The organism is Microcoleus sp. Pol8_D6, from assembly GCF_036700965.1.
Taxonomy (GTDB): Bacteria; Cyanobacteriota; Cyanobacteriia; order Cyanobacteriales; family Microcoleaceae; genus Microcoleus.
This window is the reverse complement of record NZ_JAUBPW010000051.1, coordinates 1-50,674: the sequence shown is the minus strand read 5'-3', so window position 1 is coordinate 50,674 and position 50,674 is coordinate 1. Positions and strand designations below refer to the sequence as shown.

At 46.2% G+C, this 50,674-nt stretch carries 47 protein-coding genes and 1 pseudogene; 22 read left to right on the top strand and 26 right to left on the bottom strand.

Annotated features, from left to right (window positions below):
* Positions 1 to 542 precede the first annotated feature (542 nt).
* Positions 543 to 815 (bottom strand): hypothetical protein, encoded by a 273-nt coding sequence (locus tag QUA10_RS19875; RefSeq protein WP_333084159.1) that lies wholly within the window; start codon positions 813 to 815, stop codon positions 543 to 545.
* Positions 816 to 1,513: 698 nt separating this feature from the next.
* Positions 1,514 to 2,389, bottom strand: coding sequence for an HAD-IC family P-type ATPase (locus tag QUA10_RS19870; protein ID WP_333084157.1), 876 nt, complete (start codon positions 2,387 to 2,389; stop codon positions 1,514 to 1,516).
* Positions 2,390 to 3,241: 852 nt separating this feature from the next.
* Here QUA10_RS19870 and QUA10_RS19865 point away from each other — a divergent pair.
* Both QUA10_RS19865 and QUA10_RS19860 read left to right on the top strand, forming a co-directional pair.
* Positions 3,242 to 4,612, top strand: coding sequence for a condensation domain-containing protein (locus QUA10_RS19865; RefSeq protein WP_333084155.1), 1,371 nt, complete (start codon positions 3,242 to 3,244; stop codon positions 4,610 to 4,612).
* 87 nt (positions 4,613 to 4,699) lie between these two features.
* Complete coding sequence (locus QUA10_RS19860) at positions 4,700 to 5,794, top strand: glycosyltransferase family 4 protein (protein ID WP_333084153.1); 1,095 nt, start codon at positions 4,700 to 4,702, stop codon at positions 5,792 to 5,794.
* A gap of 244 nt (positions 5,795 to 6,038) precedes the next feature.
* Here the strand turns inward: QUA10_RS19860 and QUA10_RS19855 are convergent, their stop codons facing one another.
* Positions 6,039 to 7,004, bottom strand: coding sequence for a glycosyltransferase family 2 protein (locus tag QUA10_RS19855; RefSeq protein WP_333084152.1), 966 nt, complete (start codon positions 7,002 to 7,004; stop codon positions 6,039 to 6,041).
* A 285-nt stretch (positions 7,005 to 7,289) separates the two neighbouring features.
* Here QUA10_RS19855 and QUA10_RS19850 point away from each other — a divergent pair, with 285 nt between their 5' ends.
* Positions 7,290 to 7,913 carry a TenA family protein gene (locus tag QUA10_RS19850; RefSeq protein WP_333084151.1) on the top strand — a complete coding sequence of 208 codons (624 nt, stop codon included), beginning with the start codon at positions 7,290 to 7,292 and terminating at the stop codon, positions 7,911 to 7,913.
* Positions 7,914 to 8,597: 684 nt separating this feature from the next.
* Here the strand turns inward: QUA10_RS19850 and QUA10_RS19845 are convergent.
* The gene (locus QUA10_RS19845; protein ID WP_333084150.1) at positions 8,598 to 9,890 is read right to left on the bottom strand and encodes a pentapeptide repeat-containing protein; all 1,293 of its coding nucleotides are present in this window, start codon (positions 9,888 to 9,890) and stop codon (positions 8,598 to 8,600) included.
* 119 nt (positions 9,891 to 10,009) lie between these two features.
* Between QUA10_RS19845 and QUA10_RS19840 the strand changes: the two are divergent.
* Positions 10,010 to 10,465, top strand: a pseudogene (locus tag QUA10_RS19840) (aspartyl protease).
* Between the two features lie 227 nt (positions 10,466 to 10,692).
* On the opposite strand, the gene QUA10_RS19835 reads toward QUA10_RS19840, so the two are convergent.
* Positions 10,693 to 11,211 (bottom strand): DUF1648 domain-containing protein, encoded by a 519-nt coding sequence (locus tag QUA10_RS19835; protein ID WP_333084149.1) that lies wholly within the window; start codon positions 11,209 to 11,211, stop codon positions 10,693 to 10,695.
* Between the two features lie 101 nt (positions 11,212 to 11,312).
* On the opposite strand from QUA10_RS19835, the gene def reads away from it, so the two are divergent.
* The 3 genes from def (at position 11,313) to QUA10_RS19820 (ending at position 13,602) form a co-directional block, all read left to right on the top strand.
* Positions 11,313 to 11,873, top strand: a complete 561-nt coding sequence (gene def, locus QUA10_RS19830) for a peptide deformylase (protein ID WP_190659061.1) — start codon at positions 11,313 to 11,315, stop codon at positions 11,871 to 11,873.
* Positions 11,873 to 12,073, top strand: a complete 201-nt coding sequence (locus QUA10_RS19825; RefSeq protein ID WP_199292547.1) for a hypothetical protein — start codon at positions 11,873 to 11,875, stop codon at positions 12,071 to 12,073. The genes def and QUA10_RS19825 overlap by 1 nt, the downstream gene beginning before the upstream one ends.
* A 191-nt stretch (positions 12,074 to 12,264) precedes the next feature.
* Complete coding sequence (locus QUA10_RS19820; RefSeq protein WP_333084148.1) at positions 12,265 to 13,602, top strand: PrsW family glutamic-type intramembrane protease; 1,338 nt, start codon at positions 12,265 to 12,267, stop codon at positions 13,600 to 13,602.
* A 36-nt stretch (positions 13,603 to 13,638) separates the two neighbouring features.
* Here the strand turns inward: QUA10_RS19820 and QUA10_RS19815 are convergent, their stop codons facing one another.
* Complete coding sequence (locus QUA10_RS19815; RefSeq protein ID WP_333084146.1) at positions 13,639 to 14,289, bottom strand: PEP-CTERM sorting domain-containing protein; 651 nt, start codon at positions 14,287 to 14,289, stop codon at positions 13,639 to 13,641.
* A 505-nt stretch (positions 14,290 to 14,794) separates the two neighbouring features.
* Between QUA10_RS19815 and QUA10_RS19810 the strand changes: the two genes are divergently transcribed.
* Positions 14,795 to 15,847 (top strand): Gfo/Idh/MocA family oxidoreductase, encoded by a 1,053-nt coding sequence (locus QUA10_RS19810; protein WP_333041122.1) that lies wholly within the window; start codon positions 14,795 to 14,797, stop codon positions 15,845 to 15,847.
* Between the two features lie 417 nt (positions 15,848 to 16,264).
* Here QUA10_RS19810 and QUA10_RS19805 read toward each other — a convergent pair whose 3' ends face one another.
* The gene (locus tag QUA10_RS19805; protein WP_333084144.1) at positions 16,265 to 17,251 is read right to left on the bottom strand and encodes a GDSL-type esterase/lipase family protein; all 987 of its coding nucleotides are present in this window, start codon (positions 17,249 to 17,251) and stop codon (positions 16,265 to 16,267) included.
* Positions 17,252 to 18,033: 782 nt separating this feature from the next.
* Between QUA10_RS19805 and btpA the strand changes: the two genes are divergently transcribed.
* The 4 genes from btpA (at position 18,034) to QUA10_RS19785 (ending at position 23,818) form a co-directional block, all read left to right on the top strand.
* On the top strand, positions 18,034 to 18,921 hold the full coding sequence (gene btpA / locus QUA10_RS19800) for a photosystem I biogenesis protein BtpA (RefSeq protein ID WP_138921119.1): 888 nt from the start codon (positions 18,034 to 18,036) through the stop codon (positions 18,919 to 18,921).
* A 120-nt stretch (positions 18,922 to 19,041) separates the two neighbouring features.
* Positions 19,042 to 19,965 (top strand): vitamin K epoxide reductase family protein, encoded by a 924-nt coding sequence (locus QUA10_RS19795; RefSeq protein ID WP_333084143.1) that lies wholly within the window; start codon positions 19,042 to 19,044, stop codon positions 19,963 to 19,965.
* 466 nt (positions 19,966 to 20,431) lie between these two features.
* Complete coding sequence (locus tag QUA10_RS19790) at positions 20,432 to 22,567, top strand: CHASE2 domain-containing protein (protein ID WP_333084142.1); 2,136 nt, start codon at positions 20,432 to 20,434, stop codon at positions 22,565 to 22,567.
* A gap of 1,005 nt (positions 22,568 to 23,572) precedes the next feature.
* Positions 23,573 to 23,818: a hypothetical protein gene (locus tag QUA10_RS19785; RefSeq protein ID WP_333084141.1), complete on the top strand. Its 246-nt coding sequence runs from the start codon at positions 23,573 to 23,575 to the stop codon at positions 23,816 to 23,818.
* A gap of 21 nt (positions 23,819 to 23,839) precedes the next feature.
* Here QUA10_RS19785 and nadB read toward each other — a convergent pair whose 3' ends face one another.
* The 3 genes from nadB to QUA10_RS19770 all read right to left on the bottom strand — a co-directional run bounded on the left by nadB (position 23,840) and on the right by QUA10_RS19770 (position 27,469).
* The gene (gene nadB, locus QUA10_RS19780; RefSeq protein WP_333084139.1) at positions 23,840 to 25,492 is read right to left on the bottom strand and encodes an L-aspartate oxidase; all 1,653 of its coding nucleotides are present in this window, start codon (positions 25,490 to 25,492) and stop codon (positions 23,840 to 23,842) included.
* Between the two features lie 300 nt (positions 25,493 to 25,792).
* Positions 25,793 to 26,227 carry a photosystem II complex extrinsic protein PsbU gene (gene psbU / locus QUA10_RS19775; RefSeq protein WP_333084137.1) on the bottom strand — a complete coding sequence of 145 codons (435 nt, stop codon included), beginning with the start codon at positions 26,225 to 26,227 and terminating at the stop codon, positions 25,793 to 25,795.
* Positions 26,228 to 26,482: 255 nt separating this feature from the next.
* Positions 26,483 to 27,469 carry an adenylate/guanylate cyclase domain-containing protein gene (locus tag QUA10_RS19770; protein ID WP_333084136.1) on the bottom strand — a complete coding sequence of 329 codons (987 nt, stop codon included), beginning with the start codon at positions 27,467 to 27,469 and terminating at the stop codon, positions 26,483 to 26,485.
* Between the two features lie 512 nt (positions 27,470 to 27,981).
* On the opposite strand from QUA10_RS19770, the gene hisF reads away from it, so the two are divergent.
* Positions 27,982 to 28,773 carry an imidazole glycerol phosphate synthase subunit HisF gene (hisF, locus tag QUA10_RS19765; RefSeq protein ID WP_333084135.1) on the top strand — a complete coding sequence of 264 codons (792 nt, stop codon included), beginning with the start codon at positions 27,982 to 27,984 and terminating at the stop codon, positions 28,771 to 28,773.
* A 438-nt stretch (positions 28,774 to 29,211) separates the two neighbouring features.
* Positions 29,212 to 29,553, top strand: a complete 342-nt coding sequence (locus QUA10_RS19760; RefSeq protein WP_333084133.1) for a low temperature-induced protein — start codon at positions 29,212 to 29,214, stop codon at positions 29,551 to 29,553.
* Between the two features lie 251 nt (positions 29,554 to 29,804).
* Here QUA10_RS19760 and QUA10_RS19755 read toward each other — a convergent pair whose 3' ends face one another.
* A complete protein-coding gene (locus QUA10_RS19755; protein ID WP_333084131.1) occupies positions 29,805 to 30,821 on the bottom strand; it encodes a sulfate/molybdate ABC transporter ATP-binding protein in 1,017 nt (338 codons plus the stop codon).
* A gap of 235 nt (positions 30,822 to 31,056) precedes the next feature.
* Between QUA10_RS19755 and QUA10_RS19750 the strand changes: the two genes are divergently transcribed.
* Positions 31,057 to 31,227, top strand: a complete 171-nt coding sequence (locus QUA10_RS19750; RefSeq protein ID WP_333086348.1) for a hypothetical protein — start codon at positions 31,057 to 31,059, stop codon at positions 31,225 to 31,227.
* A 27-nt stretch (positions 31,228 to 31,254) separates the two neighbouring features.
* Positions 31,255 to 32,313 carry an N-acetyl-gamma-glutamyl-phosphate reductase gene (argC, locus tag QUA10_RS19745; RefSeq protein WP_333084129.1) on the top strand — a complete coding sequence of 353 codons (1,059 nt, stop codon included), beginning with the start codon at positions 31,255 to 31,257 and terminating at the stop codon, positions 32,311 to 32,313.
* Between the two features lie 143 nt (positions 32,314 to 32,456).
* On the opposite strand, the gene eno is transcribed toward argC, so the two are convergent.
* On the bottom strand, positions 32,457 to 33,737 hold the full coding sequence (gene eno, locus QUA10_RS19740) for a phosphopyruvate hydratase (protein WP_445243592.1): 1,281 nt from the start codon (positions 33,735 to 33,737) through the stop codon (positions 32,457 to 32,459).
* 302 nt (positions 33,738 to 34,039) lie between these two features.
* On the opposite strand from eno, the gene QUA10_RS19735 reads away from it, so the two are divergent.
* Complete coding sequence (locus QUA10_RS19735) at positions 34,040 to 34,945, top strand: calcium-binding protein (protein WP_333084127.1); 906 nt, start codon at positions 34,040 to 34,042, stop codon at positions 34,943 to 34,945.
* A 289-nt stretch (positions 34,946 to 35,234) separates the two neighbouring features.
* Here QUA10_RS19735 and QUA10_RS19730 read toward each other — a convergent pair whose 3' ends face one another.
* From QUA10_RS19730 to QUA10_RS19720, 3 genes are all read right to left on the bottom strand, one after another.
* Positions 35,235 to 35,885 carry a nucleoside triphosphate pyrophosphatase gene (locus tag QUA10_RS19730; RefSeq protein WP_333084162.1) on the bottom strand — a complete coding sequence of 217 codons (651 nt, stop codon included), beginning with the start codon at positions 35,883 to 35,885 and terminating at the stop codon, positions 35,235 to 35,237.
* Between the two features lie 140 nt (positions 35,886 to 36,025).
* Complete coding sequence (gene psbP / locus QUA10_RS19725) at positions 36,026 to 36,565, bottom strand: photosystem II reaction center PsbP (protein WP_333084125.1); 540 nt, start codon at positions 36,563 to 36,565, stop codon at positions 36,026 to 36,028.
* Between the two features lie 143 nt (positions 36,566 to 36,708).
* Complete coding sequence (locus QUA10_RS19720) at positions 36,709 to 36,921, bottom strand: high light inducible protein (protein ID WP_333084124.1); 213 nt, start codon at positions 36,919 to 36,921, stop codon at positions 36,709 to 36,711.
* Positions 36,922 to 37,246: 325 nt separating this feature from the next.
* Here QUA10_RS19720 and QUA10_RS19715 point away from each other — a divergent pair, with 325 nt between their 5' ends.
* Positions 37,247 to 37,858, top strand: a complete 612-nt coding sequence (locus QUA10_RS19715; protein WP_333084122.1) for a hypothetical protein — start codon at positions 37,247 to 37,249, stop codon at positions 37,856 to 37,858.
* A 369-nt stretch (positions 37,859 to 38,227) separates the two neighbouring features.
* Here the strand turns inward: QUA10_RS19715 and larB are convergent, their stop codons facing one another.
* The 6 genes from larB to ispF all read right to left on the bottom strand — a co-directional run bounded on the left by larB (position 38,228) and on the right by ispF (position 42,497).
* Entirely contained in the window at positions 38,228 to 39,031 is an 804-nt protein-coding gene (gene larB / locus QUA10_RS19710) for a nickel pincer cofactor biosynthesis protein LarB (RefSeq protein WP_333084120.1), read from the bottom strand.
* Between the two features lie 24 nt (positions 39,032 to 39,055).
* Complete coding sequence (locus QUA10_RS19705; protein WP_333084119.1) at positions 39,056 to 40,816, bottom strand: ABC transporter substrate-binding protein; 1,761 nt, start codon at positions 40,814 to 40,816, stop codon at positions 39,056 to 39,058.
* A gap of 40 nt (positions 40,817 to 40,856) precedes the next feature.
* Positions 40,857 to 41,117 carry a hypothetical protein gene (locus tag QUA10_RS19700; RefSeq protein ID WP_333084117.1) on the bottom strand — a complete coding sequence of 87 codons (261 nt, stop codon included), beginning with the start codon at positions 41,115 to 41,117 and terminating at the stop codon, positions 40,857 to 40,859.
* Between the two features lie 9 nt (positions 41,118 to 41,126).
* The gene (locus QUA10_RS19695; RefSeq protein WP_333084115.1) at positions 41,127 to 41,432 is read right to left on the bottom strand and encodes a hypothetical protein; all 306 of its coding nucleotides are present in this window, start codon (positions 41,430 to 41,432) and stop codon (positions 41,127 to 41,129) included.
* A complete protein-coding gene (locus QUA10_RS19690; RefSeq protein ID WP_333084113.1) occupies positions 41,410 to 41,955 on the bottom strand; it encodes a hypothetical protein in 546 nt (181 codons plus the stop codon). Before QUA10_RS19690 ends, QUA10_RS19695 begins: the two co-directional genes overlap by 23 nt.
* A 62-nt stretch (positions 41,956 to 42,017) precedes the next feature.
* Positions 42,018 to 42,497 carry a 2-C-methyl-D-erythritol 2,4-cyclodiphosphate synthase gene (ispF, locus tag QUA10_RS19685; RefSeq protein WP_333084161.1) on the bottom strand — a complete coding sequence of 160 codons (480 nt, stop codon included), beginning with the start codon at positions 42,495 to 42,497 and terminating at the stop codon, positions 42,018 to 42,020.
* A 105-nt stretch (positions 42,498 to 42,602) separates the two neighbouring features.
* On the opposite strand from ispF, the gene QUA10_RS19680 reads away from it, so the two are divergent.
* Entirely contained in the window at positions 42,603 to 42,761 is a 159-nt protein-coding gene (locus QUA10_RS19680; RefSeq protein ID WP_333084111.1) for a hypothetical protein, read from the top strand.
* Positions 42,762 to 42,881: 120 nt separating this feature from the next.
* On the opposite strand, the gene trmD is transcribed toward QUA10_RS19680, so the two are convergent.
* The gene (gene trmD / locus QUA10_RS19675) at positions 42,882 to 43,577 is read right to left on the bottom strand and encodes a tRNA (guanosine(37)-N1)-methyltransferase TrmD (protein ID WP_333084109.1); all 696 of its coding nucleotides are present in this window, start codon (positions 43,575 to 43,577) and stop codon (positions 42,882 to 42,884) included.
* A gap of 108 nt (positions 43,578 to 43,685) precedes the next feature.
* On the opposite strand from trmD, the gene QUA10_RS19670 reads away from it, so the two are divergent.
* The 3 genes from QUA10_RS19670 to cphA all read left to right on the top strand — a co-directional run bounded on the left by QUA10_RS19670 (position 43,686) and on the right by cphA (position 47,859).
* Positions 43,686 to 43,844: a hypothetical protein gene (locus tag QUA10_RS19670; protein ID WP_333084108.1), complete on the top strand. Its 159-nt coding sequence runs from the start codon at positions 43,686 to 43,688 to the stop codon at positions 43,842 to 43,844.
* A 65-nt stretch (positions 43,845 to 43,909) separates the two neighbouring features.
* Positions 43,910 to 44,803, top strand: a complete 894-nt coding sequence (locus tag QUA10_RS19665) for a cyanophycinase (protein ID WP_333084106.1) — start codon at positions 43,910 to 43,912, stop codon at positions 44,801 to 44,803.
* Positions 44,804 to 45,138: 335 nt separating this feature from the next.
* Complete coding sequence (gene cphA / locus QUA10_RS19660; RefSeq protein ID WP_333084104.1) at positions 45,139 to 47,859, top strand: cyanophycin synthetase; 2,721 nt, start codon at positions 45,139 to 45,141, stop codon at positions 47,857 to 47,859.
* Positions 47,860 to 48,148: 289 nt separating this feature from the next.
* Here cphA and QUA10_RS19655 read toward each other — a convergent pair whose 3' ends face one another.
* The 4 genes from QUA10_RS19655 to QUA10_RS19640 all read right to left on the bottom strand — a co-directional run.
* Positions 48,149 to 48,445, bottom strand: a complete 297-nt coding sequence (locus QUA10_RS19655) for a tetratricopeptide repeat protein (protein ID WP_333084102.1) — start codon at positions 48,443 to 48,445, stop codon at positions 48,149 to 48,151.
* A gap of 225 nt (positions 48,446 to 48,670) precedes the next feature.
* A complete protein-coding gene (cbiE, locus tag QUA10_RS19650) occupies positions 48,671 to 49,879 on the bottom strand; it encodes a precorrin-6y C5,15-methyltransferase (decarboxylating) subunit CbiE (RefSeq protein WP_333084101.1) in 1,209 nt (402 codons plus the stop codon).
* Between the two features lie 20 nt (positions 49,880 to 49,899).
* On the bottom strand, positions 49,900 to 50,397 hold the full coding sequence (locus tag QUA10_RS19645) for a GNAT family N-acetyltransferase (protein ID WP_333084100.1): 498 nt from the start codon (positions 50,395 to 50,397) through the stop codon (positions 49,900 to 49,902).
* A gap of 29 nt (positions 50,398 to 50,426) precedes the next feature.
* On the bottom strand, positions 50,427 to 50,674 hold a 248-nt coding region (locus QUA10_RS19640), incomplete at its 5' end, for a hypothetical protein (RefSeq protein ID WP_333084098.1).

The window sequence follows — 50,674 nt, the reverse complement described above, 5'->3', positions numbered from 1 at the left end:
TTAATCAACCCTAAACATTTAAGAAATTGGTTTGCTAATTGCTGCTACTGTACCTCATAACAGCGGGAAACGCTGTAATTGCTCTCCCAGAGACTTAAAACAAAATATCTTAACCGAAACCTCAAGCCAACTAGCTTCTTCATCAACTAGAAGGTTGTTCTGTCTTTTCGCCACGCATTTCATCAATCTTCAGAAGACTGATCACTATGCCCGCGATCGGGAGGGAGCATCTCATATTTGTAAAAACACTTATTTTGGCTCCTTCCTTCTTCCTCTTTCCCCGCAGCAAGAGAGCCTCAAAACTCCTGCCTCAAAACTCCAATTTTGGGCTTGGCTGCTTTCATTGAGATACTCCCAGGGTTATATACCTTATTGATTTGATTTATACCAATTTAATGTGAAGTTGAACATATCTCGATTCCCCTAAATCCCCCTAGTTGTTGGGGGAATTTGAGAAGAATCTTGTCCCCCCCTCCGGCGGGGGGCTAGGGGGGATCGGATTCTATGCAACCTTATAAAAAATTGGTATTATGCTTACCTAATTATTGAATTTTCCCCGCAATTAGACCAACAAGCACAATCAGACCTAATACTCTACGAAAGTAATTAACGCCTTGAAATAATTCTTCCCAAGCCCAAGTAAACAAAGTGCCAAAGGCTACTAGCTCCAAGCCTAAATTAATTTTACCTGTTGTAACAATGAGCGTTAATAAACTAGCTACAATCCCGACACTCAGTGGTAGATTTGGCATCTGAGCTATAACAATTTTGCCTTCGCTGTCGCGGAATGTGCGATCGAACAATGTGTTTTCCATGAGTTTCTCGTGTCAATGTAATAAATAGAACCAGGTTAACATTCAATAGTGCGGGGATTTTTGGGGACGATACTACAAGCTTTAGAGGGCAAGGAACATAAAAAAGTCGAATTAAATGCAAGTCAGGAGTGGACATGACATTGATTTAATTATCCACCGTGGCTCAAAGTCATAGAAAATTAGCCATGGTACTATAGAAAAAGTGTCGGCACTATTGGACAGTGCAATCAGATATTTATCCTAGAGCAAGTTGTTTTTTGATTCCCTGTCATGAATTTATTCGGCTTGTTTTTTCCATTATTTTAATTTTTTTGTTTTAGTGGTTAGAGGGTAGTATTATAGTAAATTTCAAAAAATCAAAAATCATCTCTCGCTTGGAAGAGTTTAGAGTAAAAGGTGATCTATAATTGGACAGACATAATCTTTTCTCTACTATCGCATCGAGAGCGATCGACCTCATGCTCAAATCCCAGGTTAGCAATTCACAGGTCTAAGCTGTTCGGCATTTAAAAGACGATAGTAGGGTGCGTCATTACAGAAGTGTTTCCCGCATAAGCGCGTCAGTGTTCACTCCTGACGCACCATACAAGCCTAGTTACTGGTTTAAATGCTCCACAGCTTAGCGCGATCGATTAGGAAGTTCGCGCTCAAACGCATAAATTCCAGCCGCACCAATTAAAGTGACGATCGCTATCACTTTAAGCAAGAGGAGCAAACCGCTTTAAAAACATAGCAGGCACAATGACTGGAATCCCTGCACCGATACAAATGAGAGCTTGGATAAAACTAAGCGGTTGGGTAGCAAATAGCGGGTTTAGGAAACTCAACTGGCTAAAGAAAACTTGAAATATAAACACACAACCCACACCGATCGCAGGAATAACAGCAATTTCTTGAGTGCGATCTTTTAAATACGCAAACAGAGATGGAATACATTGGCTAATACTCAATAAGTAAAAGGTTTCTGCGGAAACCAGCGTATGGACTGCCATTGTCCGAGCCAAATTAATATTACCTGTGGCTTGTGAAGCCCATTCAAAAATGCCAAGTACAGCAATGAGATTGAAGATAGAAATAATCAGGATGCGCCACAGCAATTTTTTCGTTAATAGGGGTTCATTGGGGCGGCGGGGCGATCGCTGCATAGTCTCAGCCGATTTTGGCTCAAATGCTAGAGTGGCACTTAGGGCGACGGAACTCACCATGTTCACCCAGAGAATCTGCACCGGCAAAATTGGCCGGGTGGTACCCGCCAAGATTCCCACCAATATGGTCAGCGCTTCTCCACCATTGACGGGTAGGATAAACCCAATGGTTTTCAGCAGGTTGCCATAAACGGTGCGTCCTTCTTCTATGGTGGCTTCAATGGAGGCAAAGTTATCATCGGTCAACACCATATCCGCCGCTTCTTTGGCAACTTCCGTGCCTGTAATCCCCATCGCTATGCCAATATCCGCCTGCTTTAGTGCTGGGGCATCATTGACCCCATCTCCGGTCATGGCAACAATTTCACCCTTGGACTGCAAAGCTTCCACCAGTCGCAGTTTCTGTTCAGGCGCAACCCGGGCAAACACATTACTAACTTCAACGGCATTGCTGATTGACGGTATGAATTAAGTTCTACGAAAAGACTCCAAGGCACAAAAAGTCTGTCTTCGGCAAAGATTAAAAAATGTACATTCATACTAAAGTTCAGCAACGCCAACACTTCTTCTTCCTCCTTCCTTCTGACTCTTTTCTCCTGACTACTGGCTCCTGGCTCCTAACTCCAATTTTGGGCTTGGCTGCTTTCATTGAGATGCTCCCGCTCCAACTAACGCATCTATGATTCATCTAATAATAGCAGTTGCCATGAATTTAATAAATCCTCAGCATTTAATAAATTGGTTGGCTAGCGGTTGCTATTGTACCTCATAACCGCGAAAACTGCTGTATTTATATCGCCCTAAAGAACAGAAAAAAATATCGCAGACGGAGTACCTTTGGCGCTGGTTGAGATGGAGAGCTGTGAGTCCATTATCTGGCTCAATATTCAGTAGATGTGCCATAATTAATGAACCTAACTCCCAATAAACTTTGCTTTTCTCAACAGGGTATACAAGCTGCAACCCTTATTTAGTCTAGTTCCTAGGCCTCTTTGTCACACTCCCAGATGAGTCAGTTACAATAGTTCTGACACTTTGGGGTAAAATGGCTGGAATTGTGGATTTTTCCTGAGTCGTGACTTGGCTCAAACCCTAATTATGCCGTTGACAATCAAAAACTGTCCTAAGTATTGAGTGAGTTACACAAATGAAACTGTGAAAACAGGGATCATAATTAAAGAACCTGCCGTTGATGAAAAAACTAACTTGCAAACAACTCCACTTTGGAGAATTGAGCAATTCCATAAATGTAGATAAAATTTGAAATCAGAGAAAATTAAAATGACATCTTTCAGCAGAAAACTTGGTTTGGTAGAAATGTGGATGGCGCTAGGCAATGAGGTGGGAGGTGGACTAATTGTAAATGTTGTCTATCTGGAAGGAATTTTAAAAGCAGAGCTTGTTCAACAAGCTCTTAAATTAGTCCAACAGCGTCATCCCATGCTCCAAGTTTACATTGTTGAGTCTGAGGATGGATTATATTTTCAATCGACAGGAATAACGGAAATTCCGGTACAAGTTATATACAAACAAGATGAAAATGAAGCAATTAAAATTGCTGAAAAAGAACTACATACAAAATTCACACCAGGCAATAATCCTCTGTGTCGCCTAACTCTTTTGTATTCTCATCAACATCAAAATAGCTGTGAAGTAATTATTACCTTTCATCATGGAATTGTAGATGGCATATCATGTATGCGGTTTATTGATGACCTGTTATTTTATTATCAGGAAATTAATGAAGGAGAGAATATATCTCAAGTTGAATCCCTAGAATTTATTCCTCCCATAGAAACTATAGTTAATTATAATATTCCCAGTCAAAACCCAAGGGAAAATCATCAACTCGCAAATGAACAACCAAGTCTACCACCACAATTAATTATTGAACATCAAGCATCCGCCAATGAACGTTTGACTCGGATGCTACCGCGAATGCTTAGTCAAGAAAAGACTAAGACACTAATTGATAAATGCAAACAAGAAAAAACAACTGTTCATGGTGCTATGTGTGCCGCAATGCTATTTGCTGCTGGTAAATTACTATCAATAGATACACAGGTAAATTGCTCCTATGGTTTACCTGTAGATTTGAGAAAATATTGTGAACCTGAAATCACAGGCCAAAATCTAGGTTGTTTTATATCGGCGCTGGGTTTTAATCAGTTAATTGAGCCAAAGACATCTTTTTGGGATTTAGCTAGAGAATGTAAGTGCCGAATACATGATTCTTTAATTAGCGGTGTCCATATAACTAGACTACTACAAGGTAAATTACGTAATCTTGACATAGATACCATGAAGAAAATCGTGATTAAGTCTATGGTGAGTAAAGAAGATACTATGGGAAGAAATAATCTTTTTTCAATTTCCAATAGAGGCAAATTTCAATTTCGACATCAAGCCGATAAGCTCAAGGTTAAGGAATTATACTTTGCTACTCCTCAACATATTGCTGGTGATTGTTTTTGGTTAGGTGTTCTCACGCTAAATGATCAGTTATTTTGCAATTTTATTTATGTACAACCTGTAATAAGCGCTGGAACAGCACAGTTATTTGCTGATGATGTGATGACAGTCATAGAAAAAGTGTGTATCAATCAAAATTCGACGTTAACAATGTGGTGTGAGTCAGTGACACAAAATTAAATACTCTTGATTTTAGGAATTTATTTGACACAGATATAAGTTTAGTATATAGTATTTATGTCAAAAATTTTGTAAAATTCCAATAATATGAACTGGGACAATAACTCAATTGTAATTTATTCCAATTTTCCATTTCATGTAGAAGATTGGTCTCCTTTATCTGTGACTCAAGGTATTGGCGGAAGCGAGGAAGCGATCATTTACTTAAGTCAAGAATTCGTTAAGTTAGGCTACGCGGTTACTGTTTTTAATCGATGCGGTGATATGGAAGGGGAATATAATGGAGTAGTTTATCAGTCTGTTGATAAATTTAATCCCCAAGATAACTTTAATGTCTTAATCTTTCATCGGGCTTGGAAACAACCTATGCTAATGAAAGTGAAAGCCAGAAAAACTGCCGTGTGGATGCACGACAACCCGCAATTATTTCCTTCTGTAGAAGAGTTTCAGCGTTTAGAATTTCTGGCAAGTTTTGACAAACTTTTTATGTTGTCAAATTTTCATAAATCTCTGCTGCCAGACTGGATTCCTGAAGACAAGATTTTTTTAACAACCAATGGGATTAATCTCGAAGATTTCAACTTAACAGGAATTGCTAGAAATCCCAAGAGACTAATCTCGATTAGTGATTATACAAGAGGCATTGAAAATTTACTGACTCAATGGGATCAAGTTCTCAAAGAAGTGCCAGATGTTGAATTGCATATTTTTTATGGATGGCAAGGAGTTGATGCTTTAATTAATTCACCTTATCTTGATAGATTTCCAAAATTACCAGAGAAAAAGGAACGACTTTTACAACTTTTCGCTCAGAAAAATGTCTATGAACATGGCAGAATTGGACATAAGGAATTAGTGGAAGAATTATTCAAATCAGGCATCTGGGTTTATCCTTGTCATACTGCGACAGAAATTTTCTGTATTAGTGCTTGGAAAGCGCAAGCTGCTGGTTGTGTTCCAGTGGTGACAACTTATGCAGGTTTAGATGAAACTGTGAAATCAGGTATCAGAATTAAGGGGCCTGCTGGCGATGAGGAAACTAATAATGCTTTTATTGCAGCAGTGATAGACTTGCTAAAAAATCCTGAAAAACAAGAATCTTTAAGACAGGAAGCATTATATCTTAAAGATTCATTTGGCTGGAATAGAGTCGCTCAACAATGGCATCAGGAGTTTATATAGCAATCCTAAATGATTCAGTAGGGGTAGTGCCCCCGTGCCTACCCCCTATCTATCGGGCAACCACGGGGGGATTGCCCCTACGATAATTATGCAAATGATTTAGGATTGCTATATCTGCGGAAATTAAGTAGAAAAGAATGAATCAACAACCCGCATTTTGAATGTGGTTCAGGCTTCAGGTGATTCAGCAGACGCACCATACAACCGCTATCTTTAAGCCGTCAAGATAGTAAAAAAGTCCTGCTTATTTATCATTTTTTTGACGAAATGGATCGAAACCAGCCACTTCTGCCAGCGTATAAAGCGGGCGACCCTTCACCTCCTCATAAATCCGCCCTATATACTGGCCCAAAATCCCAATACTCACCAACTGCACCGCACCCAAAAAGAAAACCGCCATAATCACAATTGTCAAACCAGTTAATGCCGAACCCGCAGAGAAAAGACGCCAATACAAAACCAAAAAAGCCATCAAAACAGACACGAAAGCCGAAAATAAACCCAAATAAATCGACAGTTGCAGAGGAACTTTTGAAAAAGACACTAAACCGTTCATCGCCAAAGCAAAAGATTTACTGAAGGTATACTTAACATCGCCAGCAAAACGCGGATCACGTTCAAACTTAACCGCCGTTTGTTTAAAACCAATCCAAGCGCGCAATCCCCGAATGTAACGATTGCGTTCTGGCATGGCGTTGAGTACATCCACCACGCACCTATCCATCAAACAAAAATCTCCGGTATCTATGGGAATATCCACATCAGCAAGATTCCGCAAAATGCGATAATACATATAAGCCGGCAACCGCTTAAACCAACCTTCTTGACGCCGTTGAGTGCGTTGAGCGTAAACAACTTGATAGCCCTGCCGCCACTGTTCTACCATGTCTATAATTAGCTCTGGCGGGTCTTGCAAATCGCCGTCCATGATGACTACAACTTGACCTCTAGAAAAGTTTAAACCAGCAGTTACAGCTATTTGATGGCCAAAATTGCGAGCAAAACTGAGGTAACAAATTCGCGAGTCTTTTTCGTGCAATTCTCGCAAAAGTTCGAGAGAGCGATCGCGACTGCCATCATTGATTAAAATTAATTCTACTGGGCCGTCCATTCGATCCATCACCGCACTAATTCGCCGATACAATTCAGCGAGATTTTCTTCTTCGTTATAGATAGGAATTACCAAGGAATACTTAGGTGTATCGTTCATTGCAGTTTCTGTTTAAAAATCGGCTTTTCAACCGTTAAATCAAAAGTTTCTTTTTCCCAAAACATCCTGGCTGCTTCACCAGAGAGGTTCGGCAGGTAATTTCGCTCTTTGAGCCAGACAACAGCAGTCCATCAAATAGCAGCGTACCAACACTTATCTATTTTCTTAAATACGAAAAATAAAAGATACCATAAAACTGACACACGCCCAGCGAAAACATCTGTTATCATAGATGTTTAGTCAGACTATAAAAATTACAATCATAACCCATCGATTCAAAATTGCATGACAAATTCCAATTATCTTTGGCAAGCAAATCAAGACTTAAGCGAAGCTTGTCTGCAACATCCCTTTGTCAGAGGCATTGCTGACGGCAGCCTCCCCCAAAATAGTTTTGCATATTACGTTGCACAAGACGCATTTTTTCTGGGAGCCTTCGCTCGCGCTTATAGCATCGCTGCGGCAAAAGCACCCGACTGGGGGGGGTTTGAAATTCTCCACAATCTCGGTAGTGGCGTTTTAGAAGAACTTCGTTTGCATCAAGGATATGCAGCCAAATGGGGGGTAAACTTACAAGAGGCAAAACCGGGAATCGCTACCCGCCGCTACACAGATTTTTTATTAGCGACAGCCTGGGGGAGTGGTGTAGGTTTGACAGTAGCCGCCATGACTCCTTGCTTGCGGTTGTATGCTTTTTTGGGACAGCAGCTAGCTACAGGTAATATACCGGAACACGCCTTTAGCGACTGGATTTCCACCTATAGCAGCCCGGATTTTGAGATTTTAGCAAAACGCCTGGAAGGTTTGGTCGATCGCTACGCAGATGCTGGGCCAGAAGTAGAAGCAACCTATCGCTACGCTATGCTATGCGAAAGAGACTTTTTTCAAGCAGCTTGGGAAATAGAGTAAATTAAGTTTGTGCAAAAATGGAAAACTATCTTAAGCTACCTACACGCAGTAAATTTAACAGCCATGTACAGGAGGAATGTAGCAAATAATGTCATAACAGCATATCCCAAACAAGGCTAATTACTTAACACTAAACCGAGTGCCATTGAAAGCTACACAATGCCGTAAACGTAGCGATGAACTGATTGCAAAGCACCGGAATTGCTCTGTAGCGCTACAGAGCAAAAACCGAAATAGCTGACTTAATGCTTAGCCTTTTTCGCAAATTCCCGAAATAGCCACAGCCCTAAATCATCGCAACTTTACTAACAGCTTGCAACCAGCAATAATGCAACCAAAAACGCCCAACAATTAATGAGCCCTGCTAATCCCATTTGCATTTTCAGAGTCGTGAAGTCGCGCATGAGCAAAGTAAACAGCGGATAAAAAGCGACAGAATGCTGGTGTCCATCATCTGCATAGCTGTAGCCTAAATTAGCTATTTCGATGTACCATTTACCGTCCCAATGCTAAAACAGTGCCGAGCCACTTTTGAGGAGTCAGCCACTTACAAAATCTAGAGGTGGCCGACTCCCACACAGGGGCAGTTTCTTGCAGACTAAAGGAGCAATTATCTGCATCCCGATCGCCATTATCGATCGGCTCAGAAACCACAAGCAATTACAAAAATTAACCCGTCCCGGCTTAACGTCCGAGTTTATTGGGAATCCCTTCGCAGCCACCGGGAATAGTCTCTCTCGACTTCGAGCCACACCAAGCGCAGCAGTAATAGCGCTGCTCGTCCGACAGCCGCTTGACAGCGGTGAAATCAGCACGTTCAACCACAGCGCCGGTATGTTCACCTGTTTCATAGTTGGGAAATTCGGTACGGCTGCGGGGGGATGCCGTTTGTGCCGAGCCGTAGAATAATGCGGCGGCTCTCATGTCGGCGCGAGCGAGATTGGCGTCATACAAGACAGCGCGCGAGAGGTTGGCTTTCACTAAATCGCACTTGCTGAGATTGGCGCGGACGAGGTTGGCCTCGCTCAAATCCGTCCATCGTAAATCAGTGCCCGCCAGGTCAGCACCCGCTAACATGACATTGAGATCGATAACGCGGATACCGTGATCCCTATCTTCAGCGTAGCCGCCGTCACCGTCAAGGATGGGACGGCCTAAAAGCCGATCGCGCTTCAGCGGAGTAACCAATCTCGACTGCGACAAAAACCGCAGAATTTTAGCTTTACCTTCAGCATCTACACTGCTCATAATCGCAGCGGTGCGGCCTTCTGCGATCGCCCTTTCCTGCGGCCAGTCTTCCAAAAACCCTTGTTCATCAAGGGCTAAGTCCGAAACCCCTTGAAAATAAGCATCGATCGTTTGCTGCTGCGTAATTCTGTTTTGCTGAATCGTCAAATCTTTCGAGATCACGTACTGCCGCCAAGCCACATAAACGCCTAAAATTGCGATCAAAATTTGGCCCAAAGCGCCGATCAACTCGCCGAGAGCGCCGATGGCGTCCCAGTTGATTTGGATGTTGCGGCTTCCCGGTTCAGTATTACTACCGCTGAGCATCAGCAAACCAACAATCCCAGCTAAAAGCCCGAAGCAGGCGACGATCAGAGTGCGCCAAGTCGGCGGAATTACCTGCGCCCAAATTTTGCCCCAACTCGGCCACATCAACCGCAGCGATACGCCGATCGCACCGACAGCGCCCATTAAGCCCAGCCAAATGTTGTCATTGGCGAGCCCAAAAATCATCGCTGCGATCAACCCCAGCGTCAGCACCGATCCCGACTTCTCAGTAGTCGTTTGTTCCGGCTGCTGCGGCAAAAACACCTTGCGAGTTGGAGGCGGTGGCACCGGTTTTTTCGGTTCAGCAGTAACGACGATTGTCCCTGATTCTGGTGGCACAGTAGGGCTCGCACCGTTCTGACTTTCTACAGTCACGTTAGACTCAGGGCGATTGGGTTGAGAAGAGTTGTTTTCTGGTGTCATGCGTTGAGGCAAATTCTAATTTTAGCCGATCACTAAAACGATTTTAACTAACCTAGCAGTATTCTAGATAATATTACAATAGAAATATCCACTAATTATACTCAAAGAGGTAACAGATTATGACCCTGGTACTCCCCAATCTGCAAGAAAAACAAATGGGTCAAGTAATCACTACAATCACCGTCACGAATCGCATCGATCTAGTTATGGCTGAACGGGGATTCATTGGTGCTGAGGAAGTTCGCTCTGTTACCCTCGATAACGTTGTTGTCGATACCGGAGCAACTCTGCTTTCCTTGCCCGCTCCTATTATTAGCCAGCTAGGGTTAAAACAAGTAGGAGAAAGAGATGTATAAACATCCGCTGGCATCAAAAAAGGTAAAATTTTTGCCGACGCTCAAATTATTGTAGAGGGCAGAGAGGGCAGATTTGATTGTTTAGAATTACCGGAAGGCGTTTCGGCTGTTTTGTTGGGCGTGATTCCAATGGAAGAACTAGGCTTAGAACCAGATTTAAAAAATCGACGGTTGCGAGTATTGCCGATGAACAATCAGCAAACATATCTGATGGGTTAGTCGATCGGCATTTACCGTAGCACCAACATCTTGCTTGTGATTACTATCCTGTTTCCTCAATTACCCGCCATCAAAAAAGTTTGGACTGAGGACTAAACTCCTCATAAAATTTATATGACTTTAGCCCTCAATACCAACAAGTTTATCTTTATCTAGAATAATATTACATCCCGTTAAAAATATTATACCAAAAAACTTTATTTTTGGGTATATGTAAGTTTTTTGCCCTACATCGAGCGAGCAGAATAAGCCTTGAGCAAATACACGCCAACCGTCCCAAATATCAAAACAATTATCCCCAAAACCAACTCCACACTAAACCTTTGAGCATTGCCCAAAGCGACAAGAATTTGCTGCCGCACCACAAACGCCAACAGCCAGCAAATCTCCGCCTTCAGCCAAGCCAAAAGGCCTCGCCCCAACAGATATTGCCGGCGAGCGTTCTCAGAAGTAATCCGTACCGGATAATTAAAAGTATGCGGATAGCGCGAAACCGCAGTTAAAACCGCAAAAATAATGGCAGCAACCGCCGGCACGATCCAAATCGTCACCTTGTCGCCCCAAGCATCAGCCAGCCCCCCCAAGCCGAAATGAATCGGAATTCGATCGGGCAAAACCGCCCAAAACTTGACGATGAGCAAAACAGCCAGCAAAAGCGCGATCGCACCTAAAAGCTCTACCGCCACTACAACAGGCGAAAGCCCCAGAGAAATAACCGGCCGTTGGTTTGGTGTGTTTCCAGTCATGGCTACTGAAAATTAGATTAATATTGGAAATAATAGTATTGGTTCCAATTTCATTCCCCAACAGCTTTCGTTGGGGCTTTCCAAACATCCCGCGAGGTTCTATGACGGCTCAGGTCTTGATTGAAAAGAAAAAGTTAGAAAAACCGCCCCTAACAATACACACATTAGGCGATCGCGTCCTGCGGCAGCCAGCCAAGCGCGTCAAAAGCGTCGATGCAGAAATTCGGCAGCTAGTCCGAGAAATGCTGCAAACCATGTACAGTGCCGACGGTATCGGTTTGGCAGCCCCCCAAGTCGGAGTCCACAAACAAGTAATTGTCCTCGACTGTGACCCGGAAAACCCCGCCACACCCCCAATTGTTTTGATCAACCCCACCATCAAAAGTAGCAGCGGCGATATCTGCATCTTGCAAGAAGGGTGTTTGAGCATTCCGGGAGTTTATTTAGAAGTCAAACGCCCAGAAGTCATTGAAGTCTCCTACCGCGACGAATACGGCCGCCCACAAACCCTGATAGCAACAGAGTTACTGTCGAGGGCAATTCAGCACGAAATGGATCACCTCAACGGAGTGCTGTTTGTAGACAGAGTAGAAAACAAGCTTGCACTAAATGAAGCATTAGTCAAGCATAAATTTTCCCCAAAGGCAGTAAAATCAGTATGATGGCAGGAACTCCGAAAAGTGGTTTACTCTTAGCTCTTTCGTGCATCACTGCGATCGCGGCAGTCGGCTCCATCTTTGAGCTGTCATCGGGAGAAGCTCAACTTGGCAATTTAGTCACGGGCATCATCCTCGCCCTGAGCGTACCGCTAACTGGCATATTTTTCTATGCAGCCGTTCAGGATGCCAGGGCAAATCTATAAGCAGAGTTTTTAGTCATTAGTCATTAGTCAGCAGTTATTAGTAATTAGTAATTAGTAATTAGTAATTAGTAATTAGTCAGCAGCTAACAACCAATAACTGTGGAATAAAGACTGCTCAAAAATAACATCAGCTAACAGCTCGCGAGCTCATGACCAATGACTAATGACTAATGACTAATGACTCATAACTCATGACTAATGAAATCGGATTTCTGCGACAAGTGCCAGCCAAAGATGCTGCAGGAACGCCAGCATCCAAGTACCAACTTTCTGAAGAAGGGGAATTGGTCATCGGACGCGATCGCAATTGTCAAATAGCTTTAGAGTCGATCGTCCACGGCATGGTTTCCCGGCGCCACGCCGCAGTCCGTCCCCTAACTCAGGGTACTTTGACGAGATGGGAAATTTGCGACCTCAACAGCGCTAACGGAACTTATATCAACGGAAAAAAGCTCTCTGGCTGCCAAACTTTAGAAACAGGCGATCGCATCAGTCTCGGCCTTGACGGCCCTGAATTTATATTTGAATCTCCCATAACCCCTTACCAAAATCAACCCGGATTAAGAGCACCACAAACAGGCCATTTTGCTGGTATCGAAAAAGATGCTCTCACTTTAACTCAATTATTCCCGATCGCCTCCACTGGCAAACAATTAAGCCAAAAAGCTTACTTATATCCAGGTATTGCCACAGTTATTGTTGTCGTGTCGATGTTTGTCGCCGTTGGAAATTCTGCAGCATTCAACTTGCTGCTGTCAGCTTACCTCGCCGGTGCGGCTTACTACTTTATCTATCAACTATGCGGCAAACACAAGCCTTGGTGGGTATTGCTTGGTTCGGCGTTAGCTACAGTCCTGATTGTGATCAGCCCCTTATTAATTGGATTTATATTAGTATTTAGAGAAATTTTGCCCGGCCACCTGCCAACCGAAGGCGAAACAATTAGTTTTTTGCCTTTTTTGAGCAGAATGTTTTTTGGGGCAGGTCTAATGGAAGAATTGCTGAAAGCCCTGCCCGTTTTGGGAGCGATGCTGCTGGGAAATTGGCTGCGAAATCCGTGGCGAGATCGCATCGGCGTTTGGGAACCTTTAGACGGAATTCTGTTAGGAAGTGCCTCAGCAGTAGGCTTTACACTGTTAGAAACTCTGGGACAGTACGTTCCCAATGTCATCCAAAATGTCACCCTGCAAGCAGGGCCTGACGCCGGACAATTAGTAGGATTGCAGTTGCTAATTCCCCGCATTTTGGGTTCCGCCGCCGGACACATGGCTTACAGCGGCTATTTGGGATATTTTATCGGTTTGAGCGCCCTCAAACCTAGGAAGCGCTGGCAAATTTTGGGCGTAGGTTATTTCAGCGCTTCCGCACTTCACGCTTTGTGGAATGCGTCGGGAGCCGCCAGCGTACTTTTGCTGGCCTTGGTGGGAGTTTTGTCCTATGCGTTTTTGGTAGCCGCGATTTTGAAAGCTAGAGCTCTGTCTCCCAATCGAGAGCAAAATTTTGCAACTCGAATATTCTTGGAAAAGTGACTTCTGAGTGCTTAATTGTTGATGTGCCAGGGCACCTCAAGCTGCCATTTTTTTCTTGTGTTTTAACCAGCTTAAACCTGCCACTGCTAAAGCTGTACCCCCAACTGTGAGAGGTTCGGGAACTGGTTCGGCTGCGGTATCCACTAGGGTGTAAGAAACCTCAGAGGACCCCCACCCTCTAGAGTATGGAATATAACTATCGACGATGAGCAATCCATCGTCTATATATGATTGATAGTTCATGTATCTGTACACAGTCTCGTGGCTCCACGAGAAATATCTCAATCCCATAGACCAAGATTCGTAGCTCTCATACACCCAGTAAAAAGGCCCTCCTGGCTCGTCTGGAGGACTGATATATTCATCCATCACACTGTAGTGGCCACTTGCATACAGTCCGCGAAAAACTCCTTGCTCAAAAGAAGCTGTAGCTCCTGCCAAATTGTAATATTTTTCCCATCGTTCCAATCTTCCCTCGGAAACGGCAATTTCTTCAAATCCTATTCCTGTAAGCGAGGAGTTATTCAACTTAAAAAACCCGCTATATGAACTATTTTCCACTTGGAAATTGTAGGTGAGTACGGCGGCTTGTGCTTTGTCTACTCCTACCAATGACACGGCAGAAAACAAACTTAAAATTGTGCTAGCGATCGCACTTCCTAATCTGTGCCTTTGTTTGTGACTCATTGTTTTTTCATTAAGCTTTACGTAAGTGTAATTTATTTGAGTGAGCGATCGCCCGTAATTATCCCCATTCTTAAAGTAAATTTTTTTGAAGTCAAAGATTGCCGAATGTAAATAACCGAACTAATACGGGTGCGTCACCTGTTGTATTTGTATAATTTATGACTTTCACTATTACTTTTGAACACAAACTAGAAAAATGTTTTATCGTAATCGCCAAATATTCAGACGGGTTTGTGTTGTGGCGATGCAGCAGGCGCTCCTCGTGGTAAATACATATTTAACATAGTTTGTCAATAAGCAATTTCCAGACAGTTTACCCCTGTATTCTGCCCTTGTGTATGAGTAGCTACTGCTTAATTGCCCGATGCGATAATCGCAACTGAACTTAGAAATTCTTCACAAATAGTTTGACTGTGGTACTATCTGGATGGCTGTGAGTAGCTGAGGGAAGCCAAGGGGCTTGATTCCTGTGGTGGTGGAGGAGAATCCAGGAGTGCTAGATAGGATGTCATTGGGATACGCAAACGTTTTCGCCCAGCGAAGTCAACCCGAACCCCTCCGCATTGGGGTGATTGGGGTTGGCAATATGGGCCAGCATCACACGCGAGTTCTGAGCTTGCTAAAAGATATCGAACTCGTGGGTGTTGCAGACATAAATGTAGAGCGGGGAATAGATGTAGCAAGCAAATACCGGGTTCGCTTCTTTGAAGACTACCGAGATTTGCTCGCCCACGTAGATGCAGTTTGCGTCGCCGTTCCAACTCGCCTGCATCACCCTGTGGGGATGTCTTGTCTCCAAGCGGGTGTTCACGTTTTAATTGAAAAGCCGATCGCGGCTAGCATTGCCGAAGCCGAATCTTTGGTCAACGCGGCTGCTGAGGCCCACCGGATTTTACAAGTGGGTCACATCGAGCGCTTCAATCCAGCTTTTCAGGAACTCGGCAAAGTGCTGAAAACTGAAGAGTTACTGGCATTGGAAGCTCACCGGATGAGTCCCTATTCCCAGCGGGCTAACGACGTATCGGTAGTTTTGGATTTAATGATCCACGACATCGACTTGCTCCTGGAATTGGCAGATTCCCAAGTGGTGAAGCTGACCGCCAGCGGCAGCAGGGCCTCAGATTCAGGTTATTTAGACTACGTGACAGCGACGTTGAACTTTGCTAACGGCATTGTCGCCACCTTGACTGCCAGTAAGGTGACGCACCGCAAACTCCGTTCAATCGTGGCTCACTGCAAGAATTCTCTGACAGAGGCAGATTTTCTCAACAACGAAATCTTGATTCACCGACAAACAACCGCCAATTACGTGACGGATTACGGTCAGGTGCTTTACCGTCAAGATGGGTTGATCGAGAAAGTTTACACCAGCAATATTGAACCGCTCCACGCAGAATTGGAGCATTTTATTAATTGCGTGCGGGGTGGAAATCAGCCTTCTGTGGGAGGAGAACAAGCTCTCAAAGCTCTGCGGCTTGCGAGTGTAATCGAGCAAATGGCTCTCGACGGTCAAGCTTGGTATCCGAAAGAGCTAGAGTCTACTTTGCAAGTTAGCTAAATCGAGACAAATCGTGTCGTTTCCGGGTGCTTTTACAGTTTGGGTTTGTTGTTCGTTGAAGAGAGTAACTGTTCCCATGCAACCGGATTCGATATCAGTCCATTTGAGATTGGACAATTCGGCGTGAGAAGTTCGGCGTGTGCGAGCGTCGAGTTGCGCTCAATCGAACGATTTTAGATCTTAGATTGACAATCAAGCATCCAAGATACAAGCCCCCGGATTTATTCGTCTAGAAATTAAAAACCTGTATCCGATAAAGGAGTCCCCGAATTGATCCGTGGGGTCAAGGCTAAAATCTAAAATCTAAAATCTAAAATCGATTGACTCTGCAGATGAATCTGGGGGCTTGAACTAAGGTTTAAACTTTTTTGCTCTCGACAACAGGAGTCGTGGGCAAGTATCCGTCTTTAGGTGAAGTCACGATTTATGCCAACAAAGAGCGACTATTTGACGACTGATGGTTTTGCTAACTAGCTGATTTCCTTGAGGACTCAGGTGAATGCTGTCTCGATACAAAGTTGGAAATTCGGCCGCACAATTGAAAATGGGAAGAAAATCTATGTAAGTAATTTTCTCTGTTTCTACGAGTTCGGCGAGACGCGCTCTAGCTTTGACTTCCCAGTCGCGAGGGCCCGGGCCGCCGAGTTCGCCCCGCTTCGGCGTGACTGCTAGTAAAAACTTGACGTTGGCGGATACAGCTATTTTCTGGATTTGGCGAATAGCTTCTAAGTTGCAGGCTACTACATCGCTGCTTGTGGCTCCGGGTGCTGCCAATTGGCCTGTCGGCACTGCAGGGAGCAGGTAGCGGCTCAATAACTCTAGCGTAGCCGATCGGGGTTTGTGATCCGGGTAAGATCGATCGCGCCCCACAACCAGATCACAAGGAGCCGATGCAAACAAATCGTCCGTATTGAGCAGCAAAACCAAAGCCTTTGCCCCAAAAACACCGAAACGCTTGGCGTAAGCAAGTTGATTCCTCGGCCCCCAAGAATTGGCTGAGGCGTTGAGAACTTCAAAATTTGAATAGTTGACTTGTGAACCTAATTGTGTGTTGTTCGCCAGATTCTGTACTTGCAGTCTCAAATTCCGAGTCATAATTTCCGATATCGTATCTGTCTGATGTGTCCACCAACCACCGTTGGCGACAGAATCTCCCAACAGCAAGACGCGCAGAGTTTCTGCAGGGGGTATCGGGGCGATCGCTCCAGTACGCATCGAATACTCGTTAATCTCAATCCGGTTGCCCAAGCGACGCACCTTCTGGTTGGGCGCCAACAAATAGCCGCACTCGGCATCGGCAATATAAATCAAGGGATTACCAAAACCTAGCAGCACCCGCAGGAGCACTTCGATTGCTGCCCCCAATCCTGCGGTGACAGCCAAAATTATGAGAACAACTTCCACCACTTAACCTCGATAGAGAAGGAAAAATCCCTGCCGACACCAAGGTATAAAAAAGAATGCAACTGCAGTCAAGCTTTCATCCCCGATTGTAGTCAGTCGATTTGAGATTAAAGATTAAAGCATTGACTCGACAGATGAATCTGGGAGATCTCGCTAAAACCTGAACTTTTTTGTTTTCCAGGACTCCTGCTTAGAAGCAAGTATCTGTCTTGGAGTGACGTGTCTAGGTTGCCTTTGTAAAATCTAAAATCTAAAATCTAAACTTTTATGGCTGCGGGGTTGGAGCAACTTGGCGACCCGATTAAGTCAACCGAATCGCCCCCGTGGATATAGAATTCTAGAATATACCGTCAAAATCCGCCGTCAGCCGTCAGTAAGGAACCCCACGCTTAAAAGCGGGGGCTTTCAAGACAGTCCGGCTCTGTGAGCGAGATTGAACCGAAAGCCCAAACCTTACCAGAGACAGGATCAGACCTACGTTTTTTGAGTCACGATACCGGAAAATGCGACGCTAGTTTTCCGCTCTATCGCTGAGAGTTAAACAGGCTTAAAGGGGTCAAACCAGTGCTTTCAGCCTAACAAGCTCACTAAACATTCTCGAAGCGAACATTACCCCGAAAGGGAGATTGAGGCAACCATACCTCACCGGAGAGGCAACCCGACCTCTCCAACCCCGAAAGGGGATTCAAGGCGACGGTCGTCGCAGCCGCCTTCCTCCCCATGCGTAAAGTCAGGGGCTTCCCGCTCGTTTTTTGGTGAACTTGGTGGTTTCAGGAAAATCCGTGGACTTAAAACAAATATTCAAAACGCCGAATCCCATAATCGGTGTCGTACATTTACAGCCTTTGCCAACTTCTCCCCGCTGGGGCGGAAACCTCAAAGCTATTATCGGAAGAGCCGAGCAAGAGGCTACAGCGCTGGCTTCTGGTGGCGCAAACGGTATCATAGTTGAGAACTTTTTCGACGCTCCTTTTGCCAAAGACAGCGTAGATCCGGCTGTGGTAAGTGCCATGACTCTGGTAGTTGAGAGGCTAACAAATCTCGTGACGCTGCCGATCGGCGTTAACGTGCTGCGAAACGACGCCCACAGCGCGATCGCCATCGCCTCCTGCACAGGAGCTCAATTCATCCGCGTCAACGTCCTCAACGGCATCATGGCTACAGACCAAGGCTTAATTGAAGGCCAAGCTCACCAGCTACTGCGCTACCGCCGGGAATTGGGCAGCGATGTCAAAATATTAGCAGACGTGTTAGTCAAGCACGGGCGACCCCTAGGCAGCCCCAACTTGACCACAGCCGTCCAAGAGACGATCGGGCGCGCTTTAGCCGACGCCGTAATCCTTTCCGGCTGGACAACTGGTAGTCCTCCCAATCTCGAAGACTTAGAACTCGCGAGTGCAGCAGCGGCGGGAATTCCAGTTTTCATCGGCAGTGGCGCCTCGTGGGAAAACATTTCCACCCTCATGCAGGCCGCTGACGGCGTAATCGTATCGAGTTCCCTGAAACGAAACGGCCGCATCGAGCAGCCTATAGATCCGATCCGTGTCAGTCAGTTTGTAGAAGCCGCCCGCCGCAGCTTGTCACAGAAAGAGCGCGAACAGGAAAATAGAGATGCTAATGGCTCAAGAGGGCCAACACCCGAACCGGGCAAAGTCACAAGTAAAACGTAAAATGGGAATTGTTGACAGTTGTCAGTAGTCAGTAGTCATCAGTTATCAGTCATTAGTTAACCATTAACAGTCATTAGTCAACAGTCAACAATTCCCAATTATCAATTACCAAATCAAAAAATGATTCGCCGACGTTCAACTCCTTGGATTCATCGCTGGTCTCGGACTGTGATGGCAGCGATCGCAGCCATAGGCGTCGTAGAAACGGCCTATCTCACGATCGCTAAATTCACCAATGGCTCGGTCATTTGTCCCACCAGTGGCTGCGACAAAGTTCTCAACAGTCCCTACGCTACAGTCTTTGGCACAGTGCCTTTAAGTTTGTTAGGCTGTCTGGCTTACCTGAGCATAGCAATCCTGGCATTGGCTCCCAAAGCTGTAAATCCCGACACCAAGAAAGGACTGCACTCTCAACTAGAAAACAAAACTTGGCAAGCGCTATTTATCATCACTGCTGCGATGGTAATTTTTAGCAGCTATTTGATGTATTTGATGGCTTTTGAAATTCAGGATCTGTGCATTTACTGCGTTACTTCTGCCTTATTTGCGCTGTCGCTGTTTGTACTGGTGCTAGTCGGGCGCGAGTGGGAAGATATCGGACAGTTGGTGTTTACAGGCATTTTGGTGGCAATGGTGAGTTCGATCGGGGCTTTGGGACTTTATAACAGCGTCAACTCACCTGCTCCTACTGTCTCTACCCCCGGAATTGTACCCCCTGCCGTCACTACAACCTCCGGCCCGTCACAAATGGCTTTGGCCCGCCACCTCCGACAAATCGGCGCTAAAGAGTACGGCGCTTACTGGTGTCCCCACTGCCACGACCAAAAAATGCTCTTCGGCAAAGAAGCAGCCAAAATAATTGATTATTTTGAATGCGATCCCAGGGGGCAAAATTCCCGCGCTGAAATTTGCAAAGCTGCTGCTGCAAATGTTAAAGGTTTCCCTACTTGGGAGATTAATGGTCAGTTTTATGCGGGGACACAATCTTTGGATAAACTCGCTGATTTATCGGGTTACACCGGCCCCCGCAACTTTCAAAACTGACAGGAAAGTTGGAGATTATAGATGACAGATTTTAGATTGATGGGCAGGAAATATCCTGGTTTTTAACTTAGTTAATTCTTGGCTCGTGCTGCGAAATCAATCTAAAATTTTGCATCTATAATTAATAAAAAACAGTAAAAATTAGTGATAACGAAAAAATAAAACAAGGTGTGGGTGTCTAGTGTGTAGCTCGGTGAATAATTACTAAAACTTTTACATAAAAATGCAATAAACCGGGTTTCTGCTACCAGAATGATTGTTGAAATGACATATTTTGGTTGCGAAACCCGGTTTCTGCTGTTGCAGCCCGATCGCACCGAAAAACCAAAAAATTGGATAATTTAAAATCTAAAATCGACTCGCCCGCACCGAAAAGCCAAAAAATCTAAAATCTAAAACCTAAAATCTAAAATCGACTTAGCCGATCGCCCCGGAGAGGTAAAACCTATACGTAGTAGTAGTTTAGATGCTCACAGGGCGAGGCCCACATCCCCAAAATATGCTAGAAACTATCAAAAAATGGGTCGATCGAGAACGCCGAGTATTGATTACTGCGAGTGCCGTTGCTAGTAGCGTCATTGTAATGCGCTGGTTCGGATGTTTTCAGGTGTGGGAATGGGCTGCTTTCGACCACTTTGTTCGCTGGCGGCCGGCCGAACCCATTGACTCGCGCATCGTCATTGTAGAAATTAAGGAAGCTGACTTGCAAAAATACGGCTACCCAATTTCGGATGCTGTCTTGGCCCAATTGCTGCAAAAATTGCACGCTGGCAAGCCGCGGGCGATCGGCCTCGACATTTACCGAGATTTGCCAACTCAACCGGGTAACGCCGAATTGCTCAAAACTTTTAAAACTATTCCCAACTTAATCGGAATTGAGTTGATGCCCGACGAAACCAGGTTCGGAGTTCGCCCGCATCCGGTACTTGACAAGCTCGATCGAATCGGTTTCAACAACGTTGTTATCGACGCTGACTCAAAAGTCCGGCGAACTTTGCTCTACGCTTGGCCCGGAGACGGCAAAACTCATCAAAGTTTCGCACTCAGACTGGCTTTGCTTTACCTCAAAAGCGAAGGAATTTCCCCTCAATCAGCAAAAGCCAATCCTAAATACTTGCAGTTAGGCAAGGGGGTTTTTCGGCCTTTTCAACCGAATGACGGTGCTTACGTTCGAGCGGACAGCCGTGGCTATCAAATTTTGACCAGCCTGCGCGGCCCGCGAGGCAGTTTTCGCACTGCATCGATGAGCGATGTGCTCTCTGGCACAGTACCTGCTGATTTTGTACGATCGTGCGTTGTCTTGATCGGCTCAAATGCCCCCAGCCTCAAAGACTTTTACCAAAATTCTTACAGTTCCGGTTGGTTTGGTCCTCCCCAGCAAATACCGGGAGTCGAGCTTCAGGCTCATTTCTTGAGCCAAATTTTGAGTGCAGCCATCGACGGGCGCGGGGGTATCAATGTCTGGCCAGAGGCTGCGGAGTTGCTGTGGATTTTGGTGTGGTCTTGGGCCGGAGCAAATGTGAGTTGGAATTTGCGATCGCTTGGTCGATCGGCTTACTGTTTATTAAGTATCTGTCTAGGTCTAAGTGCTAGTTTATACTTAGTATTTTTAAGAGGTTGGTGGCTACCGTTAATTCCTCCCATCCTCAGTCTTGTGGGTTCTGGTGCTGCTGTTGTGGGTTATCTGGCTCACTTGCAAGAAGAATTAAAACGGTCTAAAGAATTTTTACAATCGCTAATCGATACAATTCCCGACCCCATTTTTGTCAAAGATCGAACTCACCGCTGCGTAGTTTTGAATCAGGCATATTGTCGGTTTATTGGCTATCCTTTAGAAATTTTAACTTGCCGAACCGATTACGATTTATTTCCCCAAGCCGAAGCCGAGATATTTTGGCAGCAAGACGAATTAGTATTTCAAACTCACCAGCCGCGAGAAAATGAAGAATATTTTACTGACGCTCACGGAATTACGCATCTAATTGCGACTAAAAGATCCCTGCATAAAGATGCTGCCGGCAACCTATTTTTAGTCGGAGCAATCAGAGATATTACCGAGCGCCAACTCCGCGCAAATGCCCTAGAACAAAAAAATGCTGAGCTCAGCCACCAAGCTTATCACGATTCTCTTACCGATTTGCCCAACCGCCAAATGTTCTACGAATGCTTGCATAAGTCTTTAGAAATAGCCTCTAGCACTCAGGAATTGGTAGCTTTACTCTTTTTAGATTTAGATGGATTTAAATCAATCAACGACACTCTCGGACACAATGTGGGTGATTTACTCTTAAAAACAGTTGCCAGTCGGCTCAAAAAATGCTTGCGCGGCAGCGATACAATCTCTCGGTTGGGCGGCGACGAGTTCACAGTCATTTTGCCCGCAATTCCAGGTCGCGAGGAAGCTGCGAAAGTAGCTGAAAAAATTTGCGACGCTATCATGCAGCCTTTTATTTTAGAAGAACATACAGTTTCTGTAACTACAAGTATTGGGATTAGTTTATATCCCATTGACGGTCAAGAGCCAGAGATGTTAGTTAAGAATGCCGATGTTGCGATGTATCGTGCTAAGGAACGCGGGAAAAATCAATATCACTTTTATTAATTAAGAGCAGTTAACAACATAATGCAACTGTAGGTAAAGTCCCCACCCCGATATTGATAAGCTGTCGCGCATTTAAATTGTATATTACACCTCTTGCAAAAATGCTGAGACCCCTCCCCAACCCTCCCCGAAGTCGCGGGGAGCGAGCCTAATTTTTCTTGCTTCCCCCCGAAGCCGCGGGGGGACTGAGGGGGGTGAGTTTTTGACTTTTGCAAGAGGTATATTCAGGGCGGGCGGGACGCCCAACCCCTACTCCCCACAAGACTTTAATTTTTTTGGACATACAATAGACTTCTTGCAAAAAAAATATGTGTTATATTTAAAAGCTTGCTCAAGTTTAGGTCAAACTTTGAATTATTGGGTTGATTGGCATTTCTTTAAACTTGCCCAGCCTGCTAGATTATAAAATTGGCTAAACTTTTCATAATAGCACAAAATTATTTTGCAATAGGTCTAATTTAAATACCACAACAGCTTAAGTCATTTGTAAATATTAAATTTTTTATCTAAAATCTTAATTGTTTCAGGCAAAATTTGAGCAATTTTTAGACCTCAAACCCTAATTGGTTCGTGAGGGAGATATTATTTCTGGCGTCCCCTGTGCAGCTAACTTAAAAAAATAGCTCGCTCCTTACCTGAAACTGTAAGCCCTCTCAGCTTTTTGAAACCGTTGAGAAAAATGTCCAAAGTAGTGAAATCTCAAATTTAAGATGATGTTATTTAAAATACTATAATCGGTCATCTGGCATTAGATATACTTAGAAAATATAAAACTTATGAGAACAACTTGCCGTGTGCTCTAAATGTTACAAAATCTTAAAATAAATCACCACCTGAAACCCAATTCAAACCGCTAAAAAGCCTTAATGTAAAAAAATTATGTAAACTTACGAAAATTAATTAAAGTAAATGTAAAGATATCAGTGGAAATACGGAAATTGATAGATATAATAGGTGGTACAGAGGTGGATCTATTGCGGTGATTTGAATAAGGCTGTGAATACTATGCGTACTTTGATTCAGCTCACAACAACGGCAACCTTGGCGGCCTGCCTGCAAGTGAATGTAGTCGGCACCGCAAATGCGACTCGACTTGCCAGCAACTCAACTAGCCATTTCACAAAAGCCCGTAGCACGGGCGAGAACCCCAGAGTTTGGACAGTTACACCAACCTCTAGGTTGGGAAATCCCCAACAATACGAACCAACCCCGAACGGGAACCCCGAAAGTGACGGTACGGGGACGCGCTGACCCCACATTTTCAATAAATTTTCAATCTTCTATTCGCGGAGATTTGTACCAATTGGATTGGTTAATTAAAGTATGGCTGCACCAATCCGGATCCGTGAGGGGATAGTCCACTCGGTAATGACCCCCGCGACTTTCGGTGCGAAACGCAGCACTTTTGACAATTAAATAGCCGATATCCAATAAATTCCCTACTTCTCCCCAATTTCGCAAAATTGAGCTATTCTGGGCCTCAGCAGGGGAAAAATCAATAATTTGTCCGGGCCGTAAATTATCAAGCGTTTGACTCAAAGGCAACAAAGCAAATTCTTGCCGCCAAATCTCAAGTTGGACGATCGCCCTTTCCAAATCCCGCTGTCCCCGGCAAATTCCCGCACTCTGCCACACCAAATTCCGCAATTCAACCCGCAATCTTTCGATCGCCTCAATGTCCTGTTCAGAAATCGATTTTTCCCAGATTTCCCTCGCCTCGAACTGATCGGCGAATGCCTCGGCCCTTCCACCTTCTAGCTGCAAAAGTCCCATCTGCGCCCCAAAAACCAGACATTCCAGCAGCGAATTGCTCGCCAACCGATTAGCGCCGTGTACCCCCGTGCTCGCAGTTTCTCCCACCGCGTACAAACCCGGAATCGAAGTTTGGTTAAACTTGTCAGCGACAATCCCTCCCATCCAGTAATGGGCCGCGGGCGTCACCGGCACTGGTTCGGAAAAAATATCAATTCCCCAATCAGCGCACACTTGAATAATATTGGGAAACCTGTAGCGCAGTTGATCGACCGCAATCGGGCGCAAATCCAGCCAAACATGAGGTTCTCCCGTCTTCTGCAAGTGGCGGAAAATAGCGCGACTGACAACATCCCTAGGGGCTAGTTCCCCGCTAGGGTGAGAGTCAAAAGCAAAGCGATATCCCTTACTGTCAACCAAATGAGCTCCTTCTCCCCGCACCGCTTCGCTAATGAGAAACCGAGGCGCGCCCGCGGTGCTCAGCGCCGTCGGGTGAAACTGCACAAATTCTAAGTCTCGCAGCAAGGCCCCGGCGCGCCACGCAATTGCCACCCCGTCCCCCGTACTTACCGACGGATTGGTCGTTTGAGCAAAAACTTGTCCGCCGCCGCCTGTCGCCAGCACCACGGCTTTAGCCTGCAGCCACTTGACTTGTGAGCCGCAAATCGAGCTAATCCCCTGACACCGCCCGGTTTGGTCTAGCCACAGACTCAAAGCAAAGGCAGGAGATATGAGTTGAATGTTTTTGCGGCTTAATACTTTTGCTGTCAGCGTACTGATAACGGCTTTGCCCGTAGTGTCGGCGGCGTGGAGAACTCGGCGGCGGGAGTGCGCTGCTTCTAGGGTGAGGGCTAAATCGGGGCCGGTGCGATCGAATGCAACGCCCATTTTCACCAGGGAGTCGATGCAAGCACCAGCTTCCTCGACTAAAAACTTCACCGCCTCCAAATCGCAAAGACCGGCTCCCGCAGCCAGTGTATCCTGAACGTGCAGCGCTGCGGAATCTTCAGGGGCGATCGCCGCCGCAATCCCTCCTTGAGCCCAATCGCTTGCAGAAACAGGCAGGGTATTTTTATTGATCAAGCCCACGTGCAAATGCTCTGGCAGGCAAAGTGCTGTGTACAAACCCGCCGCGCCAGCACCTATTACCAATACGTCAAATTTGTCAGTCATAAGTCTGCCGCCAGTCTATTTTAGATTTTAGATTTTAGATTTTAGAATTGAGTCTACAGATGAATCTGGGGACTTGAACTAATGTCAGTCAAGGGATTTTAGATTTTAGAATTTAGATGAATGAGGGGAACCCGCTTATTTCAATCTAGCGAATTTGGGTCGGCTTTTGCCGAATGGTGGTTGAAAGTAAGTCTTGAGAAATTAAAGGCAGAAGTCATCAGCCTGTAGAAAAAAATCTTTTCTTTCTGCCGAATGCCTTCTGCCCAATTGCGAATGCCTTCAAAAGAGACCCGCTGCTACCTAGTCGTAGAGACCATTATTCAACCGGTTGTCTCCTTCAATAAAGACGGATTCAACATCAGTTACGGTGAACTTTTCCATGTTAGCTTGCAGCACTTTTTTCTGAGCTTCCGTCAAGTCTGGAATATTGAGTACGTCCTCAACATTTTCGTAAGGAGCATTCTTAATAATTAGTCGAGCTAAAGTGGGATACAACCCTCGAAATTCCCGAAAGTCTCGGACGGCGCTGTTGTTCAAATCAAGTTTTTTGCCGTATTCTGTGGCAAGCTTCTCATCGGCGCGATTGGTTCTAGCCGGAGCTTCAACAGCTAGGAGCGAGGATGATGGCAAGACGATACGGCTCAAGGTTGCCGCGATCGCGCTTTGGTCTCCAGCCCATGCAAAGCAGCCCAGCACTAAGCCCAATACTGCCAATAGACGACCCAATCGTTTCATGAAGTTTTGTCTCCCAATTTCATACACAGCATTTATGTAGAGACTACCATTTTGCTTATGCAGTTTTTCAGATAAATCCGCAATAGGTAGAGGGCTGTTATAAACTTTACATTTTGGTATTGACAAGGCGGACAATATATGATATTAGCCGACTTTTAAGCATCGCAGGCAAGTTTATCAAAGGCACTCCCAATTAAAAACTCGGACTGCGATTTTAAAGGGTTAATTTTTGCCCCGCCCCCAATTTTCTCGCTATCAAGAACTTTTTCCTTTCGTTTTGAGAAAAGCATTTAAGTCAGCATAAGTACCGCCGTAAGTCACGGTGGGAGTGTCGTAACCCTTTAAAGCAACGGTGTGCTGCTCGAAAGCGCCCTGGGCACCCAATTGCGTCAGGTATTTGTAGGTAGTTTCTCCCACAGCGATATCCTTGCCGAGTTGCTTGGTGCAAGATTCCAGGCGAAATGCTGCGTTTACAGTATCTCCCAAGGCGGTATAGTCCGATCGGTCGCTGCTGCCAGAATTTCCCACCATTGCATAACCGGTATTGATGCCAGCCCCGACTCGCAAAGGAAAAGGCAGGGGGTAACGGCTGCTGAGTTCGTCTGTTGCCTTGTGCAGTTCGCTCAAAGCTTGGCAAATCCGCATCATTTCTTCGCTGCTGACACCGCTGGTTTTGTGAAACCAGACTGCCATGATGGCATCGCCGATGTATTTGTCCACCCAACTGCCGTGTTCGCGAATAATCTGTCCTGCTTTGCGGAACCAGTTGCCGATAACTTCCGAGAGGAGGGTTTCGTCTAGCTGCCTAGTCAAAACTGTAAAGTCTCGGATGTCCATTACCATGACGCTAATCAGGCTACGCACCGTCAAAGTCGCCGTAAAATCTTCAGAGTCTGTCTCGTGTATTGGATCGTGTCGGTGGCCGGCGGTTGGGTTGTAAAAGTCCAATTCGGTTTGACCGAAAATAATCCGATCGCCATTTCTGAGAGTGACAGGAATACTGACGCGCCGCCCGTTGACAAAGGAACCATTGCGGCTGCCCAAGTCGATCAGGTAGAACTCTCCTGTCTCCATTTGCTGTAACATCGCGTGATTACGGGAAATCCAGCGATCTGTCAGTACAAAATTATTGTCATCGCTCCGCCCTACTGTCCAGCAATTGCTGCCGGAGAGCGGCAAGTAGCGATTGCCGCTTTTCTCTGTACGAAGTACCAAATGTGGATTGGCTTGCAAAGTCACCACAGCCCTAAAAACGACATCAAGTCAACCGATTTGAGATTTTAAACTTTAAATTTTAACTTTACCGCGCGGCTTATAACTGAGATTGCTGCTAAAAAACCTCAAATCTGCTGTTCTCAAATCTAAAATTGTTTAGTCGATCGTCGATGCACCAAAGCATACAGGATTGCCGAACCACAATTTGATCGCCAGCGAAGGTAGTTATGGTTCGATCATAGGCGAAATTGTCATATTTTTCACCACAAAGATGTCTCTGGGGACTTAAATTTGTTGCTTTTTGCCGAAACATAACTCTCTACCCATATTCTACCTAAGGTCACGGCTCCCACTGCGAGCCAAGTTTTATTTATTCTCAGGGGGCCTAAAAAAACTGAAAAATGGCTCTCCGGCTCCGACCGAGAATTGTTAAACACAAGGTATCTTTAAGATTTGTTGCTTAACTTCTGGTTTTTGAAGATATCAACAAAGCCTTTTCCTCGCTGCGGCGGTCAATAAGTTGGAAATACGAGAATTTTATGTTGTCGAAAAGAATTTTGCCTTGTTTGGATGTGAAAGCCGGTCGCGTGGTCAAAGGTGTCAATTTTGTCAACCTTAAGGATGCTGGCGATCCGGTAGAAATGGCTCAGGTATACAACGATGCGGGTGCTGACGAGTTGGTGTTTCTGGACATTACCGCGACTCACGAAGACCGGAATATTATGATCGATGTGGTGTACCGAACGGCCGATCGAGTATTTATCCCTTTGACGGTGGGCGGCGGCATCCAATCCTTAGACACAATTAAAAGTTTATTGAGGGCGGGCGCTGATAAGGTGAGTATTAATTCGGCTGCCGTGCGCGATCCGAGTTTAATTGACAAAGCCAGCGATCGATTCGGTAATCAGTGCATTGTAGTGGCGATCGACGCCCGCAAACGGCAAGACGCAGATAATCCGGGTTGGGACGTGTACGTGCGCGGAGGGCGAGAAAATACCGGCCTAGATGCGCTCGCCTGGGCCAAAGAAGCCGAACAGCGCGGCGCCGGCGAAATTCTGGTGACAAGCATGGACTCTGATGGCACTCAAGCCGGTTACGACTTGGAATTAACTCGCAGCATTGCCGAAATTGTTGAAATTCCCGTCATTGCTTCCGGCGGCGCCGGCAACTGCCACCACATCTACGAAGCCGTGACTGAGGGCAAGGCAGAAGCTGCACTGCTGGCTTCCCTGCTGCATTACGGGCAACTCAGTGTAGGAGAAATTAAAACTTATCTAGCAAAATGTCAAGTTCCCGTGCGACAGCAGCAGCCATTAGTTATTAGTCATTAGTCAGTGGATAGTCGGGCGCATCTCATATCTTGCAACATTTTTAACAAACCGCTCTGCGGGTTCACTCAAGCGCCCTCTCACGTTGCAAAGAGGCTAAATAAACCCGCCCCCACCCCACCCAACGATAAAACCAGTTACTGACATTGATACCGCTATGTGAGGCGCATCCGAAGGCACTTATAGAGAATTTTTTTGATTCTACACAAGTGCCTTCTACATAACTCTCTTGGGGCGATCGACGCCAGTCATCTAGAAATATTCCCTGAGAAGGATTTCAAATACCAGCTTTTTCAGCTAAATATTATATGTTAGCTCAATTTGAAAGAAAGCAACGGTTGCTTTTATCAAAATTGAGTTAAAGATTGTGCAGAATATGAGTGAGCTTCAGCCTGTTAACAATCTTAGCGATCAAAACTTCTAAAAACGGAGAAATTTTGTATGTCTTTTATCAGCTTTAACTTCCCTGCCAAGCGTTTAGTCCGCACTTTAATAGCTGTTTGTTTTTGTGCCTTGATGTTTGTTTCTAATGCTTTTCCCGCTTTTGCCGTTACTAGCAGCCCCACCAAAGGTGAAGACCAACTTTTAGGGATTGAAAAAGAATCTCAAGAAGCTGTACTGAAAAAACCAATGTCCTTGGAAGAAACTCAAGAAAAAGCCAGCAAAGGACCCAACGAAGTTCAGGGAGACGCTGACATTGAAAAAATGAAAAATCCTTCCAATACACAAGCTACATCCTTTGAGCAACAAGTCAAAAAAGCTGTCAGCAAAATTAAAGACTAACTCAGCGCGCAGTAGTCAGCGGACAGTTGTCAGTATAAAAGATTAGGGACACGGCATCGCGCCGTGTCCCTAGATTTTTTTTGTAGAGACACCGCACCGCGCCACATTCTTGAAAAGGCAGTATCCAATCTAAATTTAGCTTGAGTTTTCATAATTGCTCTTAGGAATTAGAATTAAATAACTTCCACAAGTTTGTGGGATGGGCGTCCCACAATAACAATTAAAATTGTAAGTTATTTAATTCGCGATCCTTAGATGGAATAAAAAAGTGGAAAGGACTTGGCATCTTTCGGCTTTACGAACACTCTTTGCTGGGGCTGCAAGTTCAAGCTATCGAATCTTTCTCTAGTCAAATTAGCGTTTACTACTTGACCGTCATCTAAGGTCAATTCTACCTGAATTTCCCATCCCAAATGAATCAAGCGACTGATTCTTGCAGGCACTGTTGCACTATTTTCTGTAGTTTCAATTACTACGTCGTGAGGGCGCAAAAAAATCTCCGGGTTGGCTGAGTCAAAGCCGTTGTCTTGAAACATCCTCGAACTGCTGGGCAATACATTGACGGGGCCGATAAAACTCATGACGAAAGCACTCGCTGGATGGTCGTAAATTTCTGCGGGTGTTCCTACTTGTTCGATTTTACCTTTATTCATTACTGTGATGTGATCGGCAACTTCCATCGCTTCTTCTTGATCGTGCGTCACAAAGACTGTGGTAACGTGAACTTCGTCGTGCAGTCGCCGCAACCAAGCACGCAAGTCTTTGCGAACTTTGGCATCAAGAGCTCCAAAAGGTTCGTCTAGCAGTAACACTTTCGGTTCCACAGCCAGGGCTCTGGCGAGGGCCACCCGCTGTCGCTGGCCTCCTGAAAGTTGCGACGGGTATCTATCGCCCAATCCTGCCAATTGCACTAAATTCAACAATTCTTCTACCCGCGATTTGACTTTCGCGGGCGGTGTTTTCTGAATTTGCAGCCCGAAAGCGATGTTTTTTCGCACTGTCATGTGCTTGAATAGCGCGTAGTGCTGAAATACGAACCCAATTTTGCGGTCTTGGACGCTAGTATTGGTCGCATCTTGGCCTGTTAGCCAGATTTTGCCGGAGTCGGGCATTTCTAAACCGGCAATCAGCCGCAGCAGTGTAGACTTGCCGGAACCAGACGGGCCCAGCAATGCGACTAGGGAACCCGATTCAATTTCTAAGCTGACTCGATCGAGTGCTTGGAAACTGCCAAACTGTTTTGATACGTTTTCTACGACTATGCCCATAGGTAGGAAGAAGGAAGAGGGAAGAGGGAAGAGGGAAGAGGCAGGATACAGGAAGCAAGAGGCAAGAGGCAAGAGGGAAAAATGTTAATCTCCGGTTTGTGGATGGGTTAAGGTAAGTTTTTTTATAGCACGATCGCACATCAGTTTGTTAATTGTAGGGTTTTGGCGATCGGTCAGTCGATTTTAGATTTTAGATTTTAGATTTTAGATTTACTTGCAGCTTGGAATCTGGAAGATGGAACTTTGGTCTAAAACTTTGGGAGTTCCAGGGCTTTGTATGGGTTTTGGGCGGTATCAAACAGCCGAAAATCAAAAAAAATGCACCTCCAAAACAAAACAACACAATTCTTTGCCACCAAAGTTGACGTTTGGTACTACAATGCAGCAAAAGTTCAAGCGTTTTTGACTTCAACGGCTGAGGGGATAAAGGAAAATGGGAGATGTTGGACGTGTGCCTGTAGGAATTATCGGCGCTTCAGGTTACGGCGGCGTGCAACTTGTGCGACTGCTGGCGGACCACCCGGCGGCTGAAGTAGTTTATTTGGGCGGGGATAGCAGTGCAGGAAAACCTTATTCCAGCCTTTACCCGCATCTGACTAACTGCATTGATTTGACAGTCGAGGCGATCGACCTAGACAAAATAGCGGCAAAATGCGAAGTTGTGTTTCTGTCGCTGCCGAACGGTTTAGCTTGCAAAATGGCACCGACGCTGATAGAAAAAGGCTGCAAAGTCTTGGATTTGTCGGCTGATTACAGATTTGAAAATCTGGACACTTACAAAGCTTGGTACGGTGGCGAGCGATCGGACTCTGAACTGGCTGCAACGGCTGTTTACGGTTTGCCAGAATTGTACCGCGATCGCATTAAAAACGCTCAGTTAGTAGGCTGTGCCGGCTGCTACGTCACTGCTAGTTTATTAGCCCTGGCACCTTTGCTCAAACAAGGCCTCATTGTCCCAGAAACAGCTATCATCGACGCCAAATCCGGTGCTTCGGGAGGGGGCCGCAAAGCCGAAGTTAATCTCTTGTTGGCTGAAGCAGAGGGTTCTCTGGGCGCTTACGGCGTTGGCCGCCACCGCCACACGCCAGAAATCGAGCAAATTTGCAGCGATTTAGCGGGACACGATATTAAAGTTCAGTTTACTCCCCACCTCATTCCGATGGTGCGGGGAATTCTGGCGACTGTGTACGCAACTTTGCGCGATCCGGGTTTGGTGCGGGAAGATTTAATCACAATTTTCAGCGCTTTTTACCGCAATTCTCCTTGGGTAAAAGTGTTACCGGCTGGAGTTTATCCGCAAACAAAATGGGCTTGTGGCACAAATCTTTGTTACATCGGCGTGGAAGTCGATCCGCGTACTGACAGGGTGATTGTGCTATCGGCGATCGACAATTTAATTAAGGGACAAGCCGGCCAAGGCATCCAGTGCATGAACTTAATGATGGGTTGGGAAGAAACTTTGGGTTTACCACAGTTGGCTTTCTATCCTTAATTGGTAATTGGTAATTGGGCATTGGGCATTGGGCATTGGCCATTGGTGATAAAAATTAAAAACTAACCGATTATCGATTACCAATTACCCATTCCCAATTACCGATTACCAATTACCCATGCCCAATTACCGATTACCAAGTGTTATTTAGGCCCGTAACCGATCGACCCAGCATAAATTGCCCGATCGCCCAATTGATCCTCAATCCGCAATAAACGGTTGTATTTGGCAACTCGTTCGCTGCGACACAAAGAACCAGTCTTGATTTGACCGGCGCGAGTCGCTACCGCTAAATCGGCAATTGTGGTATCTTCAGTTTCACCGGAACGGTGGCTGATGACGGCTCGATAGCTGTTCCGTTTGCCGAGGTCGATCGTATCCAAAGTCTCTGTCAAAGAACCAATTTGATTTAGCTTAATCAAAATCGAATTGCTAGCTTTCAAATCAATTCCTTTTTGCAGCCGCGTGCGATTAGTAACAAACAAATCGTCACCAACCAATTGAACTTTGCTGCCCATTTTCTCAGTCAGCGCTACCCAACTGTCCCAATCGTCTTCGTGCAAACCATCTTCAATAGAAACAATCGGATATTTTCCGGCCAAACCATCCAAATAATCTATTAATTCTGCCGGCGAATGAGCCACACCGTCGTAAGTGTACTGCCCATCTTTGTAAAATTCGCTGGCAGCAACATCCAAAGCCAAAGCAACTTGTTCACCCGGTTTGTAGCCAGCTTTTTCAATAGCTGCAATCAATAAATCCAAAGCTGCTTGATTAGATTTAAGATTAGGCGCAAAACCGCCTTCATCACCCACACCAGTCAGCAAACCCTCAGCTTTTAAGACTTTACTCAAGGATTCAAATACCTCTGCACCCCAGCGTAAAGCTTCTTTAAAAGAAGGCGCACCCACAGGGACAATCATAAATTCTTGAATGTCCACATTATTGTTAGCGTGAGATCCCCCGTTGATCACGTTCATCAGTGGTACGGGCAAAACGTTCGCCAAGGGCCCGCCCAAGTAGCGGTAAAGGGGGAGTCCTAAAGTCTCGGCGGCAGCCTTTGCTGTGGCTAAGGAGACTCCGAGAATGGCATTTGCGCCGAGGTGGGATTTGTTGGGGGAACCGTCTAAGTCAATCATGGTTTTGTCTACCAGCGCTTGGTCGATCGCATCTATATTGGCCAAAGCGGGGGCAATTTTGTGTTCGACGTTAGCAACGGCTTTTAGGACTCCTTTGCCGCCGTAACGGGTTTTGTCATCATCGCGGAGTTCGTGGGCTTCAAAAGAGCCTGTAGACGCACCGCTGGGGACTTGGGCGATCCCTACAACACCGTTGGCTAGGTAAACTTCAGCTTCAATGGTGGGGCGCCCACGGGAGTCGAGGATCTCTCTGGCTTGAATAGATTCGATCGCAGTGTCTAGCATATTAATTATTCCTGACTTAACTCAAGGTTTCATGACAATTAGCAGTCTCTGGGTTTTCCCACGCTGACTGCTGACGGGTAATAGATTACGCGATCCCCAGAATTATTGGTACACAGTTCAAAATATTTGCGGATTTGGACGAGCAACCTGGTGTCAATAAACTACGCTTATTGAATAAGGATCTACGGCAATTTGGACAATAATTTGATTGTTTTAACCCCAGATTCCCGCAGATTTCTTAATTGGAATCTTTGTTAAAATCAGAATGTCAACAAAGTCAATCAAAAAAAGAGAAACTTAGGATGTTAGAAACAAATCTCGGAGAAATTAGAGCATTAGCTGAAAATTCAGACCCAATTATTGCTGATCCCCCAAACATCAAATTACTCACAGGGCCATTGCCAAATCCTGGCAGCGACCCCAACTTTTTCGACTTAACTCCTAATGACGACGCATTTCAATTAGCAAACGGAATTCTGCGGAATACTCCCGGAGGTTTACGGGCTTTAGATGGTAACGATTTTGTCAGAGGTTCCGGTGGTGCGGAACTGATGAACGGTAACAGCGGCACAGATACTTTAATCGGAGGTTGCGGCAGCGATACTATTCGTGGTGGCCAAGATTTTGACATTCTTTATGGAGAATGTGGCAGCGATTTTGTCAGCGGAGATCAAGGTAATGACTACGTTTATGGAGGCACGGCAGATGACTTTATTCGCGGCGGTAAAGAGAATGATGCTGTAGTAGGAGAGAGTGGAAACGATACTCTAATCGGTGATGCTGGAATTGATAGACTGTGGGGAAGTGAAGGCGCAGATTTGTTTATTCTCCGCACAGAAGTGGGAGCAACTTCGGGGGAAATTGGTTCGCTTCAACCGCCTCCGAGTGGCAATTTTGATGTAGATGAAGTGTCTGCCGATTTTATTCTCGATTACAATCCGGCTGAAGGTGATGTAATTGGATTAGCGGGTGGATTGACGCGAAATGATATTGTTGTGAGCGAAAGGTTTTTAACAATTGGTGATGCCAGAGATTATGAAAGCAGCGGGCCTTTTCCTCCGGGAATTCCTCGAACGGCTGATTTTAGAATTTTAAATACTAAGGCGACGGTGATTCGGGAAGCTAGCAGTGGCAATATCTTGGGTTTGGTGAAGGATGTTTCGCCGGATCAAATTCAGTTTATCTCTGTATCGGAGGCGACGCTCTAGGTTAATTCAAATCGGTACATATTGCTGCTAAGGAATGAGAATTAAATAACTTCCAGAAGTTTGTGGGATGGGCGTCCCGCCCGTCCAAAAAAGACGGGCGGGACGCCCATCCCACAATAAAAATTAAAATTGTAAGTTATTTAATTCGCGATCCTAAGAAGCAGAACACGGACGGGCGGGACGCCGATTCCACAACACCAAGGCTATCAATCCTCGTTCCTAGGCTCTGCCTGGGAACGAATATAAGCGAGGCTCTGCCTCCGGATTCCTGACATGAATTTAACAATATTTAAGATTGCCAGAAATCCGCCACATCATATCCCATTTCGGTGAGCATTTGCCGCAGCAGAGGTAAGCTCAAACCAATCACATTTGTGTGGCATCCTTCGATTTGTTCTACAAACAAACCGCCTTTACCTTCGAGTGCAAAACAGCCTGCACAGGCGAGTGGCTCTCCGGTAGCGACGTAAGCCGCTATTTGGCGCGAGGTAACTTCCGCAAAATGAACTTTTGTAACTTGATAGCGAATGATCGATCGCGACCTAGCCTCACCAAAGTCATCGAATCTAGTATCAATTAAAGCATGACCCGTATAGAGTTCGCCCACCTTACCGCGCATTTTCTGCCAGCGCGAGATTGCTTCTTCCCCATCCTTGGGTTTGCCGTGAATTTCGCCATCTATGACCAAAATTGAATCACATCCCAACACCAAACACGCTTTGGGATTGGAGATTTGGGGGTGAGAATTAGCCAGTAAAAACTTAGCTACAGCCTCAGCTTTTCCCTCTGCTAAAACCTGCACTAAATTAGTGGCATCTTTCATTTGTATTTGCCCTTCATCAAAGTCGCTGGGGCAAATCACAGCTTGAATTCCGGCATTTTCTAGCAGGCGGCGGCGCGCTGGAGAAGCTGAAGCTAATACAAAAGTTGGAATTTTCATCATTTAAGAAGTTCAGTTGACAGTTGACAGTTGACAGTTGACAGTTGTCAGTTAACTGTGGTGGGGTTTCCAGCGAACAGTCAACAGTCAACAGTCAACAGTCAACAATGCCCAATGCCCAATGCCCAATACCCAATTCCCTAATAAACAGAGAAAGATTTAACGACTTTCTCAAAAGCTTCTTTTACCTTGGGCCAGCGTTCTTCGGTAGTGGAAACGTTAAGCGTAAAAAGTTTGCCACGGCTGACGGCTACACTCGCTAAGTTGTGGCGTTCTTGGTTTGGCAACTTAACGGCATATTCTAAAATGTAATAGTTTTTCGATCGCGATTCACGAGCTTCTGCATTGACTAATTCAGCTTCGCGGCCGGAATCAATCGGGGCGATCGCACTTTTGCTGAGCTTGTATCCCACATCCGTCGGTGTTCCCAAATCCGCCAGAGTTTTGTCCTTGGCGACTGGACTGATTACCACGCTGACGTTCTCGGTTTGCTGAATCAAATCGCGGAACACCACATCGGGCCCGTTAGAAACCGCGATCGGCAGCCAGCCGTTAGGATAGAGAAATTGATAGCCGTCGCCAGTATCAACGTAGCTTTTGAGTCCGGTGACTTTAGACACACAACCGGTCAAGGTGAGGCTTAGAACCACCAGAAGTATTGCCGCAATTCGTTTGAGCATTCTTTTTACGGGTAGGGTAAAACAAAAATATTTAATTTTAATTGTCTCACCAAACCTTGCCCCTCAAAATAGTTAAGCTATGGATCGCTGTTTGTGTACCGCCCGCGATCCATAGCCATATAGTTTAATTGTTAACAAAGTCATTAAAGCTGAGTCAGCCAGCTAATCAGCCCGTGCTTGGTCGAAACTTCTAAAGCCAAGAGAGAAACAAAGCCAATCATGGCAAGGCGGCCGTTTAAGCGTTCTGCGTAGGGGGTAAAGCCGGTGCGGGGTTCGTCATCGATGTATACTGTCGGCTCGATCGCAAAATTGTTCATTTTGCCTTGGTCGTCCAGCATTAAGCCTCTGTTACTCATCTTTTTTTTCCTAAATGGTTTTTAGTGTACTGTAAATAAATGTAACAGACTTGTGAAGATATGTAAAGGATTGTGAGAAATTTTTTTAAAGACCTCGCTCTGACACCAGTAAATAAAAAAAACGCAACTGTAGGCAAGCTCTAAACCTTTATATAGTCAGTCTTTCCCCAATCTAAAATCTAAAATCTAAAATCTAAAATGGTATGACTGTGGGTAGACTCTGGGCCCCGGAGGGGGGAGGATAGAGTGGAGAGGCACAAAAGTCGATGGTGTATGGCAAATCCAGTCTGGGTTTGACGAAAATTGTGGAACGGAGGAAAAATTTATGCGGGCCAGTCTGGAAATGCGGTGGTTTTATAGCGGTGCACTGCCAAAATCAATCAATCAATGGTTTGGAAGCGAGAGTCTCGGCGGGTATCTTTCGCCTCCTGAAGAGCGGGAAGACATATATTTGCTAGTACCAAGCTGCGACTACTTGGGAGTGAAGCTGCGGGGGAAAACCTTGGAGGTAAAGTGGCGTCAGGGAGAGTTGGGGACGATGCAGTTCGGCAACCGCTGGGAAGGCAAAGCCGAAAAGTGGCTGAAGTGGGTTTGTGCGGACACGATGGCGCCGATACCGGCGGATATTTTGGCGACAGGAAAGTGGGTGGCAGTCAAGAAAAAGCGAGCGCAGCGTCTTTATCAAGTATCGACCCCTGGTTCCCTGATGTCTGTGCCTGTGGAAGCCCCAATTCCCCAAGGTTGCACCGTGGAACTTACTCAGTTGAACATTAATGGCAGCGCGTGGTGGAGTTTGGGATTTGAAGCGTTTGGTAGCGAAAGTTGTTTGACAGAAAGCCTGCAAACAGTAGCTACTTGGACTAGCAAGAGTTATCAGGCGCAAAAGTTAAAAGCTGAGGATTCTTCTGCTTATCCGATTTGGCTGGGCAGCAAGTAATATCAAATCCGGCTTGAATAATACCTCCTGTATTTTTTAGTCCTCCTCTGCTGGAACGAGAGACGAGTTGAGACCGGGTTTCAACCGCCGAGTCTGGCCGTCCTGGACGCCACGGGCATATATAGTTAATGTGCTCTACTGCCGGAAATCTTCAATAATCTTTCAATAACGGAGTCTGAGGCACTTGAGATGTTGCACAATTTTCAATTAGGTTTTTTACGGGCGGGCAGGATGCCCACCCCACAAGAAAACTCACTCTTTGTGGAACAGGCATCTTGCCTGTTCTTGAGAATGGTGCAAGAGGCACCCTAAAAATCGATCGTCCTGTGACAGTTGGCCTTAGTCTTATCTGATAGAGGGGGTTTCTAACTATTCCCCCTCTATCAGATTTTCCCCATCTCCTCTTCTTCCCACTCTGCCAGCACTTCTGAGAATTTGACAAGCCAAAATCGCCGCCCCAAATCCATTATCAATATTCACCACACCCACACCAGCCGCACAAGAATTGAGCATAGTTAAAAGAGGAGCAATCCCGCCAAAACTCGCGCCGTAACCTACACTCGTCGGCACAGCAATCACCGGACAATCTGCCAAACCCGCAACCACACTCGCCAAAGCACCTTCCATACCCGCAACCGCAATCAACACATCAGCATCAGCAATCACGTGCCGGTTACTCAACAAGCGGTGAATGCCGGCAACTCCGACATCCCACAAACGTCGCACCTGAAAACCGCAAAGTTCCCCAGTAACTGCCGCCTCTTCCGCTACAGGCAAATCCGCCGTTCCCGCACTGATAATAGTCACAGTACCCGGATGCTGCGGAGTTGGGGAATTAGCAGAAATTGCACAAATTCGAGCCTTTTGGTAGTAGCACAAATCGGGTATTTTTTGTTGCAATTGCTCGAAAACTTCCGGTTCGATTCGCGTCGCCATCACCGCAGAATTTCGCCCGCGCATCGCCTCGATAATTTCAACAATTTGGTCTGGCGTTTTCCCCGGGCCCCAGATTACTTCAGGAAAACCGGTTCTTAGAGTGCGGTGATGGTCAATTTTGGCAAAATCGCCGACTTGTTCAAAGTCAAAATGCTTTAATTTATCCAAAGCTGCGATCGGGCTAATATCGCCGGCAGCGACAGATTCGAGTAACTTCTGTAAAATTTTAGGTTCCATTAATTAATGACTAATGACTGCTGACTATTCTGCTATTTTCAACTCGTACAAATTCCAGAAAGCGCCACCGAGAGCACTGTAGCGAATTCCCGAAACGCGATCGCGCACCGCCTCAAAAGTCAGCGGATTCACCATATAAATGAAAGGCAGTTGTTCCGCTATGATCCGCTGCGTTTCTGCATAAAGCTCCTTGCGCTTCGCCTCATCAAGCTCCTGGGAAGCTTTCACATAAAGGTCATCGATTTTCTGCTCCCAGTCGTACACTTCCCAACCTTTAATCGGGGGTTCTCCGGATTGTGGGCCCTGGTTGAAACTGTGCAAAGTTCCATTGACTGACCAAATATTGTAGCCGCTGTGCGGTTCAGTACCTCCCGTAAAACCACCGAGGTAAGTATCCCAATTCCGCGTCAATCGCAGCTTTTCCACATAAGTGTTAAAACTCAGGAACTGCGTATCAATTTGCATCCCCAGTTTGCCCAAGTCTTGCTTAATTTGCGTTCCCATTTGTTCCCGAACTTTTTTACCGGCCGCCATCAACAAAGTAAATCGTACCTTGTTGCTTTCAGCATCCAACAATTCGCCGTTAGAATTGTACTTGAAGCCAGCACTTAACAGCAACTCTTTGGCTTTTTCCAGATTGTAACTGTAAGTTTTCAATCCCTGTTCTGGGGACAGATAGAACGGGCTTTGCGCCGGAATTGGGGAATGCAGCGGCGCGCCAAGTCCGCGATAGATATTGTTAGTCATCGCCTCGCGGTTGATGCCATAGGCGATCGCCTGCCTAAATTCCTTACTCGCAAACCACCGAGACTTAATTGGGTCTACAAACGGCTGATTTTGAGCATTGCGCCCCTTATTCAGATTGAAACACACAAAGACGCTGCCAGTATCCGGGCCGCCGTTGAAGACCGTATATTTGCCGCGTTTTTCCTCCCGTTTCAGCAGCGGAAACACTTCCGGCTCCACGTTCAGAGTATCCAAGTCGCCCGATCTAAAATTCAGCAGTTGATTGTCAGTATTTTCGATAATTTGCCAAACAATTTGCTGGATGTAAGGTTGAGGATTTCCCTCAGCATCTTTGCGCCAATAATATGGATTTCTTTCCAAAACAACGCGCTGATTGGGAGTATAGCTCAGCATTCGGTATTGACCATTCCCCACAATTTTTTTAGGGTCAGTATCCGTACCCCAAGTAGTCAAGAATTGAGGCTTGCCGTCTGCATCTGTATTTTCGACAGCTTCCTGTAAAATATGAGCTGGTAAAATTGGGATTCCCCCAGCATATCTAATAAAAGGAGCAAAGGGTTCTGCAACGGAAAATTCTACGCGGCGACTGTCGAGTTTTTTGACTTTTGGAAATTGGCCGCTGATGCCAACCCTCAGAATATCTTTCAAACCGCTAGGAATTTTGTCATTGAAATAAATCTTTTCATAGCTAAAGATAATGTCATCAGTAGTCATCGGTTCGCCGTCCGACCATTTCAACCCCTCTCGCAGGGTGAAGACAATCTTTTTGCCATCTTTAGAAACTTCCCACGACTCAGCTAAACCGGGTTCTAACTCAGAGGTCAAGCCGTTTTCGTTGATCAGTCCCTCGTACATATAGCCAAAAACGCTGTATGCAGATTGATTTAGCGGGTAGTTAAAGGTGGCCGGGCCGCTGGGGGTGGGAACGATGAGTCTGTTTACTAAGTTCGATCGGGCTGGAGTACAAGCTGAGAGAGCGATCGCTGCAATTGCTGCCAGTACAATCGCCAGCCAGCGCAGTCTTGAATGTAGCATCATAGAAATTTTCATAATTTTTTAGTTTACCACCTGCGTGCAACTATGACTGAGATTGTAACCAACCGAGAAAGTCTTCAGTGCGTGAAAAATACTTAGTTATCCCTACTTCCCGCAAAGCATCTTGAACTTCCGGTAGTTTGCCAAATTCTTTGACGTTGCCACTTAGAAATACTTTGGTTTCTGTGGGGCGCAAGCGGGCATGACTGAGGATACAGTGTAAAATCAAATTGTCTGTTGGGTCTTTTCCGATGATAGTTGCATTCAAGCTTTTTTGAATAATATTAGCTGTTAAATCAATCATCTCAGCATTTTAAGACAACTGCTCAATAGATTCGCGCAGACGGAATTCTATATCATTTCGTCGTCTTTCATAGTCTATTTTAGACTGACCTAATTTTAAACATAGAGACGGGGCGTGCTGCGAAGTCAAATCTCGGTTAGCCTCGCTGATTTGATTTTCAAGTTGCTGCTTGAAAGAGTTGTGTCGCTTCACTTCGTCCTCTAAAGCAGATAAAGATTCCATGTAGCAAATACTGGGTATTGTCAACTGTACAGATTCTGGCATTTGCCTCAGCAACGTACTTGCTTGAGGGTCACGCCCTGTGGCAATACTCATCAAAAAGTTTGTCTCTATATACAAAATTACCAAGTTGTAATCCTGATTTTGTTGTTCCACCAGCTAGCCTTTGTAACAAGCCAATTCTTGCTATTTGTTCTGATGCTGGCAACATCTCAGATTTCCCGTTATATCCTAAGTCTCGCAGCCACGATTCAATTAGACTCTCTAAGTAACGCTCAGATATCCATTTTTCACCAAATTCAGGCTCATAATCATGAAGTATCTTACCAGTGTTTAGAGAGCAAACAGGCTTAGATAAATTTTCTCCGTTCCATTTGAAAATTAGAATTTGTTCGGTGTCAACAAACATAGCATAGGGAATGACTGTGCGTTGTTCGGACATCTTCGCTAACGCAGCTTTCATCCACGATATCATGTAATCAGCAATCCTCTGCTTTGCTGCCTTTTCTTTAGCTTGAATAATTTTGACCTCGATTAGCGCGACTATGCGATCGTCCTTATCCAACGCGATAATATCCGCGTCTATGGGTAATTCTACTTCCAAGGTTTCAGTTTCCATGTTTTCAGCCTTTTTAGGGTAGAAGTTTAAGTAAATTCAACTTCTACTATCAAACCCAAGTTTTATTTTTTGCTTACCAAAACTACAGCGTAAGCCACGATTCCTTCTTCTCTTCCCACCGGCCCTAACTTTTCGTTGGTAGTAGCTTTGATGCCGATTTGGTCGGGATTTAATTGTAGGACAGTAGCAAGCCGATCGCGCATTTGCTCAATATGCGGTTTCAGCTTGGGACGTTCCGCCACCACCACCGAATCAATATTGCCGATTTCCCAGCCTTTATCTAATATTAAGTGATTCACTTGTGCCAGGAGTACGAGACTATCAGCACCTTTCCATTTCGGGTCAGTTGGCGGGAAATAAAGACCGATATCTCCTAAGCTGAGAGCTCCGAGCATAGCGTCCATGATAGCGTGGGTAAGTACGTCGGCGTCGCTGTGTCCTAATAAGCCTAATTCGTGGGGAATGTGGACGCCGCCAAGGATGAGGGGGCGTTCAGGAACTAAGCAGTGAATGTCGTAGCCGTTGCCGATGCGGATGTTCATGTAAAATTGAGGTTTGGGAAGTATAGTAGAGGACAATTATTCCATATTTTCAGGGAGATAAGTGAATTTATCTTTTAATACCGATCCGAGTGTTAAAGATTTTTTTTGGCTGCTTTCCTTAGCAGTTATGGCAATTCTAAAGCTGTTGGAGGGGGGAGAGAACAGTTAATGCTGGAAACGCTAGAAAATTCTCGCGGACTTCTCGATCGCTCTCCTGAACTCAAAGACTTACAAACGCGAATCCAAAATTTATTAGGCTCTTAAATATACGGGATTTACGCATCAAGACCAAAGAAACCGGGTTTTTTACCGAATCTGTGGACTACAACGAAGTATTACCGCAAAAAACCCGGTTTTTGACCACTCGTGCGATCGCCCTTTCTCCTATTCTTCCCTCTCCTGCAACCACCGATCGTACAAATCCAGCCGGCGCGATCGAGTTCTTTCAATTTGCTGTTCCCTGCGCCAGCGAGCAATTTCTGCGTGATTACCAGACAGCAAAACATCGGGCACCTTCAATCCCCGAAAATCTGCTGGTCGAGTGTACTGCGGATAATCCAAAAGTCCGTCCTCAAAACTCTCAAACTTTAGGGAATCTTCCTTGGCCACAGTTCCCCGCAGCAATCGCAAAACCCCATTAATCAAAGCCAAAGCCGGAATTTCGCCCCCCGTGAGCACAAAATCCCCCAAAGACACCTCGCGAGTCACCAAATTCAGGACTCGATCATCCACACCCTCATAATGACCGCAAATCAACACCAACTGATCGCGATCGGCCGCCAACTCCCGAAACATCGCCTGCTGCATCGGTTCCCCCTGGGGAGTCAGCAAAATCACCTCTCGCCGTGGCAAAACCGGCAGCGACTCCACCGCAGCAAAAATCGGTTCCGGTTTCATCAGCATCCCCACTCCGCCCCCGTAAGGCTCATCATCGACTCGCTGGTGTTTGTCTGTGGTAAAATCGCGGGGATTGACAAAATTCACCTCAGCAATCTTTTTAGCTAAGGCTTTGCCCATCAGTCCCGACTCTAGGGGAGCCCGGAAAAATTCTGGAAATAGGGTAACAACGTCAAATCGCACAATTATTGGAATTTCATTGATACATCACCTCTAGTTTGACCTTTAGAGGGAGTTCAGTTTTCAGTAATTGCTTTATTCTTTATAATTTCTTATAATTTCTGAAAATTTTTGCAAGTTAAATTCTCTTCCTTTGTCGGCGGGCCCGTTTTGTACAACAATAATCAGTTTTTCATGACAGCGACTGCAAGTAAACTCACCGCCAAACAACTGCGGGATCGCACGATCGGCGATCGCACCTCCCTCGCACCAACAAATATTTATTCTTAAAAAGCCCTATTCTACGCACAGCCACGGCAAAATTGAATTTCACATCCAACAGAGGAAGACACACCATGCAGCAGTTGACATCTCAAGCCCTTGAACACAATATTCCCCAGCGCACAAAAACCTCGATTATGGTCATCGGGGGAGCCGAAGACAAAGTTCACGGGCGAGAGATTCTGAACACCTTTTTTTGCCGTGCTGGGGGTGCAAACGCTCGGCTGGCGATCGTTCCCTGCGCTTCGCGAGATCCCGAAGGAATTAGCAACCGCTACCGTACAATATTTGACGAAATGGGCGTTGGCGCCGTCAAAGTAGTGGACATCCGCGAACGCGAACAAGGCGAAAACCCCGTCTGGAAAGATTACTTAGAAGACTGTACGGGCGTATTCATCACAGGCGGCGACCAACTGCGGCTTTGTGGACTGCTGGCGGACACCCCGCTGATGGAGAAAATTCGCAAAGAAACTCTCGAAGGCAAGATTACCCTCGCTGGCACCAGCGCAGGTGCTGCGGTGATGGGATATCACATGATTGCAGGCGGTGGGAGTGGCGCGTCACCGAACCGCTCTTTAGTAGACATGGCAAACGGACTTAACATTATTCCTGAGATCATCGTAGATCAGCATTTTCACAACCGCAACCGCATGGCTCGCTTGCTGTCGGCTGTGGCTTGCCATCCCGATCGCATCGCTATTGGTATTGACGAAGACACCTGCGCCTTGTTTGAGGGAGACGATACTATGAAAATTCTCGGTAAAGGCACTGTGACTATTGTTGATTCTAGGGAAAATTTTTATACCAATGAGTCTATGGTAGGAGCGACAGAACCCTTAAGTCTGTTCAATATGCGCTTGCACGTTCTATGTCACGGAGATTGCTACAATATGCCCCTCGGCAAACCAATGCCATCAGGAGCCTGTTCCGAGTCTGGCTGGCCCCCCGAATGCCGCACAGCCAACTAACGTAGAACATCTCTTGTCATTGATTCGGCAGAAATTAGGCGGCATTCCGGCCGAATCATGGATACAAAAATAGAATAGATTCCGAAGCAGCCACGGTCTGACCCCCGGCCGAACCACAGAAAATTCTAGCTTCGGGCTTTGAGTTTTGGCTAGCCATTAGCCTGTACTTGTTTTTAGCCGATCGCAGGGGCATGAATTTTCAATTGGGTAGCCCATAACTGGAAATTCACTCCCAAACTGTTCGCAGCGAACAGTCGATCGAGCAATCTAGATCGAAATTGAATAAATGCTCCAATTATCTATAAGATTTCGCGCCCCATACCCCTCTAACTGCCATGAAAATACTTAAAATCCAGACCTTACGCGGCCCCAACTACTGGAGCATCCGACGCCAGAAACTCGTCCTGATGCGTCTGGATTTAGAGGAGTGGGCAGATAAAACCACAGCGGAAATTCCTGGCTTCTACGAAGGGTTGATCGCCGCACTTCCGAGTTTGAACGACCATCACTGTTCTCCAGGCCATCAAGGAGGATTCCTGCAACGGGTCAGAGAAGGGACAATGATGGGACACGTCATCGAACACGTCGCCCTAGAACTTCAGGAAATGGCAGGAATGCCGGTCGGGTTCGGTCGCACCCGCGAGACTGCGACCCCAGGCATTTACCAAGTAGTAATCGAGTATCAACACGAACAAGCAGGTCGCTATGCAGCCCGGGCGGGGGTGCGGATGTGCCAAAGCATTGCCGAGACAGGCACTTATCCAGCAGCAGAATTAGTCCAAGATTTGAGAGACCTGAGAGAGTTTGCTGCGTCGGCAGCCCTAGGGCCGAGCACGGAAACACTAATTAAGGAAGCAGAAGCGCGCGGCATTCCTTGGATACCTTTGAGCGCCCGGTTTATGATTCAACTCGGCTATGGGGTTCACCAAAAGCGGATTCAGGCAACTCTGAGCAACCGCACGGGAGTTTTGGGAGTAGAACTTGCCTGTGACAAGGAAGGTACCAAAAATATCCTCGCCAGCGCCGGCGTACCGGTTCCCAGAGGAACGGTGATTCATTATTTGGACGAATTGCGCGGGGCGATCGAAGATGTCGGCGGTTATCCGATCGTCCTCAAACCCCTAGACGGCAACCACGGCCGTGGCATTACGATCGACATCAATTCCTGGGAAGCAGCAGAAGAAGCCTACGACTTAGCCAGCGCGGCATCAAAAACAAAAAGCGTGATAGTCGAGCGCTATTACGTCGGCCGCGACCACAGAGTATTGGTAGTCAACGGGCAAGTCATAGCAGTTGCAGAACGAGTCCCGGCTAACGTCGTGGGTAACGGCAAGTCTACAGTAGAACAGCTTATTGAAGAAGTAAACCGCGACCCGCAGCGAGGAGACGGACATGACAACGTGCTCACCCGGATCACTATCGACAAATTGTCCCTGGATTTGCTGCAAAAACAAGGATACGCGATGGACTCCGTAGTGCCCGCCGGCGAAAGAGTATTTTTGCGGGCGACAGCAAACTTGAGTACCGGTGGAATTGCAGTCGATCGCACCGACGAAATCCACCCAGAAAACGTCTGGCTGTTTTCCAGAGTCGCCAAAATTATCGGTTTGGACATCGCCGGCATTGACGTAGTAACTCCCGACATTTCCCAACCCCTGCGCGATGTCAACGGCGTCATCGTCGAAGTCAACGCAGCACCGGGTTTCAGAATGCACGTCGCCCCAAGTCAAGGTTTGCCCCGCAACGTCGCCGGCGCCGTCTTCGATATGCTTTTCCCCTCGCCTCAACCCAGCCGGGTGCCGATTTTAGCGGTAACCGGAACCAACGGCAAAACGACAACCACTCGCCTGCTTGCCCACATTATCAAGCAGACCGGTCAGATTACCGGTTACACGACTACCGACGGCACTTACATCGGTGATTATTTGGTCGAAAGCGGAGACAATACCGGGCCGCAGAGTGCTCAATTGATTTTGTCTGATCCGACGGTGGAAGTGGCCGTCTTGGAAACGGCTAGAGGCGGAATTTTGCGATCGGGTCTCGGCTTCGACCAGTGCGATGTTGGCGTCGTCTTGAACGTCGCAGCCGATCACTTGGGAATTGGCGACATCGACACCGTGGAACAACTTGCCAAACTCAAGAGCGTTCTCGTCGAGTCGGTAATGCCCAAAGGCTATGCAGTTTTAAATGCAGATGACCCGCTAGTATCACAAATGGCCCAGCGTGTCAAGGCTCAAATTGCCTATTTTTCCATGAACCCGGACAACGAACTGGTTGCCAAACATACCGCTGCGGGCGGGCTGGCAGCGATTTACGAAAATGGGTATTTGTCGATATTGAAAGGCGATTGGACGCTGAGAATTGAGCAGGCTGTGAACGTGCCGCTGACGATGGGCGGGCGCGCGCCGTTTATGATTGCCAATGCTTTAGCAGCTTGTTTGGCAGCTTTTGCCCAAGGAGTGAAAATAGAAGATATTCGATCGGCTTTGTCAACCTTCCAAGCATCCGTCGGTCAAACTCCCGGAAGGATGAATTTGTTTAATTTGGGCAGCTATCACGCTTTACTCGACTACGCCCACAACCCCCACAGCTACAAAGCTTTGGGCAGTTTCGTACTGAATTGGCCGGGATTGCGAATCGGGGTAGTAGGTGCCCCCGGAGACCGACGAGATGAAGATTTTGTCACGCTGGGTAAACTTTCGGCCGAGATGTTCGATCGTATTATTGTCAAGGAAGATATTGACAGGCGCGGGCGAGAACCCGGTGCTGTGGCCAAGTTAATTTGCCAGGGAATTGCCGAGGCGATTTCTGCAGGAACCGCAAACAAATCTAACGTTGAATACGAGTTGATTCTCGACGAAACAACGGCCGTTAACAAGGCTTTAGATGAGGCGGCGGTAGGCAGTTTGGTAGTGATTTTACCTGAAGGTGTCAACAAAGCTTTGAGTTTAATTGAAGCCCGGAAACCGATTAAGGAATCTGTGGAAGTTCAAAATGGTTTAGATCGATCGAAGTCACAGGAAAGTTTAAAACCGACTGTGGTGAATCAAGGCTAAACTCTTAAGTCTCATTTAATTAATAGGTTGGGTTGAACTTTTAGGACACCCAACCTATTTTTATATAAATTCTCAGTTAAATGAGGTACGCCCGCTAATTGGTAATATATCGGTGCGTACCTATAATAAATATTTAGACTTCAAGCTCTTTCTGAAGTTCTCTAATTGCATTTTGTGCATCTCTGTATGAATCGGTATTTCCCTGTTGCTGATACAACTCAGAGGCTTTCTGAAAATCATTTATTGCTCCCTGTATATCTCGCTGTTCGTTCCGGACAAGAACCCAATTTTAGTAAGCATCAGTATCGTTAGGATCGAGGCGAATAGCTTCGTTGTAATCGGCGATCGCACCCTCTCTATCTCCCTGGTCATAGCGGACAGCAACCCGACCGTTGTACGCTTCAGCATCGTTAGGATTGAGGCGAATAACTTCATTGAAATCGATTTCTCCTGACGGATTGCACTCATTTCTCTCACTTTTTTCCACTTGTTGTGCTGAGAACTGCGCGACAGCAAATTCAGCAGGTTGCACGCTCGCAATTGTTGCCGCGATTAGCGCTGGTGGCAGTCGGTAATAAAAACTCATTTTTTAACCTCTCATGAGCTTTGAGATTTGAGCTCTTAGATTTGAGATTTGACATTTGAGATGGCTCCCTCTGAATATTTTACTTTAATCGGACTCAAGCCAAGTATCATACTCAAATCAACTCGTAGGCTGCGTCAGGCGGAGTGAGAAAGCGATTATTATTAAGGGTTGAGGCATCTGGCGCACATTACTCTATTTTAGATGGCTCCCTCGGAATATTTTACTTTAGCTTTTAACTGCCGCCCACTGAGTTACGGGTGCAAGCGGCTTCCAACCCTGAAAAGAGCCGATCGCCCCTACTCGCTGAATCCCAATTCTAATGAGTTCCCCACCATAACGATCGTGCCATTGCAAAACTTTAAACTCGCTCTCAACTGTCACCGCATTAACAACTAATCGGCCGCCTTCACCTAAAGCATTCCAGCAAGTTTCCAGCAAACCTTCTGCAGTGACACCGCCGCCGATGAAAATAGCATTCGGTTGAGGCAAATTTGTCAGGGCTTCCGGCGCTTCTCCCCCGACAATTTGGAGTTCGGGAACGCCGAAAGTCGAGGCATTTTCAGCGATGTATTGCAATCGAGTCGGATCGCGTTCGATCGCGATCGCCCTGCACCGAGGATGACTCCGCATCCATTCGATCGCGATCGAGCCGCAGCCCGCCCCCACATCCCAAAGCAACTCACCCGGAATCGGTGCTAACGTTGACAGAGTAACGGCTCGAACCTCCCGCTTGGTAAGTTGTCCGTCGTGGCGATATGCAGCATCCGGCAAACCCGCAGTTCGGGGGAAAATCACACGATCGCGATCGGCTGCAACTGCGATCGCGATCGTGTTCAAATCCGCCAAATCCGATTCATTCCAGGCTGCTGCTACCCCCTCGATCCGCCGTTCCGAGTTCCCTCCCATCCGCTCGAACACGGTCATCAAACTGCTGCCAAACCCCCGCTGCGTCAACAATTGTGCCACCTTTCCCGGCGTGTGTCGGTCAGCGCTCAACACCAGCAAGCGCGCGCCGGGGGACAAAACAAGGGCTATCGATGCGATCGGGCGATTTGTCAAACTTAAAGTCTCAACTTGGGCCAGCGGCCAACCCAAACGGGCGCAAGCAAGACTAAAAGCCGATACCGACGGAATCACAGTCATTTCCGAAATGGGAATGTGGCGCGACAGCGTGACGCCGATGCCGTGACACATCGGATCGCCGCTGGCTAGCACGCAGACAGACTGTCCCCGGCGGCGGATGATTTGATCGACTGTTGTTTGTAGCGGCGAAGCCCAAAGCAATTGTTCGCGAGTGTCGTCGGTTGGTAGCATTGCGAGGTGACGGGCACCACCGACAACGACTTGAGATCGAGAGAGGAGAGTAGAGGCGATCGCACTCAATCCCGATAATCCGTCTTCGCCAATCCCCACCACCGAAAGCCATTTGTGCATTGCGCCCTTACTACTAATTACTACTTATCGATTCTAAAGAATAATATCGGATTTCCATTCATAAATCTTTCTTCTACTTGCCTCATCCCGAGTCTGTCTGCGACTTTTTGCGATTCAATGTTTGGGCGATCGCAACTTGCGACAAGATAGTTAAAACCCAGTTCATCAAAACCATAATCCAATATTTTGGTTGATGCTTCAGTAGCGTAACCTTTTTTAAGTGCTTTCGGCAGCAGTGCGTAAACTAACTGGGGCTGTGCTTCTTCAAAAAAATACCACAAACCAACAAATCCAATAGTTTCTCGATCGCTCTTAGTTTCGATAAACCACATACCGAATTGCTTTTGAGCAAACAGCTTTTTGTTTTCGGCAAGCATTTCTTCAACCGTTTGTAGCGACCAGATTTCGCCCTCGCACAGATATCTCCTCACATAGGGATCAGTGAAAATTCTGTGGAGCGTGTTGATGTCGCTATCCACAATCGGTTTCAAAATTAATCTCTCTGTTTCAAATATCATGGGGATTATTTATGTTGCACCTATCAATATTAGTCCAAGACGCACGGGTGGCCAGAAACCGCATTTTTTATCAAAAGATGGGTTGCAGCCCGTAGATTCGGTAAAAAAGCCACTTTCTTTGATAGCAGTGCGATCGCGAACTGTTTATTTTTGTAGTTGCGGTGTCTTCGCCGGCGGGCCCATGCGTCCATGACTGTCTGAAAAATATTTTTCCCCAAACAAAAAGCGCCCCTATTACTAGGAGCGCTTTTTGTCAATCGATAGCTAAAACTTAGCC

Coding starts and splice junctions, on each gene's coding strand:
- QUA10_RS19875 (WP_333084159.1), bottom strand. CDS start 815: ATGGAAAACACATTGTTCGATCGCACATTCCGCGACAGCGAAGGCAAA.
- QUA10_RS19865 (WP_333084155.1), top strand. CDS start 3,242: ATGACATCTTTCAGCAGAAAACTTGGTTTGGTAGAAATGTGGATGGCG.
- QUA10_RS19860 (WP_333084153.1), top strand. CDS start 4,700: ATGAACTGGGACAATAACTCAATTGTAATTTATTCCAATTTTCCATTT.
- QUA10_RS19855 (WP_333084152.1), bottom strand. CDS start 7,004: ATGAACGATACACCTAAGTATTCCTTGGTAATTCCTATCTATAACGAA.
- QUA10_RS19850 (WP_333084151.1), top strand. CDS start 7,290: ATGACAAATTCCAATTATCTTTGGCAAGCAAATCAAGACTTAAGCGAA.
- QUA10_RS19845 (WP_333084150.1), bottom strand. CDS start 9,890: ATGACACCAGAAAACAACTCTTCTCAACCCAATCGCCCTGAGTCTAAC.
- QUA10_RS19835 (WP_333084149.1), bottom strand. CDS start 11,211: ATGACTGGAAACACACCAAACCAACGGCCGGTTATTTCTCTGGGGCTT.
- def (WP_190659061.1), top strand. CDS start 11,313: ATGACGGCTCAGGTCTTGATTGAAAAGAAAAAGTTAGAAAAACCGCCC.
- QUA10_RS19825 (WP_199292547.1), top strand. CDS start 11,873: ATGGCAGGAACTCCGAAAAGTGGTTTACTCTTAGCTCTTTCGTGCATC.
- QUA10_RS19820 (WP_333084148.1), top strand. CDS start 12,265: ATGACTAATGAAATCGGATTTCTGCGACAAGTGCCAGCCAAAGATGCT.
- QUA10_RS19815 (WP_333084146.1), bottom strand. CDS start 14,289: ATGAGTCACAAACAAAGGCACAGATTAGGAAGTGCGATCGCTAGCACA.
- QUA10_RS19810 (WP_333041122.1), top strand. CDS start 14,795: ATGTCATTGGGATACGCAAACGTTTTCGCCCAGCGAAGTCAACCCGAA.
- QUA10_RS19795 (WP_333084143.1), top strand. CDS start 19,042: ATGATTCGCCGACGTTCAACTCCTTGGATTCATCGCTGGTCTCGGACT.
- QUA10_RS19790 (WP_333084142.1), top strand. CDS start 20,432: ATGCTCACAGGGCGAGGCCCACATCCCCAAAATATGCTAGAAACTATC.
- QUA10_RS19785 (WP_333084141.1), top strand. CDS start 23,573: ATGCGTACTTTGATTCAGCTCACAACAACGGCAACCTTGGCGGCCTGC.
- nadB (WP_333084139.1), bottom strand. CDS start 25,492: ATGACTGACAAATTTGACGTATTGGTAATAGGTGCTGGCGCGGCGGGT.
- psbU (WP_333084137.1), bottom strand. CDS start 26,227: ATGAAACGATTGGGTCGTCTATTGGCAGTATTGGGCTTAGTGCTGGGC.
- hisF (WP_333084135.1), top strand. CDS start 27,982: ATGTTGTCGAAAAGAATTTTGCCTTGTTTGGATGTGAAAGCCGGTCGC.
- QUA10_RS19760 (WP_333084133.1), top strand. CDS start 29,212: ATGTCTTTTATCAGCTTTAACTTCCCTGCCAAGCGTTTAGTCCGCACT.
- QUA10_RS19755 (WP_333084131.1), bottom strand. CDS start 30,821: ATGGGCATAGTCGTAGAAAACGTATCAAAACAGTTTGGCAGTTTCCAA.
- QUA10_RS19750 (WP_333086348.1), top strand. CDS start 31,057: ATGGAACTTTGGTCTAAAACTTTGGGAGTTCCAGGGCTTTGTATGGGT.
- argC (WP_333084129.1), top strand. CDS start 31,255: ATGGGAGATGTTGGACGTGTGCCTGTAGGAATTATCGGCGCTTCAGGT.
- eno (WP_445243592.1), bottom strand. CDS start 33,737: ATGCTAGACACTGCGATCGAATCTATTCAAGCCAGAGAGATCCTCGAC.
- QUA10_RS19735 (WP_333084127.1), top strand. CDS start 34,040: ATGTTAGAAACAAATCTCGGAGAAATTAGAGCATTAGCTGAAAATTCA.
- QUA10_RS19730 (WP_333084162.1), bottom strand. CDS start 35,885: ATGAAAATTCCAACTTTTGTATTAGCTTCAGCTTCTCCAGCGCGCCGC.
- psbP (WP_333084125.1), bottom strand. CDS start 36,565: ATGCTCAAACGAATTGCGGCAATACTTCTGGTGGTTCTAAGCCTCACC.
- QUA10_RS19720 (WP_333084124.1), bottom strand. CDS start 36,921: ATGAGTAACAGAGGCTTAATGCTGGACGACCAAGGCAAAATGAACAAT.
- QUA10_RS19715 (WP_333084122.1), top strand. CDS start 37,247: ATGCGGGCCAGTCTGGAAATGCGGTGGTTTTATAGCGGTGCACTGCCA.
- larB (WP_333084120.1), bottom strand. CDS start 39,031: ATGGAACCTAAAATTTTACAGAAGTTACTCGAATCTGTCGCTGCCGGC.
- QUA10_RS19705 (WP_333084119.1), bottom strand. CDS start 40,816: ATGATGCTACATTCAAGACTGCGCTGGCTGGCGATTGTACTGGCAGCA.
- QUA10_RS19700 (WP_333084117.1), bottom strand. CDS start 41,117: ATGATTGATTTAACAGCTAATATTATTCAAAAAAGCTTGAATGCAACT.
- QUA10_RS19695 (WP_333084115.1), bottom strand. CDS start 41,432: ATGAGTATTGCCACAGGGCGTGACCCTCAAGCAAGTACGTTGCTGAGG.
- QUA10_RS19690 (WP_333084113.1), bottom strand. CDS start 41,955: ATGGAAACTGAAACCTTGGAAGTAGAATTACCCATAGACGCGGATATT.
- ispF (WP_333084161.1), bottom strand. CDS start 42,497: ATGAACATCCGCATCGGCAACGGCTACGACATTCACTGCTTAGTTCCT.
- QUA10_RS19665 (WP_333084106.1), top strand. CDS start 43,910: ATGCAGCAGTTGACATCTCAAGCCCTTGAACACAATATTCCCCAGCGC.
- cphA (WP_333084104.1), top strand. CDS start 45,139: ATGAAAATACTTAAAATCCAGACCTTACGCGGCCCCAACTACTGGAGC.
- QUA10_RS19655 (WP_333084102.1), bottom strand. CDS start 48,445: ATGAGTTTTTATTACCGACTGCCACCAGCGCTAATCGCGGCAACAATT.
- cbiE (WP_333084101.1), bottom strand. CDS start 49,879: ATGCACAAATGGCTTTCGGTGGTGGGGATTGGCGAAGACGGATTATCG.
- QUA10_RS19645 (WP_333084100.1), bottom strand. CDS start 50,397: ATGATATTTGAAACAGAGAGATTAATTTTGAAACCGATTGTGGATAGC.